This window comes from Azospirillum griseum (assembly GCF_003966125.1).
GTDB lineage: Bacteria > Pseudomonadota > Alphaproteobacteria > Azospirillales > Azospirillaceae > Azospirillum > Azospirillum griseum.
Genome location: NZ_RXMA01000006.1, coordinates 57,477 through 110,402, shown reverse-complemented (window position 1 = coordinate 110,402; position 52,926 = coordinate 57,477). Strand labels below are relative to the sequence as shown.

The window sequence follows — 52,926 nt, the reverse complement described above, 5'->3', positions numbered from 1 at the left end:
GGGTTTCCGCGTCCGTCTGCACCAGGATGGCGCGGTCCGCCCCCATCGCCAGCGCCGTCCGCAGCGTCTCCTGTGCGGCCGTCGGCCCAACCGACACGGCGATGATCTCCGTCGCCGTGCCCGCTTCCTTCAACCGAACGGCCTCTTCAACGGCGATCTCGTCGAAGGGGTTCATGCTCATCTTCACGTTCGCGGTCTCAACGCCGCTGCCATCCGCCTTCACGCGGATCTTCACGTTGTAATCGACGACCCGCTTCACGGGCACCAGCACTTTCATGGTGACGGCCTCCTCAGGCGTTGAGTGGTTGTGCGTGTTGGATTTGGGATGAGCGTCAGGTCACGGCGGCAACGGTCAGCGGCTGCCACGCCGCCACCGCATCGGGCATCGGCGGCGACGGGTCATCGACCCCCAGCGCCGCCAGGACCTGGGCGGGCGTGACCACTGATCCCCGGGCGACGAAGGCCCCCTGCATCACGGCGATGGCGGCCACCCCCTGGGCAGTCTCCAGCCGGTGTTCCATGAAGATGTATTTGTCGTCCCAGCACAGCACGCGGCTGACCAGGGTGAAGCGTTGGAAGGGCCGCAGGGATCGGCGGAAACGGACGTTGGCCGCGCCCAACACCGGCTGCCAGCGGTTCTTCAGGATCGCGTTGCCCAAGCCGACCCGGATCATCAGATCGGTGCGCCCCAGATCCATCACGCTGAAGTAACGCGCGTTGGTCATGTGCAGGTTGAGATCGAGGTCGGTCGGCCAGACGCGGAACCGCAAGGCCGATTCCCCCAGCAACGTCAACCGACGCCCGCGCCACTGATCATAGAGCGCAGCGATCATGACCCGGATCAGGCGGAAGATCAGGTTCATGACCGTCCCCCATCCGCCGAATGGCTCCGTTGCGCTGTCCGTCCTGTCGCCCGCTGTGTCGTCCGCTCCGTCATGGCCCGTTCCTCCCCGGTGTCGGCGGTGCCGGGGCGGCGTCGGGCCGTCCGGCTCAGGCGTCCTTGCCGGGGGAGCGATCCGCCAGGCTGGTGGACACCTGCACTTCGATTTCCTTCAACTCGCACACGGTCGCTTCCAGATCCTCGCGCTGCTGCGCCAAATCCTTCAGCCGCTTCTGCACGCGCTTCAACAGGTTGCGTTGTTGCTCCACCCCGCCATCGACGTTGTAGAGGTCCAGATACTCGCGGATTTCCGCCAGCGAGAAGCCCAGACGCTTGCCGCGCAGAATGAGCTTCAGCCGGGCACGGTCGCGCTTGGTGTAGACCCGGTTGTTGCCAACCCGGTTGGGCGCCAGCAGCCCCTTGACCTCGTAGAAACGCAGAGCGCGCGGCGTGATGCCCAGCTCTTCCGCAAGTTGATTGACCGTGTAGAGCTGTTCCATCCCTGGGATAACCTTTGTTCGCATACGCCATGTCCGACCGGCGGGACATAGCACAGCAATGACGACATGATAAGGCTTCCCTTTACGTCTTCGTCAACGGTCTGACTTCGGGTCATCCAGCCTTCGCCCGCATGGCTTCGGCAACCAGTTCTTTTTTCGACAATTTGCCGACGGCGGTCTTCGGCAGCTCATCGCGAAACTCGATGGCGGTGGGCATTTCGATGCGGGAAATCTTGTCACGCAGGAAGTCCTTCAGAGCCTCGGCGGTCAGGCTGGCTCCCGGAACCAACTGCACGAACGCCTTGGGCGTCTGCCCCCGGTATTCGTCGGGCAGGCCGATGACGCAGGCGGCGACCACGTCCGGGTGCTGATAGATCGCCTCCTCGATCACGCGCGGGTACACGTTGTAACCGCTGCAAATGATCAGGTCTTTCAGGCGGTCCAGCAGGAAGACATAACCATCCGCGTCCATCATGCCGACGTCGCCGGTCAGCAGATAGCCATCGACGATGGTCCGGGCGGTTTCCTCCTCCCGCCCCCAGTAACCGGCCATCACGTTGGGACCGGACACGGCGACCTGCCCTTTCTCCCCGACTCCGAGCACTTGGGAGGGATCCTCCAGGCCGCGAATCTGAACGGTGATGCCGGGCAGCGGCAGACCGATGGAGCCTTCCTTGTTCGTGCCGACCAGCGGGTTGGCGGCGCACACCGGCGAGGCTTCCGACAGGCCATAACCTTCGACCAGCACGCAGCCGGTCGCCTGCTCCCATTGGCGCTTCAACTCCATCGGCAGCGGCGCGCCGCCGGAGATGCAGTAGCGGATGGAGGTCAGCGCGTAGCGCCCGACCTGCGGGTGCGACAGCAACGCCTTGTACATGGTCGGCACGCCGGGGACGAGCGTCGGCTTGCGCTTGGCGATGGTCTTCAGCACCTGTTCGGCCTCGAACCGGGGCAGCATCACCAGTTCGGCCCCCGCCGCCAGCCCGAGATTCAGCACCACCGTCATGGCGAAGACGTGGAAGAAGGGCAGCACCGCCAGCATGCGTTCCTGCCCTAGCGCCACGCCGGGAAACCACGCCATCACCTGCTGCGCGTTGGCTTGCAGATTGTGGTGGGTCAGCATCGCGCCCTTGGGCACGCCGGTGGTCCCGCCGGTGTATTGCAGCACGGCGACGTCGCGCAGCGGATCGATCGCAACCGAACGCATCGCGCCGTCGTTGGCCAGCAGCCGGTCAGAATCGATGTGGCGGTCGTCCTGCGGCACGGCGGCCAGTTCGCTGCGCTTGAGCAGGCGGAACAGCGCGCCCTTGACCGTGGGCAGGATGGTCGACATCCGGCAGACGACGACCCGCTTCAACCGGGTACGCTCCAGCATCAGGCCGATGCGCGGGTAGATCTGCTTGAGATCCAGCGTCACCATGATGTCGGTCTGCGAGTCGGCGATCTGGTGCTCCAACTCCCGCTCCACATAGAGCGGGTTGTAGTTCACCACCGTCCCGCCCGCCTTCAGGATGCCGAAAAAGGCGATGACGTAGGTCGGGCAATTGGGCAGGCACAGGCCAACCCGCACCCCCGGCCCCACACCCATGTCCTGGAACCCACGCGCCGCCCGGTTCACCAGATCGGCCACCTCGGCGTAGCGGTAGCGTCGCCCCAGAAAATCCAGGCAGGGACGATCGGCGAATCGCCGGGCCGCATCCTCGAACAGCTGGTGCAGGGGGGCGGGCGCAAAGCGCTGATCCCACGCGATGTTGTCGGGATAATGCGCCAGCCAGGGCCGCTGTTCGGCGGAGGAGTCGACGCCGGTCAACCGGCCGGATTGCGCAAGCGTGTCGGACATTCGGTTTCGCTCCCCTTCGCGGTTGGCGCGCGTGTCGTTGGCTCCTGCTGTCGCCCGGAGGTCGTCGGTTGGGACGGTGCGGCGGGCCACATGGAACCTATTCGTTATTCCGTTGACGTAAACGTAACTCAGCCTTACTGTCAAGGGCCGTTGCACAAACAATCTTTGGAGACTGCAGTCATGGTCGAGGACATCCTGAGCGAGATGCGTTCCCGGTCCGCCGCGCTGCGCGGGCTGAACGCCTCGGTCCGCTTCGTTCTGGGCAAGGATGGGGAGATCATTCATCTCGACGCCCGCGCCAACCCGGTCGCCATCACCCAGGGCGATCAGGACGCCGATTGCACGATCCGCATCTCGCCGGACAATCTGGCCAAGCTCATCAACGGAAAGCTGAACCCGATGCTGGCCTTTACCATGGGCAAGCTGAAGGTCGAAGGCTCCATGGGCATCGCCATGAAGCTCGCCCAACTGCTGGACGAGTGACGCCCAGCACGCACACACAGGGCCATCCCGTAACCGACCGCAAGAGTCGCCCGGCCCGCTGCTCCACATGTGTCTTAAGGGAGGAAACGCCATGATGCACCCGCTGCGCGCCACGTTCGCCGCCACGCTTTTGCTGCTGCCGCTGACGGCTGTGGCATCGATCACCAGCGCCACCGCCGCGCCGGCCGCCGGGCCGCGCACCCTGACCTACACCATCCTGATGGGCGACGACCCCATCGGCAGCGAAGAGGTGCGGGTGGAGCCGCAGGGCGACCGCAGCAAGGTGACGATCACCGCCAGCACGCGGGTGAAGGTGCTGTTCATCAACTTCCGCTACGACCACAAGCGGGAGGAGCTGTGGAAGGGGAGCAGCCTGGAGTCGTTGAAGGCGACGACCGACGACGACGGCACGCCCCACACGCTGGAGCTGACGGCCAAGCCCGGCGGCTTCACGCTGGTCGCCGATGGCAAGCCGACCGACCTGCCCGCCACCGCCCTGCCGCTCTCCCTGTGGACGGCGGAGGTGCTGATGCGCAGCCCGCTGTTCTCGGTGATCGACGGCGCGCGCTACACCACCACCGTCAAGGCGCTGGGCAGCGAAACCATCGAGGCCGGGGGCCGCAAGGTCGAGGCGCAGCACCACCGCATCGACGGCGATGTCGAACGCGATCTGTGGTACGCCGCCGACGGCACCCTGCTGAAAACCCGTTTCAAGCGCAGCGGCTATGATATCACCTATGTCCTGAAGTGAGCCTTCACCCGAGGACAGCATGCCGATCTTTGTGTTCCCCGACGATCCGATCTGGAACGAGGAGGCCGACGCCGTCGAATTCGCGGTCGAGGTCGGGGAGTATCACGGTCGGGTGTTCGTCACCCGCCGGGTGTTGCAGAGCGTCGTGGGCCACCGCCCGCAGCCAGACGAGGCGGTTCAGCAGGTTTGCATGAACCGCCACGCCTTCGACCGCGCGGTCGAATTGCGCATTCTGGACCGCGCGCTGGATCCCGACGCCAACATTCACCTGACCGGCCGGGATCTGGCGCGGGTCACGCGCTGACGCCCGCGTTGCCTGCGACGCTGGTGGAGGCGTCGGGCGCGCCACGTTTGTAGGCGCTGGTCGCGTCCGACACCATCTGCGCGATGGATTGGTGCGCCGGACTGGTGGTCTCTTGCGGCAGCACCTTCATCTCAACCCCGTTCGGGCCGATGATCAGCACCGCGCAGGGGATGACGCCGCCCCCCCCACCACCGCCCAGCGATTCCCCCAACAGGCTGCCGCCGCCGGTGCCAATGCCAAAGCTGGTGATGAGCAGCGGCACAATGGTGTAATCGCCAACGGTCAGCGGCTGTCCCATCGCGCCCTTGGACAGAATCTTTTCAAACTCCGTCGAGGTCGCCCGCATCAGGTCAATCGCCGGGTCGCTTTTCAGCAAAAACGGATTCATCGCCCCCTCCACGCTGCACCGCAAAATTCAGCATGGAGCGCAGGCCACGCCGAATCAATCGTGAAGCGCTGTCGGGCGTTGGCCCATCACCCCAAACGCGCGTAACCGCCCCGGAAATACAGCAAAGGCGCGCCATCCTCGCGCGACGCCAGCGCGCGGACGCGGCCCAGAACGATGACGTGGTCGCCACCATCCAACAGATGCTCGCGGTCGCAGTCCAGCGTAGCGAGGCATCCGGCCAGCGCCGGGACCCCGCTGTCGGTCGGGACCTGCGCCACACCGGCCCAACGGTCGTCCACATCCCGGCGCGAGAAGCGGGCGGAGAGATCCTCCTGATCGGCGGACAGGACATTCACGACAAAGGATTTGGCCGTCGAAAACGCCGCCAGCGTCCCGGCGCTGCGGGCCAGACAGAATTGGACCAGCGGCGGATCCAGCGACACCGAGGAGAAGGAGTTGACCGTCACCCCAACCGGCGCGCCATCCGGGGCCACGGTCGTGACAACGGCGATTCCGGTGGCAAAGCAACCCAGCGCGCTGCGGAAGGCGCGGGCATCAAACGACGGGAAGGAGGTCATGGCGGCCTGTGCGTGACGGCGGAATGGTTGAACCCTGGCAATACCCTAGCCCCGCAGTGGGCGCAAGGGCCTCGCCCCTGGATCGGGTTGGCCGAGAACAACGTTAAAGGGATTTTAACGAAGCTGCGTCAGCCTCCCCACACGGCGCGGGGCAACGCGCTGACGCGGTGGCGGACCGTCCGCTTCGCGCCGTCTTGGCATGGGCAGCATGAGCGGAAACTCAGCCGAGGGCGAACGGCCAATCATCATCAAAAAGAAGAAGGGCGGGCACGGCGGCCATCACGGCGGCGCGTGGAAGGTGGCCTATGCCGACTTCGTGACCGCGATGATGGCCTTCTTCCTGCTGCTGTGGCTGTTGAACGTCACCACGTCGGACCAGCGCAAGGGCATCGCCGACTATTTTTCCCCCGCCTCGGTCAGCCGCGAGCAATCCGGGTCCGGCGGCATGCTGGGCGGCAAGACCATCACGGTGCCGGGCGCGCAGGTGTCCCCGTCGTCGCCGATGTCCGCCGATGTGCCGGTCTCCGGTCCGCCCGGCTACTCCTCTCAGGAAACCGAAGACGCCAGCGACCCGACGGAGGCCACCGCCGGACCCGGCACGGGCACCGGTCCCGGCCGTCCCAACGCGGACACCACCGGCAAGGAGAATGCGGGCAAGGACAGCGCCGGCGGTCCGACTGATCAGCGCAGCAACGAGTCGCGAGCGGACTATCAACGCCGGATGGAGGAGATGGCCAAGCAATTGGGCGTCCCCGGCCAGAAACCCGGCGAGCGCCTGTCCGACTTCGCCGAACGGGTGAAGGAGGCCGGGGAGAAACTGCAGGAGGCCCAGAAGGAGGCCCGCCAGTTCCAACAGGCCGCCACCGAAATCCGTCAGGCGATCCAATCGGTGCCCGAACTGGAGCCGTTGGCGCAAAATCTGATGATCGACCAGACCCCCGAGGGGCTGCGCATCCAAATCGTCGATCAGGACCGCGTGTCGATGTTCCCCGGTGGGTCGGGCCAGATGTACCCGCAGACCCGCCAGCTGGTGCAACAGGTGGCCAAGGCGCTGTCCAAGCTGCCCAACAAGCTGTCGATCAGCGGCCACACCGACGGAACGCCCTTCGCCGCCGGATCGGGGCGCGACAATTGGGATCTGTCGACCGAGCGGGCCAACGCCACCCGCCGCGCGTTGATCGCCGGTGGCATCGACGAAAAGCGCATCCAGGACGTGGTCGGTCGGGCCGACCGCGATCCGCTGGTTCCCGAACAGCCGGGCAGCCCGCGCAACCGCCGGGTCAGCATGGTTTTGCTGCGCGAGATTGCCCCCGCCGCGCCTCCCGGTGCACCGCCCGCCACCAAAGCCGCGCCCGCACCGGCACCAAAGGGCTGAATTCTTCCGATCGGCCAATCAAAAAACGCACATCTGCGCTGCGTTTGACCTCGAATCCGCGCGTTTGCCCCTGTTCAAAGCGCGCGGCGATGCGTCATACTTCTCAAACATCATGCAGCCGCCGGAACGATGCCGTCCGGTTGGCAGGGATTGGTTCGAGACAAGCGCGGGGGAGTCTGTGAGCGTACCCGAGGGCAAACCATCCGACCTTTTGTCATCCTATAATCCTGGCCTGTATTTCGACGAATTGTTCGGAAGCATGGACTTGCCAGCCGAACACACGGCGCTGATACGGCAGAGATTGTCGGGTCTTGATTTTGATGAACTGCGCCGCCGCGCGCAGGATGTGGAAAGGGAGCTTTACAACCTCGGCATCACTTTCATCGTTTATTCCGAAAAAGACGCGGTCGACCGGATTCTTCCGTTCGACATCATCCCACGGGTGATTTCCGCCAAGGAATGGACGCATCTGGAAGCGGGCGTGACCCAGCGTGTGGCCGCGCTCAACTTGTTTCTTCACGACATCTACCACGATCAGAAGATCCTGAAGGATGGCATCATTCCGCGCGAACTGGTGGAGGGAAACAGCAACTTCCGCCCCCAGATGATCGGGCTGGATGTTCCGTTCAACACCTACATTCACATCATGGGCACCGATCTGGTGCGCGACCGCCACGGCACCTTCCGCGTGCTGGAGGACAACGGCCGCGTTCCGTCCGGCGTGTCCTATGTGGTGGAAAACCGCCACATGATGCAGCGGGTGTTCCCCGATCTGGTGCAGGACATCGGCATCCGCCCGGTGGACAATTACGGCCACAAGCTGCTCGACGCGATGATGGAAATCGCGCCCGCCGGGGTCGATGACCCGCAGGTGGTGCTGCTGTCGCCCGGCACCTACAATTCGGCCTATTTCGAACACATCTTCCTCGCCCGCGAAATGGGTGTGCCGCTGGTCGAAGGCCGTGATCTGGTGGTGGAGAACGACCGCGTCTTCATGAAGACGACCAACGGTCTGGCCCCCGTCCATTCGATTTACCGCCGGTTGGACGACGCCTTCCTCGACCCGCGCGCCTTCAACCCGGACAGCCTGCTGGGCGTTCCCGGCATTCTCGACGCCTACCGCAAGGGCAACGTCGCGTTGGCCAACGCCATCGGCACCGGGGTGGCCGACGACAAGGCGGTCTATTGCTACGTTCCCCGGATGATCAAATATTACCTGGATCAGGACCCGATCATCCCGAACGTGGACACCCGCATCTGCCGCGAGGCCGACGCCCTGCAATACACGCTGGACCATCTGGCCGAGCTGGTGGTCAAGCCGGTGGGCGAAGCGGGCGGATACGGCATCACCATCGGCCCGCGCGCCAGCAAGGCCGAGTTGGAGGATTGCCGGGCCAAGCTGTTGGCCGACCCGTCCAACTACATCAGCCAGCCCGTCGTCGATCTGTCGGTGTGCCCGACGGTGACGCCCGACGGCATCGAACCGCGCCACGTCGATCTGCGGCCCTTCGCCATCACCGCCCGCAACACCTGGGTTCTGCCCGGTGGCCTGTCGCGCGTGGCGTTGAAGAAAGGCACGCTGATCGTCAATTCGTCCCAGGGCGGTGGCTCGAAGGACACGTGGGTTCTGGAAGGTGGTGCGTCATGAACCTGCTGGCCCGTTACGCCGAAAGCATATTCTGGATGGCCCGTTACATGGAGCGGGCGGAGAACCTCGCCCGCATCCTGGACGTGCACGAAACCTTTTCCCGTGACACGCGCGGCGTGACCAACTGGTTTTCCATTGTCCAGTTGAACGCCGACGAAAAGGACTTCTTCAGCCGCCACGACCGCCCAACGGCCGAAGCGGTCATCCACTACTACATGTTCGACACGCAGAATTCGAACTCGCTGCTGTCAATGCTGCACATGGCCCGGGAAAACGCCCGCGCCCTGCGGCCATGGATTTCGACGGAGATGTGGACGCAAATCAACGTGTTCCACAACAAGCTGCTGGAGATGTCGACCAGCGACGTCCCCATGCAGAATCTGTCGAAGGTCTGCACCTGGATCAAGGAGGAATGCCAGACCCACACCGGCATCACCGAGGGGACCTTCTACCGCGACCAGGGTTGGTATTTTTACCAGATGGGCAAATACATCGAGCGGGCGGACCAGACCACCCGCCTGCTCGACATCAAATATCACACCCTGTTGCCGTCCCCGGTGGAGGTCGGTTCGACGCTGGACGTCAGCCAATGGACGACGGTTCTGCGCTCGACCGCCGGGTATCACGCCTTCCGCCGGGTCTACCCGCGCGGCATGTCACCGACCACGGTGGCCGGCTTCATGCTGTTCAACGAAGGCTTCCCGCGTTCGGTGGTGATGTGCGTCCGTCAGATCGACGGCGTGCTGACACGGCTGCGTTCCCGCTACGAGCTGCGCGGCGGGGCGCAGGCGATGGAACGGGTGGACGAGTTGCTGTCCGCCCTGCTCTCCCGCCCGATCGAGGCGGTGTTGCGCCAGGGCCTGCATGAGTATCTGGACTGGATCCAGCTTCAGCTCATCACCCTGACCACCGAAATCGCGCAAGCCTATTTCGGGATGGACGCGCCTGTGGCTGTTCAGGCCCAGTCGCAGTAAGCTGGTGGGCGGGGGCTTGCGCCCCCGCCCCTGTCCCTGCCCGGATCAACGCCCCGCATGTCGGTCATCCTCGCGCCGCAACGGCCCTTGCAGCAATTTTTCCGGTCAGGGCCGATGCCCTGCCCGTACCTGCCGGGACGTGTGGAGCGCAAGCTGTTCACGCGGCTGGTCGGGGCCTACGCGACGGAGGTCAATTCCGACCTGTCGCGCGCCGGGTTCCGCCGCAGCCATGACATCGTCTACCGGCCGGTCTGCCCGAATTGCCAGGCCTGCACCCCGGTGCGCGTTCCGGTGGATCGGTTTCAGCCCAGCCGGTCGCAACGCCGTGTCACCGCGCTGAACCGCGATTTGCGGATGACCGAGCGTCCGGCCTACGCCACCACCGAACAATTCCGGCTGTTCAGCCAGTATCAGAACTCCCGCCACGGCGAATCCGACATGGCGCGCATGACCATGGGCGATTTCGTCGCCATGGTGGACGAGGGGCGGGCCGACACCGGCTTGCTGGAAGCGCGCGACGCCGACAAGCGGCTGGTCGGTTGCATGCTGGTGGACCGGCTGAACGACGGCTATTCGGCGGTGTACAGCTTTTACGACGCCACGCAGGACCGCCGCAGCCTGGGGACCCACATGATTCTCGGCCTGATCGAGCGGGCGCGGCAAACCGGCCTGCCCTATGTCTATCTCGGCTATTACATCGCCAACAGCCGGAAGATGGCCTACAAGGCCCGCTTTCACCCGTTGGAAGCGCTGGGGGCGACCGGCTGGTGCCCGCTGCCCGGCACCAGCCCGTAAACATCCCTTACAACGCTTCTTTTGCGCGCTCCCTCACGCTGTGCCCTTTACGCTGCCTTGATCCGCTCCAGGAAACGTTCCACGTCACCACGCAAGGTTTCGGCTTGACGCGACAGTTCCCCAGCGGCTCCCAACACCTGCGCGGCGGCGCTGCCCGCCTCGCTGGCGGCCTGCGTCACCTGCCCGACGCTGCCCGAGACCTCCTGCGCGCTTCCGGCGGCCTGCTGGACGTTGCGGGAAATCTCGCTGGTGGCGGCTCCCTGCTCTTCGATGGCGGCGGCGATGCCGGTGGTGATGTCGTTGATGGTTCCGATGGTCCCGCCGATGCCCGAAATCGCCTGAACCACCCCCTGCGTGGTCTGCTGGATGGCGCTGATCTGGGCGGCGATCTCCTCCGTCGCCTTGGCGGTCTGCCCGGCCAACCCCTTGACCTCGCTGGCCACCACGGCGAATCCCTTGCCCGCTTCGCCCGCACGCGCCGCCTCGATGGTGGCGTTCAGGGCCAACAGATTGGTTTGGCTGGCGATGTCGGTGATGAGGTTGACCACGTCGCCGATGCGCTGGGCGGCGTTGGCCAGGCTTTGCACCGCGTCGCTGGTGCGCGCTGCCTCGCCCACCGCCTGCCCGGCGATGTCGGCGGAGCGCGTCACCAGCCCGCCGATCTCGCGTATGGAGGCGGTCATCTCCTCCGCCGCGCTGGCCACCGTCTGCACGTTGGTGCTGGTCTGGTCGATGGCGCTGGCGACGACCACCGCCTGCGCGTTGGTCTGTTGCGCCATCGCCGACATGCTGTGCGCGGTGGTGTTCAATTCCGACGCGGCGGACGACACGGTGCGCAGGGCGGCCATGACCGACGCCTCGAACTCCGTCACCAGACGATCAATCGCCTCAACGCGACGTTGCCGGGCCGCTTGGTCGGCGGCCTGCAGCCCTGCCAGACGGTCGGCCTCGATCAGTCCATCGCGAAACACCTGGACCGCGCGCGCCATCGCGCCAATCTCATCACCGCGCTCGTCCCCGGTGATTGACACCGACAGATCGCGATTGGCCAAACGGCCCATCACTCCGGTCATGCTTTGCAGCGGACGCACGACGCTGGCGATGAGAACCCAGGCGGCGGCGGTTCCGATGACCACGGCGGAAACGATCATGGCAACGATCCACAGCGTGCTGGCCGTGTAAACCGCCTCACCATGGTTGGCCGCCGCAACGCCCTGACGGACATTGAACGCGATCAACTCCTCCAGAAGGCCACGCGCCTTGCGGATCTCCTCCCGCGATTCTCCCAGAAACAACTCGCTCGCCATCGCCTTGTCGCCGCGACGCGACATCGGCAGCAGCTTTTCCGTGCTGATCGCCATGTAGCGAGCCAGGGTTTCGGAAAACCGCTTGTAGGTGTCCGCTTCCCAACCCGGCGTGACCATCGACTCATAGATCTTGCGCCTGTCGGCCAGTCCGCGCGCGGTGTCGGCCAGCAGCTTTTCCTCATCGACAAGTCCGGCTGGGGTACGGACCATCAGGTGAGTGCCTTCAATGATCCGATAATATTCCAGCTTGTCCATCATGGCCCCGGCCGCCGCCGTCGAAGGCAACCAATTGTCGCGCACCTCGGCCGCCTCACCATTCACCACCGACAGTCTGCTGATCGAAAAGATCCCCAGCGAGACCGCACACGCCAACACAACCACAAACGCAAAAACCGTCTTAACCCGAATGGAAAAGCCTGACAGCCAAGACATCTTATCCCCCTGGTGAACCCAATCGCTTTTGTTGAACAACCGCTCAACCACCCGATAGCACGATTGAGACCACTGGGAACGCATTTTTCTCGCATAGGTGATATAAATGCTGAGTGAAACACCAAATCATGCGCATCATTTTGTCGATGCAGCATTTTTAAGCATCCATTTTGGCAAGAAACAGCGCCTGCGTTGTCCGCAGGCGCTGGACATTGAGGGTCAAGGACGTGGGGCGCTCAGGCGGCCTTGATGCTGGACAGGAACCGATCCACGTCGTGACGCAGGGTTTCAGCCTGTTTCGACAATTCGCCCGCTGCGCCCAAAACCTGACCTGCCGCCGCACCGGCTTCGCCCGCCGCCTGGGTGACTTGGCCGATGCTGCCCGAAACGTCCTGCGTGCCGCGCGCGGCCTCCTGGACGCTGCGGGAAATCTCGTTGGTCGCCGCCCCCTGCTCTTCGATGGCCGCCGCGATGGCGGTGGTGATGTCGTTGATTGAGGTGATGGTTCCGCCAATCCCGGCGATGGCCTGCACCACACCGTTCGTGGTCTGCTGGATCGCGCCGATCTGGGTGGCGATCTCGTCGGTGGCCTTGGCGGTCTGCCCGGCCAGGCTCTTCACCTCGCTGGCGACGACGGCGAAACCCTTGCCCGCCTCACCCGCACGCGCCGCCTCAATGGTGGCGTTGAGCGCCAGCAGGTTGGTTTGGCTGGCGATGCCGTTGATGAGGTTGACCACCTCGCCAATCTTCTGCGCGGCATCGGACAGGCTGCGCACCACATCGTTGGTGCGCGCGGCTTCGCCGACCGCCTTACCGGCGATGTCGGCGGAGCGTGCCACCTGGGCGCTGATCTCGCGGATGGAGCTGGACATCTCCTCCGTCGCCGTGGCCACCGTCTGGACGTTGGCGCTGGTCTGTTCAGCGGCCGACGCGACCACCGACGCCTGAACGCTGGTTTGCTGCGCCATCGACGACATGCTGTGCGCGGTGGCGTCCAACTCCGACGCCGAAGAAGCCACACTGCGCAAAGCTGCCGCCGCCGATGCTTCGAATCCTTGAATCAGACGTTCGATGGCTTCGGTCCGCTTCTGCTTGGCCGCCTGCTCTGTCGCCTGGGCGGCAGCCAGACGGTCGGCCTCAATCAAGCCATCTTTGAAAATTTGGACGGCACGGGCCATCGCCCCCACCTCGTCCTTGCGATCCGTCCCCTCGACCGTGACCGACAATTCGTGCTGCGACAGCCGCCCCATGATCACGGTCATCCTTTCAATTGGAACAATCAGAGTGAGAATCACCATAAACCCAGACATAATGCATATAATAACAGTCAAAAATATTGCGAAGAAAATTGAAATTTTTGCTGAATCATATGTTGATTTTATGTGATTTGTCGCAGATATTCCATTTTTGTTATTAAAATCAATGAGATCCATAAGAATTGATCTAGTGTAATTGAATTCTGATCCTTGCTTTCTGCGGTATATTTCAGAAACAATATCTGTATTTTCGCGATTTGAAAGTGGTATAATTGTATTTTTGCTGTCTTCAAGATAGTCATTGAGCGATTTTTGAAATTTTTTGTAGTTTTCAACCTCATATCCCGGTGTGAGAGTCGGTTCATATTTTTCCTGATGCCTCTTCATGGACGTCAAGGCTTCGTGCATCGTCCTTTCCTCTTTTGCTTTCTCCTCAGGTGTCGAAGCCAGAATGTGCGCCGCCTCAGCCGCCCGATAGACATTCAACTCATAGGACATGGCTGATATGGATACGATGGCGGGCATCCAATTGGTGCGAACCTCTTCGGCTTGATCATTGACTGCAGACAGTCTGTTGACCGAAAAAATTCCCAACGAGAGAGAAACCAGAAAGATTACAGAAAAAGCCATCACCGCGCGTTTCTTTGCCGAAACATCCGATATTCTGATCATAATCAAGGACCTATTGTTCTTGTTGCGGACACGCCTCGTCGAGAAAGGGATTTTCTCGAAAGTTTAGGCCTTCCTAATGAAGCAAATCGCATGCCTAAGGAGGTCGCTCGCCCCTTAGGGCAATCCCTTAGTATCAAAATCAGCACAAAAGTATGATTTCGCTTTGTCTTTTGATGAGACGGCTCATGCCACATCACCCACCCGCACAACCCTCTCTCAAATTGAGACCAACACATGCATTGCTATGCAAAATGCCACGCAACATGCGACTGGACTCGCACCCTCATCTGCGGATCTACGTGATTCTACGTAGCTCCTTCGTAGCCCTTGCGGTGGTTGGGTGCAAAAGCGAATAGTCCTGCGAAATCAAATGATTTTGTGTATTCTCACGTCGTGGTGGACCGGCGTTCGACGCGTCCCTATGGCATGAACAAAAGCAAAAGGGGTGCGGCCACGCCGCAACTCTGCAACAGGGGAGGTTACTCCGTTGAGAGCTTTGCTCAGACTGAGTGGGCTGATCGACGCCATGAACGATGGCATCGGCAAGCTTGTGTATTGGCTGGTGCTCGTCGCCGTCGTCGTCAGTTCCGGCAACGCGGTCGTGCGCTACACCTTCAACAGCAGCTCCAACGCGTGGTTGGAACTGCAATGGTACCTGTTCGCAGCAATCTTCCTGCTGTGCTCGGGCTACACGTTCCTGCGCAACGAACACATCCGCATCGACATCGTGCTGGGCCGCTTTTCCAAGCGGGTGCAGGCTGTCGTGGATATTTTCGGCATCGTCGCCTTCCTGTTCCCGATGGCGCTGCTGATCATGGTGCTGTCCTGGCCGATGGCGAAGGACAGCTTCGTGACGAACGAGATGTCGAGCGACGCCGGGGGGCTGATCCGTTGGCCCGCCAAATTCCTGATTCCGGTCGGCTTCTTTCTGCTGTCCGCGCAAGGGGTGTCCGAACTCATCAAGCGCATCGCTTTCCTGGCCGGTCTGATTGACGAGCCGGGCGAGAAGATGCACGGCCACTCGTAAGAATCGGGAGCAACCGACATGATCGAGTTTGTCACCGCCAACATGGCGCCGCTGATGTTCGGCGCCCTGGTGCTGTTCCTGCTGATGGGCTTCCCGGTCGCCTTCGCGCTGGCGGCCAACGGTCTGTTCTTCGGCTTCATCGGCATCGAGCTGGGGTTGCTGACCCCGGCGCTGGCCCAGGCGCTGCCGGAACGCGTGTTCGGCATCATGCGCAACGACACGCTGCTCGCCATTCCCTTCTTCACCTTCATGGGCCTGATTCTGGAGCGATCCGGCATGGCCGAGGATCTGCTCGACACCATCGGGCAGCTGTTCGGCCCGCTGCGCGGCGGTCTGGCCTACGCCGTGATCTTCGTCGGCGCGCTGCTGGCGGCGACCACCGGCGTGGTGGCCGCGTCGGTCATCTCCATGGGTCTGATCTCGCTGCCGATCATGCTGCGCTATGGCTATGACCGCCGCATCGCCAGCGGCGTCATTGCCGCGTCGGGCACGCTGGCGCAGATCATCCCGCCGTCGCTGGTGCTGATCATCCTGGCCGACCAGCTGGGCCGTTCGGTCGGCGACATGTACGCCGGTGCGATGATCCCCGGCCTGGTGCTCACCGCGCTGTACGCCGGTTACATCCTGCTCATCAGCATCATCCGCCCCGAAGCGGTTCCGGCCCTGCCGCCGGAGGCCCGCAGCCTGCGCGGTTTCAAGCTGGCCGTGCGCGTCGTCACCACCCTGGTTCCGCCGCTGTTCCTGATCTTCCTGGTGCTCGGAACCATCTTCCTGGGCATCGCCACCCCGACCGAGGGCGGCGCGATGGGGGCCGCCGGTGCGATCCTGCTGGCCCTGGCCAAGCGGCAATTGAGCTGGTCGCTGATGCGCCAGGCCATGGACACCACCGCCAAGCTGTCCACCTTCGTGGTGTTCATCCTGATCGGGTCGACCGTGTTCGGTCTGGTGTTCCGCGCGGTCAACGGCGATCTGTGGGTCGAGCATCTGTTGACGAGCCTGCCGGGCGGCCAGTTGGGCTTCCTGATCGTCGTCAACATCATGGTTTTCGTCCTGGCCTTCTTCCTTGATTTCTTCGAGTTGGCCTTCATCATCGTCCCGCTTTTGGGGCCGGTGGCGGACAAGCTGGGCATCGACCTGATTTGGTTCGGCGTGCTGCTGGGCGTGAACATGCAGACCAGCTTCATGCACCCGCCCTTTGGCTTCGCCCTGTTCTATCTGCGCAGCGTCGCCCCACGGTCGGATTACCTCGACAAGATCACCGGCAAGATGATCCCCAAGGTGACGACCGGCCAAATCTATTGGGGTGCCGTGCCGTTCGTCATCATCCAGATCATCATGGTGGCCATCGTCATCGCCTTCCCCAGCCTGATCGAAGCCGGCCTGGACCGTGGGACCAAGGTGGATTTGGACAAGGTGAAGATCGAAATCCCGGCCATGGACACCAACGACGTCGCCCCGCCCTTTGGCTCCACCGACGATTCGGCCAACGACATCATGAAGCAGTTGCAGCAGCAAAAGTAACCGCGACCTGCAAGTCTGATCGATCCTCCGATCGACCGGGGGCTGGCCTTGTCCAGCCCCCCTTTTTTTGCCCGGACAGTGGAGGATGCCCGCAACGCACCGCCATGCACCGGGCAACAAAAAAGGCCCCGCGACTGCGGAGCCTTCTTTGCAACGGTCAAACCGTTGACGGCTTACTTCTTCGACGCCAACGGCGGGGCGGCGTAGACAAAGCGGTCGAAGCTGTATTCCGCAACGCGGAACCACAGATATTCGTCCTCGCGGAACTTGCGCCACTGGTCGAAGACCTTCTTGAACTTCTCGTTCTTGGCGGCTTCGGCCTCGTAAGTCTCGATGGCGGCCTGGTAGCACGCCTGCAAGACCTCGTTCGGGTAGGGGCGCAACTGCGTGCCCGACGCGACCAGGCTCTTCAGCGCGTTCATGTTCTGAACGTCGTACTTGGCGATCATGTCGAGCGTGGCTTCGGCGCAGGCGGTTTCCAGCGCGACCTTGTACTGCTTGGGCAGCGCCTCATACTGCGCCTTGTTGGTCAGGAAGGAGACCTGCGGCCCGCCTTCCCACCAGCCCGGATAATAGTAGTACTTGGCGACCTTGTTGAAGCCCAGCTTCTCATCGTCGTACGGGCCAACCCACTCGGCCCCGTCGATCGTGCCCTTTTCCAGCGCCGGATAAATGTCGCCGCCGCCGATCTGCTGCGGCACGACGCCCAGCTTGGACATGATGGTCCCGGCGTAGCCGCCGATACGGAACTTCAGGCCCTTCAGATCCTCGACCGTCTTGATTTCCTTGCGGAACCAGCCGCCCATCTGGGTGCCGGTGTTGCCCGCCGAGAATTGGACGATGTTGTAACCGGCGAAGAATTCGCGCATCAGCTCCAGACCGCCGCCATGGCGCATCCAGGCGTTCTGCTGACGGGCGTTCAGGCCGAACGGCATCGCCGAGTCAAAGGCGAAGGTCGGATCCTTGCCGACGTAGTAATAGGAGACGGTGTGACCGCACTCGATGGTGTTGTCCTTCACCGCGTCCAGCACCTGGAGGGCCGGAACGATTTCGCCACCGGCGAACACGCGGATTTGGAACTTGCCGTCGGTCAGTTCCGCCACGCGGCGGGCGACGAACTCAGCACCGCCATAGATCGTGTCCAGGCTCTTGGGGAAGCTGGACGCGCAACGCCACTTGATTTCAGGGTTCGTTTGCGCGATGGCCGGGGCCGCCAACGTGCTGGCGGCGACGCCCACACCGGCGGAGGTCAAAAATGCGCGGCGTTTCATGAAGAGGCTCCCTTGTCCATTCTCGGTTTCGGGTTCGTGAAGCGTGTCTGAACCCCGTCGCGCCCGTCCGTCTTGCGGAAACGGTGCGTCAGGACGAGCAGGGAAAGCGGGAAATAGGGGGATGCACGCTCGGCAGTCACGGACAGCGCATGATCGACGGCCATGGTTGGCGCGCGCCCAGACACGGCGGCACACCATCCCATCGGACCATCGGCGGTCATGCGTTCCTCCCTCCGTCCGGGCCTGCCGCCGACCATAAGGCCGATCCGTCCCAGCTTTCTTTTGCTGAACGGATTATGCAGGAAGCCAACGGTCGCAATCAAGGCCGAAGCGCAATTGCGCGTATGGATTCAGAGGTTTATCGGCGCAGGCCCTCCCGCGCCGATAAACCGGACCGCTAATCAGGTGAAGCGGTTTGTTTTGGGGAAGCCGTTGGGCGGCAGCTTGCCGACTCCGGCGCGGTCACTCAACCAACCGATCAGGTCGGTGACGGTGAATTGCCGTTCCCCATGCTTCCAGGTCAAACCATCGGCCAACGCAAAGCTCTTCACATCGGACAGGCTGGCGTCCTTGTATTTCTGCAACTGAACGCCCTTGCCGCGCGTCATCACCGGAACCTGAATCAGCGGGATGACGACGAGCTTGCGGTTGTTGCCGATCACCGCCAGATGGTCGCCGGTCAGCGGATGGCAGAGCCGGGCGCTGCGCCCCTCCTCCAGATTCAGCACCTGCTTGCCGGTCCGGGTCTGGGCCAGCACCTCGACCTCCTCCACCTGGAAGCCGCGCCCGTCGTCGGAGGCGACCAGCAGCTTGCGGCCCGGCTGGTGGCGGAACAGGTCGATGATGTCGACGTCGTTGCCCAGGTCGATCATCAGCCGGATCGGTTCGCCAAAGCCGCGCCCGCGCGGCAGCTTGTCCACCCCCAGCGTGAAGAATTTCCCGTTGCTGGCGAAGACGAGCAGCTTGTCGGTGGTTTCGCACGGGATGATGAAGCCGCGCGAATCGCCGTCCTTGTACTTCACATCCTCCTGATCCGCGTCGGTCAGATGGCCGCGCACCGCGCGAATCCAGCCCATCTTGGAACAGATGACCGTCACCGGCTCGCGCTCCACCATCGCTTCCAGCGGAACGTCGATGATGGCGGGGGCGTCGGCGATGTCGGTGCGCCGCTTGCCCAGCACGCCGCCGCCGAATTTCTTCTTGATCTCCGCCACCCCGTCGGCGATACGCTTCCAACGCAGAACCTCGTCGCCCAACAGCTCGGTCAGCCCGTTCTTTTCGCTGGTCAGCGCGTCGTTTTCCCGGCGGATCTCCATCTCCTCCAGCTTGCGCAAATTGCGCAGGCGCATGTTGAGGATGGCGTCGGCCTGGACATCGGTCAGGGCGAAGGCCCGCATCAAATCCTGTTTCGGCTCATCCTCCTCACGGATGATGCGGATCACCTCGTCCAGATTGAGGTAGGCGACCAGATAGCCGCCGAGGATCTCCAGCCGGTGTTCGATCTGGGCCAGCCGGTGGCGCGACCGCCGGACCAACACCTCGTGCCGGTGGTCGAGGAAGGCTTGCAGCACCTCGCGCAGATTCATCACGCGCGGAACATGATCGGCGTCCAGCACGTTCATGTTCAGCGAGAAGCGGATCTCCAGGTCGGTGGCCTGGAACAGCGAGGCCATCAGCACTTCGGGATCCACGTTCCGGCTTTTCGGAACCAGGACCAGCCGCACGTCCTCCGCTGATTCATCACGGATGTCGTCCAGCAGAATCAGTTTTTTGGCGGTCAGCAGCTCGGCGATCTTCTCCACCAGCCGGGCCTTGGGCACCTGATAGGGCATTTCGGTGACGACGACCTGCCAGGTGCCTTGCGCCAGCTTCTCCACCTCCCAGCGCGCGCGCAGGCGGAAGGCCCCGCGCCCGGTGCGGTACGCCTCCACCACGCTCTCGCGCGGTTCGACCAGAACGCCGCCGGTGGGAAAATCCGGGCCGGGCATGAAGCCGACCAGCGTGTCGATGGACGCGTCGCGGTGCTTGATCAGATGCTTCAGCGCGTCGCAAATCTCGCCGACATTGTGCGGCGGGATGTTGGTGGCCATGCCAACGGCGATGCCGCTCGACCCGTTGGCCAGCAAATTCGGGAAATTGGCGGGCAGGACCGCCGGTTCGTCGCCGTCGCCGTCGTAGGTCGGGCGAAAATCGACGGCGTCCTCGTCGATGCCCTCCAGCAGGGCCTTGGCGACCTCGGTCAGGCGGGCTTCGGTGTACCGCATGGCGGCGGCGTTGTCGCCGTCGATGTTGCCGAAATTGCCCTGCCCGTCGATCAGCGGGTAGCGGACGGCGAAATCCTGGGCCAGACGCACCAGCGCGTCATAGACCGAGGTGTCGCCGTGCGGGTGGAATTTGCCGATCACGTCGCCGACGACGCGGGCGCATTTCTTGGGCGGCGTGGTCGGTTCCAGCCGAAGCTGGCTCATGGCGTACATCAGCCGACGGTGCACCGGCTTCAGCCCATCGCGCACGTCGGGCAGCGACCGGGACATGATGGTGGACAGCGCGTAGCTGAGGTAACGCTCGCCGAGCGCATCGGCCAGCGGCTTTTCGAGGATGTCGAGAGCGGGGTCTTGCGGCTTCATGCCGTCTGTCTAACCGATCTGATCGCCGCGCGCCACCGCGTTCGCGTAACGTTCCAGCAAGCGCGCCCGTGCGGGCGGCAGCGCGCCGTTCAGCAGGTGGCGTTCCAGAAAATGACCGGTCAACCGCAAGCCCGCCAGAACCTCCCCCGGCCCACCGCCACCGCGCCCGGCCAGGAAATCGGGCAACGGCAACAGGCGGTCGCGGTAGGGTTCACCGACCGAGGCGGTGACGGCGCGCCCGGTGCGCGGGCTGACATAGGCCAGATAGTCGTTCGCCCCCGACACCGCGCAACGGTCGAGATCCAGGCCGAATCCCAATTCGGCCAACACCCCCAGTTCCCACCGGACATAGGATTCGGCCCAGACCGGCCCGTCGAGCAGGTCGAACAGGGCCAGCAGCCCGTCGAACAACGCGGGGTGCGGTTCATGATCGGCCAGCGCGGCGTCCAACAAGACGCAGGCGCTCGACAGCGCCGCCAGTCGCGGGGCCGCGTCGAAAAAGCGCGCGGCGTAGGCGGCCTCCGGCTCCACCGTGAACTGCCCCAGATGCTCGGCCAACCGCCCGCGCCAGCGCACCGCCAGCAGAGTGCCCGGCTCCAACACGCCGCGCAGCCGGGCCGACCGCCCCCCGGCAACCAAGCCAGAGCACCGCCCATGGTTGCGGGCCAGCAGTGTTGCCACCACCGACCCCTCCCCTTGCGGGCGGGTCGCCAAAAGGATTCCCCGGTCGCTCCAGTCCATACGAAAAAGCTCTAACAGGAACAGATCAGCGTCACCAGACCAGCCTTCCAGATGATTGATAGAAATTTTTGATCAATTCGGAAAAAAATATACGATTGGACGGCTGGATTGCTGCTTCCGTAATCACTCTCTCACGATCTCAATCCAGTCACTTAACAGGTTTGAGCGTCGGTTCGAAACGGATCCAAGTCGCATTCAGGAGGGCCGTGAAGTGGCTTGAATACATTGATATACAATAGATTCTTTTATCCCACTCACGGTTTGAAGAGTCTCATGTGGACGCCGGACGTACCGTCCGCAGTTTCAAAACGGCTTGTTGTTCGCAGGAACTGCAGACCCAAACCGCCAAGCACTCCAACCCCATTAGAATATGAGCCGTGCTGCCAAAACGATTGAGTCGGCGTACACGCTTTCGCTTGGTCCATCAGATGCCACCCGATCGCTGCGGCTTGGGGGAACCTCAACGGACCGGGACTGCCCCCGCATCGATCCACATCCATTCGTGTCTGGATACAGCATTTGTGCAGGCCAATATGAATTGTGCGGGCAGACTCTGGTTAACGAAATGGTTGGCCAATATCGGCAAGGACTTGACATTGATCGCCTCCGGAGATACCCGAACCCTCTCTTGATTGCTCGTTAACGCCACAAACATTAGAAGAGCGAACTGAATCAAACATCACGTTGATCATGGGTGGGTGTTTTACCACCCGGGTCAACCGCAGGGAGGTCTGACAGGACGGTCTTGGGCAGCAACATCGACCGATATCTTCTGGCGGAAAAGGCCGGCTCCGAAGGGGTTTGGGATTGGGATCTGCGGACGGACACGCTGTATCTCTCCCCCCGCTTCAAGGGATTCCTCGGACTGCCCCCTGGTGAGGGCAACCGGCCCGGTGACTGGCTGTCCCTGGTGCATCCCGAAGACATCGAATGGTTGAACGCCTCGTTCGAGGCGCAGATGGTCGGGCTGGCCATTCCCTTCCAGATCGAACACCGCGTGCGCCGCGCGGACGATGGCACCGGCACGCCCGCCTGGAGGTGGCTGGTCTGCCGTGGCATGGCGGTGGGCGACGCCAACGGCGAACCGGTGCGGCTGGTCGGCTCCGTCGCCGACATCACTGACCGCAAGAGCGCCGAACAGGCACTGCGCAAGAGCGAGGAGCGCTACGCGCTCGCCGCCGCCGCCAGCAACGACGGCCTGTATGATTGGGATCTCCTGACCAACCGGGTCTATTACGCGCCGCGCTGGGCGTCCTTGCTGGGGATTCCCGACGACGGGCTGACCGACAGCCCCGACGAATGGCTGGGCCGTGTCCATCCCGCCGACCGCCCTGACCTGCTGCGCGCGCTCGACGCGCTGAAGGATGCGCCCGATGGCGCGTTCCAGGCCGAATACCGGATGCTGACCGCCAGCGGCGAAACCCGCTGGTTCGCCTGCCGGGGCATCGCCGCGCGGGATGCGGCGGGCACGCCGACCCGGCTGGTCGGCAGCCAATCCGACATCACCGACCGCAAGACCGCCGAGCAGCGCCTGCGCCAGAGCGAGGAGCGTTACGCGCTCGCCGCCGCCGGGGCCGCCGATGGGCTGTGGGACTGGAACATCCCCACCGGTGAGATCTATTACTCCCCGCGCTGGAAAGCCATGCTGGCCCTGGACGAGCCGGAAGTGTCCAGCACGATCACCGAATGGTTCAGCCGCGTGGTTCCTGGCGACCTGGAAGGCCTCCGCACCGCCATCGACCTGCATCTGTCGGGCGAACGCAAGCACCTCCAGCACGAATTCCGCATCCGCCGCGCCGACGGTGGCGAATCCTGGATGCTGGTGCGCGGTCTGGCGGTGCGCGATGAGAACGGACGCGCCATCCGCATGGCCGGGTCGATGACCGACATCACCGCCCGCAAGAAGGCCGAACAGCAGCTTTTGTTCGACGCCTTCCACGACAGCATGACCGGGCTGCCCAACCGCACCCTGCTGCTGGACCGCATCGGGCAGGCGTTGGACCGCAACCGGCGCGCCGGTGCCCGCCAATTCGCCGCCGTGCTGATCGACCTCGACCGCTTCAAGGCGATCAACGACGCGCTAGGCTCGGCCACCGGCGACCGGCTGCTGAAGATCATCGCCAAGCGCCTGGACAACAGCCGCCGGGTGGGCGACACGCTGGCCCGCCTGACCGCCGACGAGTTCGCCGTGCTGCTCGACGAGATCGACGACGTCGGCGACGCGCTGGGGGCCGCCGAACGGATGGCGCAGGCGATTTCCCGGCCGGTGACGCTGGAAGGCCACGACGTGGTGCTGACCGCCTCCATCGGCGTCGCCCTGAGCGCCACTGGTTACGAGCGCGCCGAGGACATGCTGCGCGACGCCAGCCTCGCCATGTACCGGGCCAAGACCGGTGGACGGGCGCGGATCGACGTGTTCGACAGCCATTTGCGCCGTCAGGCCATGATCCTGATGCGGACCGAGGCCGACTTGCGAACGGCGTTGGAACAGGACCAGCTCTGCCTCTATTATCAGCCCATCGTGTCGCTGCGCACCGGGCGGATCGCCGGGTTCGAGGCGCTGATGCGCTGGAACCATCCCGAACGCGGTCTGGTCCCGCCCAACGACTTCATTCCGCTGGCCGAGGAAACCGGGCTGATTGTGCCGATGGGCCGCTGGGCGCTGCGGGAAGCCACGCAGCAATTGCGCGTCTGGCAGGAGCGATTCCCCCACCCCACCCCCCTGTTCATGAGCGTCAACGTCTCCGGTCGCCAATTCCGGGACGATGATCTGGTCCAGGTGGTGGCCGACCTTCTCGCCTCCACCCCGATTCCACCGTCCAGCCTGAAGCTGGAATTGACGGAAAGCCTGCTGATGGCCGATCCGGAGCAGTGCCGCGCCCTGATGCAGCGCCTGCGCGACATGGACGTGCGGCTGTCCATCGACGATTTCGGCACCGGCTATTCCTCGCTGGCCTATCTGCACAGCTTCCCGGTGGACACGTTGAAGATCGACCGCAGCTTCGTTCAGGCCATTTCCTCGGGCCAGGGCAACGGGGCCATCGTCCAGGTGATCGCCACCCTGGCCACCATCCTGAACATGGACGCCATCGCCGAAGGGGTGGAAAACGCCGAGGAAGCGGGGTATCTGAGCGACATCATGTGCAAATACGCCCAAGGCTACCACTTCGCCCGACCGGCCCCGGCCACGATCGTCGAAGGGTTGCTGGCGGCGGACCTTGCCCCGGATGCCGTTTCCACCCCGTCCTGATTGATCCCCCCCACCGGAGCGCCCACCATGACCGACCGCAGTTGCGGCGAATGCACCCTGTGCTGCAAATTGATGGGGGTGCCGGAGCTGAAAAAGCCGTCGGCCAAATGGTGCGCATCCTGCGACCAGGGCAAGGGCTGCACCGTGTACGAGGAGCGTCCGCCCTCCTGCCGGAATTTTCAATGCTTCTGGCTGATGGACGAGAATTTCCCCGACGAATTCCGCCCCGACCGCATCCACGCGCTGGCCGCTTTCAACGACGTGAAGAACAGTTGCGTGCTGCATGTCGATCCGGCCAAGCCCCGCGCCATGTCCAGCCCGGAGGTGCAGGCACTGACCGACGCGCTGCTGAAGGTCTATGACAAGGTGTTTTTCCTCTGCGGGAAGGAAAGCGCGATGATGCAGCGGTGAGCGCTGCTCCGTTCAGACCCGTCGGCTGCTCCGCTCCCGGATGTGGGACAATGCGTGACTGGATTGTGTGGGGCTGTGTTGTCGCAGCTCCGCCACCGGACCGCCGCGACGCTGGACGCTGCCCGCACACTGCCTCTACTGTCGTTGCCTGCGTCCCACCCCAGCGTGACACCGTCGATGACCGAAACCCTTCTGGCGCTGTATTTTGCGGTTCTGGTCGGCGGGATCCTGTTCAAAAGCCGAATCGCCCGCAGCCAATGGCTGTTTCTGCTGCGCGCCTTTTTCCCAAACTGGAAATTCTTCGATCAGGTTGGCCATGTCCCGCATCTGTGGGCACGGTCCGCCCGTAAGGGCATGGATGACGGCCTGATCTGGTCGGACTGGCTGTTGATCTACCCGCGTCGCACCCGTCGATGGTGGCACCTGGTCCACAACCCCGACACCAACCTCGGCCTTGGTCAGCAGAACATGGTCGATCATTTCTGGAGCGCGTTGGACGATCTGCCGGACGGGGCCGACCCGCGCGGCCTTGTCACCTACGCGTTGATGGAACGCCTTGTGCAAAACCACTTGCGCGTCCAGCACGGGGGCTTCAGCCATTGGCAGTTTGAGTTGCGGATGGTGTTGGACGGGCCGGACGGCCTGAGCGACGCCTACACCATGATGCAATCCCCGGTGACGGCGTGTTGAGCAACCTGAGCCTGGACAGCGCGCTGCGCCTGACGGAGGCCCTGTTCGGCTGGAGTCTGGGCATCCAGACCCTGGAGTATCTTCGGATGCGCGCCGCCACCGGGCCGCAAGGTCTGTGGGACTGGTCGATCCTGCGGCACGACATCCCACAGCCCGGTCTGCGGCGGGTGCTGGATGCGCTATACACGCCGACGCTCCACCAATGCCATTTGCTGCTGCGCCTGGTGGCCGCGCTGTGGCTGATCGTGAACGGCGGCACGCCCGCCCTGATGCTGTTCCTGTTCCTTGGAAATCTGCTGATCCTGCTCCGCTGGCGCGGAGCCTTCAACGGCGGCAGCGATTTCATGACGCTGGTTGTGCTGACCGGCCTGCTCATCGCCCATCTCGGCAGCGTGGCCGAAAACGGCACAACCGGGACGGCGGTGCGCGCCGGTCTCTGGTACATCACGCTTCAGGCCGTGACCTCGTATTTCGTCTCCGGCTGGGTCAAGATTTTCCGCCCGGAATGGCGCAGCGGTCGCGCCATGACGATCTTCCTGAACGGCGCGATCTACGGCCCCCTGCCCGCCAACCACCCGCTGCGCCGCCCGTGGTTGGCCTGTCTGGGGTCATGGGCCTTCATCCTGTGGGAATGCGCCTTTCCCTTCGCCCTGGTCAACCCGGCCCACGCACTGGTCTTCTGCCTGATCGCCGCGTGCTTCCACGGCCTGGTGTTCGCCTTCTTCGGCCTGAACCGTTTTGTCTGGGCCTGGATGTGCAGCTTCCCCGCCATCGTCTGGGCCGCCGGTCAACCCTTCCACTGACCACCCAAACCGCGACACAAGGCACCGTTTGAGACAATCGCGTCACATCGATTCCGATGTGACGCGATTCGATCCAAAATGCGACATGCGGTTGCGGCACAACGGTGTGCCGCTGGACTTGAGGGAACGACGGACGGTTACTCGTCCGCGTAGGGGTTTTTCCCCTTGCGCAGCAGCAGGCGCAACGGCACGCCCGGCAGGTCGAACGTGTTGCGCATGTCGGCGATCAGGTAACGCTGATAGCTTTCCGGCAGGTCCAAGGGCTTGTTGACGAACAACGCGAAGGTCGGCGGACGCGTCTTCACCTGGGTGACGTACCGGATCTTCACCCGACGGCCTTCGATCAGGGGCGGCGGGTGGTGATCCAGCACCCCACCGATCCAACGGTTGAGCTGGGCGGTGGTGATGCGGCGATTCCACACGGCGTAGGTCGCCAGGATGCCGTCCAGCAGCGTGTCGAGCTTCTGCCCCTTCAGGGCGGAAATGGTGACGACCTTCACGCCCTTGATGTAGCCGAGACCCGCTTCCAGCTTGTCTTCGACCTGACGCAGCGCCATGGCGCGGTCATCGACGATGTCCCACTTGTTGATGGCGATGACGAGGGAGCGGCCCTCCTCGATCACCATGCGGGCGATGGTCAGATCCTGCTTGTCGAGGATCGCCTCGGCGTCCACCACCAGAACCACGACGTTGGCCATGCGGATGACGCGCAGCGTGTCGGCCACCGCCAGCTTTTCGACCTTTTCATCGACGCGGGCGCGGCGGCGCATCCCGGCGGTGTCCACCAGCTTGAACCGGCGGTCACGCCATTGCCAATCGACGCTGATGGCGTCGCGCGTCATCCCGGCTTCCGGGCCGGTCAACACGCGTTCCTCGCCCAACAGGCTGTTGAGCAAGGTGGATTTGCCGACGTTCGGACGGCCGACGATGGCGATCTGGATCGGCTTGCTCAGATCCTCGGCGGGTTCCGGTTGGTCGCCGATGGCGATGGGACGGTCGCCCGTCGCCTCCTCCACCGGTTCATCGGTCGGGGCGGCGGTGTCTTCCTTGGCGAACGGCATGAGGGCCTGGACCAGATCGGCCATGCCCTCGCCATGCTCGGCCGACAGCGGGATCGGCTCGCCCAGGCCAAGCTCGAACGACTCGTACAGGCCGGACTTGGACGCCTTGCCCTCGGTCTTGTTGGCGACCAGCAGGACCGGCGTCTTCATCTTGCGCAGGATGGCGGCGAAATGCCGGTCGAGCGGAGTCACCCCGGCGCGCGCGTCGATCAGGAACAGCGCGACGTCGGCGCGCTGCAGGGCCTGTTCGGTCTGGCGGCGCATCCGCGCCTCCAGGCTGTCGTCGGTCACGTCCTCCAACCCGGCGGTGTCCACCACGGTGAAGGACAGCCCGCCGACATGGCCGGGGGCGGACCGCCAATCGCGGGTCACGCCCGGCGTGTCGTCGACAAGGGCCAGCTTCTTGCCCGCGAGACGGTTGAACAGGGTCGATTTGCCCACATTGGGCCGACCGACAAGAACGACAGTGAACGACATGGGGCCAAAGGCCTCCTAAAACCGACAGGAACCAGAAAACGCGACGCCAAACAACCAAACGCCAGACAACGCGACGACCATCACCCGATCAACAGACCGCCAACCACCAAAGGGCCGATCACCGGCCCGATCACCGGAAGGCGACCAGCGTTCCGTTGTCGCACAGAACCATCAGGGTGCCGTTGGCAACCACCGGCGGCAGGAAGGCGGCGGCGGGCAACGACCGCGTCACCTCGACCTGACCGTTGGTGGTGGACAGCCCCAGCAGCACGCCGTTCGACCCGGCCACCCACAGACGGCCACCGGCCAGAACCGGACCCGCCCACACGATGGAGCCGGTCTTGGCCTTCGGATCGGTGTAACGCTCCAGCGGGGCCACCCAACGGACACGGCCAGCCTGACGGGTGACGGCCACCAGTTCGGAGTCATTGGTCACGACATAGAGGTAATCCCCGGCCAGCCAGGGCGTTTGCATGCCGCCGATCTCGGTTTCCCACACGCGGTTGCCGATGCGCTGATCGATGGCGACCATGCGTCCCGAATGGCCGATGGCATACACCGTGCCACGTTCGATCACCGGCAGGCCGCGAATGTCGGCCAGATTGCTCAGGGCACCGGTGCGGCGGATGGCGGCAAGGCTTTCCTGCCACATGACCCGACCATTCTCCGGACGCAGGCCGAACAGCTCTCCCGACGAATACGGGGCAACCACCAGCGTGCCGTCCGCCGCCGGACTGGCGGCCCCCAGCAGACCGGCGGTTTCCAGAATCCCCTGGTGCGACCATTGGATGGTCCCGTCGCTGGCCGACAGGGCGACCAACTGGTTGTCCAGCGTCAGCACCAGAACACGCCCGCCCTGGACGGTGGGCGCGCCGCGCACCGGACCGGCCACGCGCTTGCGCCACAGCACCGAGCCGTTGGCAGGATCAAGCGCCAGAACCTCCGCATAGCCCGTTGCGGCGAACAGACGGCCATCGGCGTAGGCCACGCCGCCGCCGGTCGCTCCGCCCCGCTCATTCTCCGGGCGGGTGTCAACGCGCCAGAGACCGCCGCCATTCAGCGCGTTCAACGCCGACACGCGGGCGTCTGCGTCCATGGCGAAGATTCGGCCATCGGCCACCACCGGCACGCCCAGCAAGGCGCGCGAGCTGCTGGAGCCGGCACCGACGTCGCCGCGCCACGCCTCGGCCGGGTTGGCGGACAGTGCAAGGTGGCCCATCGAATGCTCCGGCACGCCGCCGGGCTGCGCCCAGGCGGCGTTCGCCACCGGCGACGGAACCGTCACGGCGGTATCGGCCAGACGGGTGTCCGGCTCCACCTTGCGCTCGCGGGTCAGCACCGAGACGCGCTGTCCCGGCAGAGGCGGTTCCGACGCCTTGCCAAACCAATCGCTCACCGTGTCGCAGCCCGACAAAAGCACAGCAAGCAGCGAAACGGACAGAAGGGCCGAACGGCGCAGCGCGCGGGGCGTGTTCGTCGAAGCCGGAGTCATCGTTGCCGGGATCATCGGGGCCGGGGTCATCGTCAGCTCTTGCCGTAAAGGGAAGCGAGGTCGGCGGCGCGGGAGCGCACACCGGCGGGGGCCTGGGAATCGTCGGCCAGTTGCTGGAACAGGCCGCGCGCCTTGGCGGTGTCGCCGCCGCGCAGGGCCAGCACCGCCGTCAGTTCACGCGCCGTGAAGCGCCACGGGCTGGCTTCGGCGGTCAACGGGGCCAGCTTGGCGGTCAGTTGCACCGGGTCGCCGCTTTCGGCGCGCTGCATCACCCCCAACAGGGTGGCGAGATCGCGGTAGGCGGGATCGACCGAACCGTTCGCGGCGATGCCGTCGTAGATCGTCGCGGCGTCGGCGGTCTTGCCCTGACGGATCAGCAGGGCCGCCGCGTTGAACTGGGCGAGCGCGGCCATGCGCGCGTCGGCGGTCCCGGCGTAGGCGGCCAGCGCCTCCACACCCTTTTCCGGGCCTTGCTGGGTCTGCGAGATGGCGGCGACCAGCGCGGCGGTGTCCTGCTGCTGCTTGTTCTGCTGCCAGTTGCGCCACGCGGTGTACCCGCCGGTTCCAACCACCAGAGCCACAGCGGCGGCGATCATGTAGCCGCCATATTGTTTGAAGGCACGCTCCGCGCGGTCCCGGCGCAGATCCTCGTCAACTTCGCGGAAAATATCGCTCATGGCCCTGCGGTGCAGTCCTTGTTCGCGCGGCCGTTGACGGCACGGGCGCTGGGTCGGGTCACACCGAACCCACACCTCCGGCGTGACCGGAGAGGCGGTTCGGCATCATCACAGGGGCGGATAGCATTGGGTATCCCGCCCGTCAAGCCCAGTTGGACGGGCACGCACGCGGCGTCAGGTCGATTGTGTGGCCGCGATGACCGCCTGGGTGCGGTTTTTCACCCCAAGAGATTTGAAGATCGCGGTGACGTGGATCTTCACCGTTCCCTCGGACAGACCCAACTCGTAAGCGATCTGCTTGTTGGATTTGCCTTGGCGCATGCAGTCGAGGACCTGGCTCTGGCGATGAGTCAGCCCCTGCCCGACCATGCGATCCGCCGGGTCCGTCACCGAACGGCGCCCCAGGGGATCGGTCAGGCCGGTCAGTGCCCCCGGCGGCACATAGATGCCCCCGGACATGACAAGGTTCACCGCCCCCATCATCACCTTGACGCTGCTGGATTTGGGGATGAATCCACTGGCCCCGTGGTCAATCGCCCCACGCACGTCGCCGTGCGCTTCCGACGCCGACACGATGACCACGGGGACGCCGGGACGCCGCCCCACAATCGCGTCAATGCCGGAAAAGCCGGGCCATCCCGGCATGTCGAGGTCAAGCAGGATCAGGTCAAGGTCGGTCTGTTCGCCACACTGGCGCAGCACCTCGTCAAAGGTTCCGCACTCCTCGAACCGGGCGTCGGTCTGAATCTGTTCGATCACCCGGCGCAGCCCCTCGCGGAACAGGCGGTGATCGTCGCCGATCAGTATCTTCATGACGTCTCTGCTTTCGCTCGCCGAACCGCGCCGGGCGACGGTTCGCGTCGCGCGGATCGTTGGCGTTGCTCCCATGACGGGTATACGCGGCATCACCGGCAACCCTTGGGACAGAGTGGTATCACGTTCGGACAGGAGGTCGCACCCGGACAACAGCCATAGGCCCTTCGCCGGTCCAACAGGGATCACAACCAGATGCCCGGCAGGGTTGATTGGCATGCCTCTCCGCCTTAGGTCATACCGACCATGAGGCCGCTGACAAACGCAAGGGAGCGCAGCGCAATGGAACGACGGACCGTGGGGATGCGATGACGGGTTGGCAGATCATCAGCGCGGCCATGACCTGCTATCTGCTGTTGCTGGCCCGCAGCGCCTGGAAACAGGGCGAAATTCGCCAATTCCTGCGCAGTCTGCTCATAGTCATCCTGTTGATTGGCAGCATCGCCGGTGCGGTTGCGGTCGCTGTGGCGCTGGATGCGCCCTGATGCACTGGAGGCACATCTTGATGTCGGTGGCGCAGCGGACGGGCGCAGCGGCATGAGCGCCCGCCCTGGTGGCCGCCTGGATCGCAACAGGTGGCGTCACCACGCCAGGATCGGGCCAACCATCGACCAGCCGTAGAGCACGCCCAAGAACACCGCCAGCGTCACGCATTCACGCAAGAAAGCCAGAACCGACATGCCAACCCCCTATGTTCGCGTGGTGTTCTGACTTCATATCAGAACATATAACGAACATCAACTGGTATGTTCGTTATATGTTCTCACTAAAACCCACACTCGTTCTCATCCGCACACGGATCGGCATGGTGATGGAATGGTTTCGTTCGAGGCGCAGACCAAGCCCGAACAGCAAAACGGGCGCGGAGCCAGGGGTGGCCCGCGCGCCCGTGCGTTGATTCGCCGATGTTCCTTGCGGGATCAGAGCGTCCCGGCGTAGGCCCCGCCATCCATCAGCACATTCTGTCCGGTCATGTAGCCCGCGTACGCGGAACAGAGGAAGGCGCAGGCCGCGCCGAACTCCGCCGGGTCGCCGAAACGGCCGGACGGGTTGGTCTGCCGCCGGGCCGCCAGCTCCTCGTCGATGCTGCGGCCGGCGGCCTTGGCCCCGCCCTCCATCGTCTTGCGCAGGCGGTCGGTTTCGAAGGGGCCGGGCAGCAGGTTGTTGATGGTGACGTTGTGCCGCACCGTCTGCCGCGACAAACCGGCGACGAATCCGGTCAAACCGGCGCGCGCGCCGTTGGACAGGCCGAGAATCGGAATGGGGGCCTTGACCGCCGCCGAGGTGATGTTGACGATCCGGCCAAAGCGCCGCTCGATCATCCCATCCACCGTCGCCTTGATGAGCAGGATCGGGGCCAGCATGTTGGCGTCGAGCGCGCGGATCCAGTCCTCCCGCTCCCAATCGTGGAAATCACCGGGCGGCGGGCCACCGGCGTTGTTGATGAGGATGTCGGGCGCGGGGCAGACGGCCAGGGCGGCGGCCCGCCCCTCCTCCGTCGCGATGTCGCCGACGGCGGTGGACACCGTCACCCCGGCGGCGGCGCGAATCTCGGCGGCGGCGGCCTCCAGCGCGTCGGCGCTGCGGGCGGTCAGGGTGACGTCCACCCCCTCGCGCGCCAACGCCAGCGCGCAGGCCTTACCCAGCCCCTTGCTCGCCGCGCAGACGAGCGCGCGCCGACCGGCGATTCCCAGATCCATGACTCGTGTCTCCCGTGTGTTCGTCCAAGGCCGCCAGCACCTCGCGGGCCAGCGGGACCGTCACCCGCCGGTGGGCGGCGAGCGAGGCGTGGTCCAGCGCGGCCACCACCCGGCGGGCGGCGTCCAGCGACCGTTCCATCCGCGTCAGCAGATAGGTGATGACCTCCTGCCCCGGCCGCAACTGGCGGTCGGAAAACAGCTTCACCAGCACGGCGGCGAGCAGCGCGTCGTCGGGTGCCTCCACCTCCACCGCCGGAGCGCCCTTGATGCGGGAGCGCAGATCGGCCAGCCGCGCGCGCCAGCGCGACGGGGCCTTGCGCGACAGCAGCAGCAGATGGCCGCCCTGCTCCCGCGCCAGATTGTAGAGGTGGAACAGCGCCTCCTCCCGCGCGGGCTTGCCCGCCACCTTGTCGGCGTCCTCCACCACCACCGCGTTGGAGACGGCCAGCAGACCGGGCAGATCGGCGTGGTCGAGCGTCTCGCCGCTGGCGATCACCGCCCGGCTGCGCGCCCGCCAGACATGGCCCAGATGGGTCTTGCCGCAGCCGACCGGGCCGTACACGGTCAGCGCCGGGGCGGGCCAGGACGGCCAGCGGTCCAGCCACGCCACGGCGTCGGCGTTGCTGGAGGCGACGAGGAAATCCTCGCACCCCATCGCCGTGCGGTGGCCCAGGTCGAGCGGGATTTGCGCCGGGGCGTTCATCGGCCGCGCTCCATCAGCGCCCGCCCCCGACGCCGTGGTAATAGCTGCTGTTGAGATACTGCCCCAGGGCAAAGCGGGTCAGCACGCCGATGACCGCCGCCACCGGAACCGCCAGCAACACGCCGACGAAGCCGAACAGGCTGCCCCCCGCCAGCAGGGCGAACATCACCCACACCGCGTGCAGACCGATCCGGTCCCCGACCAGATTCGGGGTGAGGACGTTGCCCTCCATCGCCTGCCCGAACAGGAACACCCCGACGACGATGGCAACGCGCCACAGATCATCGAATTGCAGCAGGGCCAGCCCGGTGCTGGCGACAAAGCCGAACAGCGTCCCGACATAGGGCACAAAGGACAACACGCCCGACAGCAGCCCGATGACCAGCCCGAAATCCAACCCGGCGAGCGTCAGGCCAACCGCGTAGAACAGGCCCAGCGCCAAACAGACCATGCCCTGCCCGCGCAGGAAGCCGGACAAGGTCTGATTGACCGCGCGCACCTGCTCGCGCACGACCGCCGCGTGGTGGCGGGGAAGCCAGCCATCAACCTTGCGCACCATCACGTCCCAGTCGCGCAGCAGGTAGAAGGCGACCACCGGGGTGATGAACATCACCGACAGCACATCGAACAGCGCCAACCCGCGCGACAGGATGCCGGTGATGACCTTGGCGATCCACCCGGCCACATCCCCGGCGTAATTGCCCGCCGCCGCCCGCAGCCGCTCCACATCGTCGGGCGGCAGGCGGTGGACCAGCCGGTCCAGCGCGGGCAAGGCGCGCTCCTTCACCACGGCGACGTAGCTCGGCAGCACCTGCAACAGATGGGTGATCTGCCCCTGGATCAGCGGCACCAGCAGCAGAATCATCAGCGCCAGCACCAGGAGGAAGCCCAGCAGAACCGAACTGGTGGCCAGCCAGCGCGGCAGCCCCAGCCGTTCCAGCCGGTCCACCGTCGGGTCCAACAGATAGGCGATGGCCAGCCCGACGACGAAGGGCAGCAGCATGTCGGCCAACACCCACAGGGCCAGCACGAACAGCGCCAACCCGATCATCCAGAAACGGAGCTGCTTGGCGGGCGTCACGCGACCCCTCCATGGCGGTTGAACAGCACGGCGGCGCGCTGGGCATAGGCGATGCCCGACGCCACCGTGGTCGCCGTGCAGGCGTACACCAGGGCGTCCACCACCTCCAGCCCGAAGACATGGAACTCCGGCAGCCCCAGGGCCGGGGGGGCGAGAACGGCGGCGGCCAAGGCGATCTGCACCGCCGTGTTCAGCTTGCTGACCACCAGGGGCTGCATCGCCAACCGTTCCTTCAGCGTGAACAGCAGCAGGACCCCGCCGACGATCATGACATCGCGGAACACCACCATCATCACCAGCCACAACGGGATCTGCCCGACATAGGCCAGCGCGACATAGACGCCGATGATCAGCGTCTTGTCGGCGATGGGATCGAGATAGCCCCCCAACACGGTCTGCGCCCGGAACAGGCGGGCGATGGCCCCGTCCAGCGCGTCCGACACCCCCGCCGCGACGAACAGCCAAAAGGCCCATTCCATCCGCCCGGTCAGGATCATGTACATCGCCAGCGGAACCGCCAGCAGACGCAGGAAGGTGATGATGTTGGGGAGGCTCACGGGGTCTGACGCTCTCGCCTTGTTGGCCGGGGATCGCTCGCCAAGCGGTTACTGCACCGTTTTGACGGGCAAGGTGCCAAGATCGCGCGGCGGCGCGCCCAGACCGCTGGCCGCCGACCCGGCGGGAGCCACCGGGGTCGGAGCCAAAGCGGCCGGAGACGCCAGGGCCGCGCCATCGCCCGCGCCGCGCGGCAGAAGGGTCAATTGCCAATCGGTGGACACCGCACCCGGCACGGTCGGCGGGGCCGACGGCACGCGGGTGAGCGACAGGTCACGCTTGGTCAGGGCCTGGGCCAGCCGGTCGGCGTCGCCGCGATGGGTCAGCGTCACCAACGCCGCGCTGCGGGTCAGCGATTGCAGATCGGTCTTGGTCACGGCGGCGAAGCCGGTCAGCCGCTTGCGCACCTCCGCCCAATCGGCGGCGCTGGCCAGCGGCACACGCACCAGCGTCGATTGTTCCGGCCCCGAGGCCATCACGTTGTCGCGCCGCCACGCGTCATCCAACTGCGTGCCGACGCTGGCGACGGCGCGGGCCAGCGCGTCGGCCCCCGCCCCGTCGGGCCGGGCGGTGACGGTCAGGGTGTCGCGGGCACCGTCCAGCCCGTAGCGGGTCAGATCGACCGTCAGCGCGCGACCGGCCTCGACACCACCAGCGGGCAGATCGACCCGCGCCACGATGACGCCACCGGCGTTGTAGCGCTGGGCGATGCGGGCCAACGCCTCCGGCTTGCCCGCCACCGCCTCGTCCGTGCCAATGGCCTGGGCGTCGGCCAGTTCGCCATCGGGGACCACCAGCGGGACCAGCGAGGAGGTGGCCGGACGCTCCTCCCACGCCGCGCGCCAGGGGGTGCGGTCCTCCCACAGCACCGTGCGCCCGCCGGTCATCGTCACCGGCAGCACGACGAAGGGCTTGGCGGGCGGTTCCACATATTGGCTGTTGCCGGTGACGCTGCCGCCGATCAGATCGCGCACCGCGTTCGGGCGGAACCGGACGGTGATCGCCCCGACATATTGGGTGGCCGACACCCGTTCCTCGTCGATTTCGAAGCCCTGGATCAGCTTGCCCAGTTCGGCCTCCGGCAGCTTCGGCGCGGTCCCGCCGGGAACAAGGCGCTTGTAGAGTTCGACCCAGGCGCGGTTCTGCGCCTCGCGAATCGCCTGATCGCGCGCGGTGTTGGCGTTGGCGGCGTTGATGTCCACCTTGACACCCGCGACGGCGAAGGCGTCGGCGGCGGTGTTGGCGGTCGGCGCGGTGGCGGGCAGCGGCGAAGCGGACATCGGGGAAGCGGAAGGGGCGGCAAGCGGTTGCCCCTGCGACAACGGGACCGGGGTCGTCTGCGCGCCAACAGGGCCGCCCGGCAGGGCGCAAGCGACGGTCATCGCGGTGAGACCGGCAAACAGAGACGCACGGCGGCGGTGGAGCATTGCAATGCCTTCCGATTCGAGTATGTTCGGCCCGAGCCAACGGCCCGGTTTATAGCCCAGCCCAGACGAGGATACCATCAGCACCCAGTCCTATAACATGTCCGACGCCTACAAGCAGGCTGGTGTGGACATCGATGCGGGCAACGCGCTTGTCGAAGCGATCAAGCCTCTTGCCCGCTCCACCGCGCGTTCCGGCTCCGACGCGGGTCTGGGCGGCTTCGGCGCTCTGTTTGACCTGCGCGCCGCTGGCTACCAGGATCCGCTTCTCGTCGCCACCACCGATGGCGTCGGCACGAAGCTGAAGGTCGCGATTTTGGCCAACCGCCACGACACGGTCGGGATCGACCTCGTGGCCATGTGCGTGAACGATCTGGTCGTGCAGGGCGCGGAACCGCTCCTGTTCCTGGATTATTACGCCACCGGAAAGCTGGACGTGGCCGCTGGCCGCGCCATCGTGTCCGGCATCGCGGAAGGCTGCCGCCAGGCGGGCTGCGCGCTGGTCGGCGGTGAAACCGCCGAAATGCCGGGCATGTATTCCGAAGGCGATTACGATCTGGCGGGCTTCTCCGTCGGCGCGGTCGAACGGGAACAGGCGCTCACCGGCTCCACCGTGCAGGCGGGCGACGTCGTGCTTGGTCTGGCGTCGAGCGGCGTGCACTCCAACGGCTATTCGCTGGTGCGCAAGCTGGTGGACAAATCCGGCCTCGGCTACGACTCGGCCTGCCCGTGGGACGCGGGCAAGACGCTGGGCGAAGCCCTGCTGACCCCGACGCGCATCTATGTTAAGAGCACCTTGAAGGCGGTGCGCGCGGGCACGGTGCGGGCGATGGCCCACATCACCGGCGGCGGCCTGATCGAAAACATTCCGCGCGTGCTGCCCGACGGGCTGGGCGTGACGCTGGACGCCAGCGCCTGGACCCTGCCCCCGGTCTTCTCCTGGCTGATGAAGACGGGCGGCATCGCCCCGTTCGAAATGGCCCGCACCTTCAACGTCGGCCTCGGCATGGTCGTGGTCGTTCCGGCGGACAAGGCGCAACAGGCCATCGACATCCTGACCGAGGGCGGCGAGACGGTTTGCACCGTCGGCACCGTCACCGCGTTGCAGGAGGGTGAGGCCCGCGTCACCGTCACCGGCATGGACGCGGCCTGGGCATGACCGCCACCGCCAAGCTGAAGCTGGGCGTTCTCATTTCGGGCCGGGGCAGCAATTTGCAGGCGTTGATCGACGCCTGCGCCGCCCCGGATTTCCCGGCGGAGATCGCGCTGGTCCTGTCGAACAAGGCCGACGCCTTCGGGTTGGAACGCGCGGCCAAGGCGGGGATTCCAACCGCCGTGGTCAGCCACCGGGATTTCCCCGGCGACAAGGCGGCGTTCGAAACCGCGATGGACGCCCAACTGCGGCAGGCGGGCGTTCAGCTCGTCTGTCTGGCGGGCTTCATGCGGCTGCTGTCGCCGCTGTTCGTCTCGCTCTGGCACGACGCGCTCATCAACATCCACCCGTCGCTGCTGCCCTCCTTCAAGGGGTTGGACACGCACGAGCGGGCGTTGCAGGCCGGGGTTCGGTTCCACGGCTGCACCGTTCATTACGTGCGGGTGGAGATGGATGTCGGGCCGATCGTCGCCCAGGCGGCGGTTCCGGTCCTGCCCGACGACGATGCCCACAGCCTCGCCGACCGTGTTCTCGAATCGGAACACGCGCTCTACCCCCACGCCGTCCGCCTGATCGCCGAAGGACGCGCCCACGTCGATGGCGAGCGGGTGCGGATCGACGGCGCGGCGACGGTTCCGCCCTCCGTCCTCAACCCGCCCACGGCGTAAGCCGCAGCCTGTCAAGGCTGCGGACCGCAGAAAGATGAGCGGCCCGGTTGGTTTTTGTTGCGCTTCGTCCGTTCACTGGCAGAATTGTCGGCAGCATGAACCAATCAGGGGGTTTGAAGATGGCGGCGGCTGGTTCCTCTCATCCGGTCAGCGATGAGCTGGTGCGCGAACACATGCAGGATTGGCTTGCCTTCACGCAGTTCGTGAAGATCAGCACCGTTGGCGTGGTTGGCCTTCTGGTTCTGATGGCGATCTTCCTGCTGTAACCGCAGCGGGGCACAAACAAATAGGGCGCGGAGCGGGTTGTCCCCGCTCCGCGCCCTATTTGTTTGTGGGGCGGCTTACTTCGCCAAGCGCTTCAGCGAGTCTTCGACATACTGGTTGGTGTAGGTCTTCGACAGGTCGATGGCGGCGGCGGCCACCGCCGGGTCAAACGCCTTCAGCACCTTCAGCGCCGCCTCGGCCCCCTCCTTGGTGAAACGGCCATCGGGGGAGTAGGTCGGCTTGGAATGCTCGAACGCCTGGGCGTAGAGCGTCTTGTTGCCGAGGAAATACTCCTCCGGCAGCACCTTCAACACGTCCTCCGTGCTGGCCTTGTTCAGCCACAGCATGGTTTTCACGAAAATGTCGGACAGCGCCTGCGTGGTCTTCGGGTTGGCCTGGATGAAGGCCGCCGTCGTGTAGAGCACCGCCGCCGGGTACGGCCCGCCATAGACGTCGAGCGTGCCCTTTTCCGTGCGGGTGTCGGCTATCACGGCGATGTCGCCGTCGGCCTCGGCCTGGCTGATGACCGGATCGAGGTTGGAAATGGCGTCGATGTCGCCGCGCTTGATCGCCGCCACCGCGCTGGGTCCGCCGCCCACGCCGATGATCGACACGTCCTCCGGCTTCATCCCTTCCTTGGCCAACAGATAGTTGACCATGAAGTTGGTGGAGGAGCCGGGGGCGGTGACGCCGATCTTCTTGCCCTTCAGATCCTTGATCGAGGCGATGGTCCCGGCCTTCTTGACGGAGGCCAGCACGATGCCGGGGAAGCGGCCAAGCTGGGTGACGCCGACGATGCTCTGGCCCTTGGCCTGCATCTGGATGGTGTGGTCATAGGCCCCGGTGACGACGTCCGCCGAGCCGCCGACCAGCGCCTGCAGGCTCTTGGCCCCGCCGCCGAAATCGCTGATTTCGACGTTGAGGCCCGCCTCCTTGAAGTAACCCAGCCGTTCGGCCAGCGTCAGCGGCAGGTAATAGAGCAGCGGCTTGCCGCCAACGGCGATCTTCAGCTCTTTCTTTTCCAACGCCTGCGCGTTGGCCGTTGCGCCCGCCCCCAGGGTCAGCGCGACGGCGGCGGCGGCGATCAGTGCCTTGAGTCCCATAAGGCGATTCTCCCGACGAAATTGGATCGACAACAGCGAGTCAGTGGAGGGTGTCAGTGGGTGGTTTGCGCCTCTTGCGGACGCCAGTGCAGCAAACGCTTTTCGACCAGCGTCACCACCGTGTCGATGGCGACGACGAAGATGGTCAGGACCAGCATCCCGGAAAACACGCCGACCGTGTCGAACACGCCTTCGGCCTGATGGATGCGGTAGCCCAGCCCGGCGGACGATCCCAGATACTCCCCCACCACCGCGCCGACCATGGCGAAACCGACGGCGGTGTGCAGCGAGGAAAAGACCCAGGACAGGGCCGACGGCAGATAGACGTGGCGGAACAGGTCGCGGGAGTTGGCCCCCAGCATGCGGGCGTTGGCCAGCACCACCGGACTGACCTCCTTCACGCCCTGGTAGACGTTGAAGAAGACGATGAAGAACACCAACGTCACCCCCAACGCCACCTTGGACCAGATGCCCAGGCCCAGCCACAGGGCGAAGATCGGGGCGAGCACGACTCGGGGCAGCGCGTTGACCGCCTTGATGTAGGGGTCGAACACCACCGACACCAACGGCGCGCGGGCGAACCAGAAGCCGAAGGCGATGCCCGCCACCGTGCCGATGCCAAAGGCCAGCGCCGTTTCCAGCAGCGTGATGCCCAGATGGTACCAGATGGCCCCGGAGGCGAAATCCTTGAAGGTCCGCTCCAGCACCGCCAACGGCGTACCGAAAAAGAACGGGCTGAGAAGGTTGGTGGTCACGGTCAACACGTGCCACAGCAGGAAGAAGCCGACCAGAACCCCGACCTGCAACAGCAGGATGACAGGGCGACTCGGCAGGCGCTTGGCGTGGGATCTCATGATGTCGTCACCGCAGCTTGGTCTGGGCGTAGCCCTTCAGCACTTCGTCGCGCAGTTGGCCCCAAATTTCCTTGTGCAGGGCCAGGAACTGCGGGGTCATGCGGATTTCCGCCACGTCGCGCGGGCGGTCCAGCGTGATCCTGTACTCGCCGATCAGGCGGGATCCCGGCCCGGCGGACAGCACCAGCACCCGGTCGGACATGGCGATGGCCTCCTCCAGGTCGTGGGTGATGAAGACCACCGATTTGCGATCCGCCGCCCACAAATCGAGCAGCTCGTTTTCCATCATCTGGCGGGTCTGGATGTCGAGCGCGGAAAACGGTTCGTCCATCAGCACGATCTTGGGATCGACGATCAGGGTCTGAGCCAGCGCCACGCGCTTGCGCATTCCGCCCGACAATTGATGCGGAAAGCGGTCGCCAAACCCCTCCAGCCCGACGCGGGCCAGCCAGGGACCGGCGCGGTCCAGCGCCTCGCGCTTGGGCACGCCGCGAAACTCCAGACCGGCGGCGACGTTCTCCAGCGCCGATTTCCACGGCATCAACGCTTCGGCCTGGAACATGTAGCCCGCCTGCGGGTTGATCCCCGTCACCGGCTGGCCAAAGCTCAAGGCCCGCCCGGCGCTGGGCCGCAGCAGACCGGCGGCGACGTTCAGCAGAGTCGATTTGCCGCTGCCGGTCGGCCCGACGATGGACACGAACTCCCCCGCCGCCACGGTGAAGCTGGCGTTCTGCACGGCGGTGTAGGTGCGCCCCCGCCCGTCGGGGGATGGAAAGGTGCAGGTCACGCCCTCCAGACAGAGGGCGGGGGCCATCGCGGCGGCCTCGGCCATGGTGAAAAGATCCTTTTCCGTAAGGGGGGTTGCCCGTGGTCGGGCAGCCAGAAGGTCCGTCATCCGTTTGGGCTGCCATACTGGCCGATGCAACGGGTTCCGGCAACATGGTCCGCACAACCGACAATCCGAAGACAACCGCACTCTGGTCAAGGAAGGGACGGTGTAGGGGTGTTGCCACGTTGCAGCGCCTTGCCCCGCCGGTCTAGACTGGCGAACGATACGGAAATGATGACGTTGAGAGGGCAGAATGTCGGGCCGATCCACCCGCCGCGCAGCGCTTTCCGTCGCCGCGTCACTGATTTTTGGACTGGCGGGAGTCGGCGTCGTCGGCGTTGGTGCGGGAGCGGCCACGCTCGTCAAGGTCGGTGCCTATGAGTTTCCACCCTATGTTTCCGACACCGAGCCGGGCGTGACCCCGGCTTTTCTCGACTTGCTGAACACCTCGCAGAGCGAAGTTCGTTTCGAACTCGTTTCGACCTCGCCGCAACGGCGCTACGAGGATATGGACCAAGGACGCTTCGACATGATCGCGTTCGAAAGTCTGGCCTGGGGCTGGCAGGGACGCCCGGTGGAGGCGACGCAGGTGTTTCTGCGCGACGCTGAGGTGTTCGTCGCCAAGGCTGCCCCCGATCTCGACCAGTCCTTTTTCGCCCGACTGGACGGCAAGACGATTCTGGGCCGTCTCGGCTATCATTACGCCTTCGCCGGGTACAACGCCGATCCGGCGGAGTTGGAACGCCGCCACCGGATGCGGGTGACGATGACCCACGAGGGCAATGTCCGCAACGTGGTGGCCGGGCGCGCGTCGCTGGCCATCGTCACCCGGTCCTTTCTGAACCGGTTTTTGAAAGCCAACCCGGACCTTGCCCCCCGGATTCTGGTGTCGGAACGCACCGACCAGATTTACGAACACACCATCCTGATCCGTCGCGGCGCACCGATTTCGGTAGAGTGGATGAACGCCCTGCTGGATCGCCTCACCTCCACCGGCGCGCTCGATGCGTTGTGGCGCACCAGCGGCATCACGGACAACGGACCTCCCCGATGACCCGCCCCCTCCCCCAAGCGCCGTTCCGGTGGGGCCGTTCGCTGCTGGCGCGGACCAGCGCCACCATGCTCATTGCCACCGTGTCCATCGGCTTGCTCGCGGTTGCCGTGTCGGCTCACATCGTGCGCGATCAACGCCATGCCGACCTGTTGCGTCGCGCCGAACTGGTGGCGGCTACACAAGCCGACGCCCTGAGCGGCGCGGTGTGGGAGCTGGATTCCCGATCGGTCCAATCCACCATCGACGCGCTGCTGGCGCGTGACCCGGCGATTCGCGACATCGTGGTGTATGAAGCGACCCGGCCGCCGCCCCTTGCCCGCGCCACCGCCGCCATGTCGGCCACCGATTCCGCCGCAACGCTGCGCATCGACCGCCCCATCGTGATGCGTGATCGCGAAGGGCGGACGGAAACGGTCGGTCGTCTGGACATTGTGTATTCGACCGCCGAAGAGTGGCAGGCGACGTTGGACGCTCTGGTCCCGGTCGTCGGGCTGCTGCTGCTGTCCCTGCTTGCCGCCATCGGGTTGCTGGGCGTCACCCTCAACCGGATCATTTTGCGGCCGCTGCAGCGCTTGACCCAGTTGGCCCGGGCAATGGCACGCGGTGACTATGGCGCGCGAATCGATAGCGCCCGCAGCGACGAAATTGGCGTTCTGGCGCTCAGCTTCAACCGCATGGCCGAAACGGTCCAGGATCACACCCAAACCCTGGAAACCCGTGTGCAGGAACGGACGGAGGCGCTGGCCGCGACCAACCGCGCCATCATGGACAGCATCAACTACGCCCAACTGATTCAGTCCTCCATCCTCCCCAGCGCTGACAGCCTGTCCGATGGGTTGCGCGACCACATGGTGTTGTGGCGTCCGCGCGACGTGGTCAGTGGTGATTTCTACCTGTACCGACCGACCACCAGCGGCTTTGTCATCGCCGTGGTCGACTGCACCGGGCACGGCGTGCCGGGTGCCTTCATGACGATGACCGCCAGCGCCATGCTGAACAACGCGCTGGATCAGTTGGGAGCCGATGACCCAGCCGCCATTCTGACCGCCGTTGACGCGAAGGTCCGCACCACCTTGAACCAGGATGGAGAAGCCCGCACCCTGGCCCAGCGCTTTGACAACGGGCTTGATCTGGCGCTTTGCCATGTTGTGCCGACGCAAGGCCGCCTGACCTTCGCCAGCGCCCGCATACCGTTGCTGATCGTCAACGACGACGGCGTGACCGAGGTGCGTGGAGACCGGGACAGCTTGGGCTATCGCCGCTTGTCAGCCGAGGTCAACGGCCCGCGCTTCACCAACCACATCATCGGCTTGCAGCCGCACCAGAGCTTTTTCCTGTCAACCGATGGGCTGACCGACCAGAACGGGGGCGAGTTGGGGCGTCGATTCGGCAAACAGAGGCTGCGTGATGAATTGGCATACACGCAGAACATGCCATTGAGCGAGATCAAAGCGATTTTGGAACACCGCCTGGACCGTTTTCAAACAGGGCGAAGTCAGCGGGACGACATCACATTGATCGGATTTCGCGTTTGAGTGGTTCTTTGGGCCACAGCCGCTTTCAACCCCTGACCGACTGACGCGCCGCGTTGCATGGATCGGAACGATCTTTTCCATCAACCCGACGAAATCATTCACACCTTCGGGTATTTGCGCCAAAGCAGCGTGTTGATTTCATGCATTTTGCTGGACGCTCATTCTAGAGTATGGTCCACCCGATTGGGTGGCAGGAGGAAACTGAGAAGATGGCTACGCCAACGATCATCGTGGTCGAAGACGAAAATTCCCTGCGATCCGATATGGTCGAATATCTGGGGAAATGCGGCTTTGAAACCGTCGGTGCGCGCAGTGGTTCGGAGATGGACCAGCTTCTCAGCCAACGGTCAGTGTCCATCATCGTGCTGGACGTGAACTTGCCAAATGAAGACGGGTTCAAAATCGCATCCCGATTGCGTGACAGCCATGGTGTGGGAATCATCATGGTCACGGCCCGTGGAACCACGGTTGATCGTGTGGTCGGATTGGAAATTGGCGCGGACGCCTATCTTGTCAAACCGGTCGAACTGCGCGAGTTGGAGGCGCAGGTCAAATCCCTGCTGCGACGCCTGGGTGAGCGCGCCGGTGACAGCGTGACAAGCTCACTTTCGCCTTCTGATCCGACAGCGGAGGGCGACGAACCGCGTTGGCTTCTTGATCCGACCGAGTGGGCGTTGACCAGCCCGAGTGGCGTGCGCATCAGTCTGACCAGCATGGAAATGAAACTGACGTCCCTGTTGGCGGGGCAAGCCCGCAAACCGGCAACGCGGGACCAGATATCCCAAGCGCTCTACAATCGCCGCTGGAATCCAGAGGATCGATCCATTGATACGGTTGTTGGTCGATTGCGCCACAAGGTGGAAGCCGCCATCGGTGGGGCTGCCCCACTGAAATCCGTCCATGGGGTCGGCTATGTGTTCTCAGCCCCTGTCCGTGTTCTGGGCAACGGCTGATCGCGGACCATCGGCGCGCGCGATGGTCAATCACGCTCCGGTGTCTGGCGTGGAAACAGAAGCACGAAGCGTGTGCCCGTCCCTATGGCACTGTCCACGGTGATGCTGCCCTTCAACGCGCCGACCACCAGATTGTGGACGATGTGAAGCCCCAGACCGGTCCCGCCATGGCCGCGTCGCGTCGTGAAAAACGGCTCGAACACCCGCAACCGATTGTCTTCCGACATGCCCACACCGTCGTCGGCGAAGCTCAACCGCACCATGTTGACGTCGGACAACTCCACCGCCAGAGTCAAACGCCCAGCCCGCCCATCCGGAAAGGCGTGGGTCAGGGCGTTCATAACCAGATTGGCCAGAATCTGCGACAGAACACCGGGAAAACTGTCCAACTCGACGTCCGCCGGACACAGCACCGTGACCGTATGCCCGGAAGGCCGCAGCTTGGGTTGAAGGCTGGCCAAGGTCTCCTGAAGGGTTTTTGACAGGTTGAATCGCCGCCGCTCTGCGCTGGCGCGATCCACGGCCACTTGCTTGAAGCCGGTGATGAGTTGCGCAGCCCGTTGGCAATTGGTCAAAATCAAGGTTGCTGTGTCACCGGCGGTGGCGAGGTAGCGGGCGAAATCGCCCCGGCTGATGGTGCCGTCGTCCGACAAACGCCGCAGTTCCCGGGTGGCGTCGGCCAGATGGGATGCGCAGGACACAGCGATGCCAACCGGTGTGTTGATTTCATGGGCAACCCCAGCGACCAACGCGCCCAGAGACGCCAGTTTCTCGGCCTGAATGATGGCTTCCTGCGCCTCGCGCAGATGGGCGAGCGCGGTTTCAGCCTCTTGCCGCCGCCGCTCCAACTCCTGATTGGCCGCACCGAGTTGGGCTTGCAGCCGGTCGCTGACACGCACCAAGCGGCGCTGTTCGCGCGTGCTGCGTTGAAACGCCTCCACCAGCTCCTCAAAATCGGCGGCGCAATCCGGTGCCGCAACCGCCAAAGCCTCTCCCAGCTTGCGGGCCTTTTCAATAGCCTGTTCTTCGGCTGCGAAGAGGTTGAAATTCATCCGATGCTGCCGACGGGCACATTGCGCAGTGAAAAGGCAACATGGTGAAGGTCTTCTGAAAAATCCTCCCCCAACTCCCGCATCGACTCGTCGCTGTCTTCGTAACACCAGATCACCGAGACCGGACGCCCAACCCGAGCGACCGATTCCAGCATTTGAAAAATATTCATCAGGACCTTGGCGCTTGAGCTGTTGAAATACAGCAACTCCATATCGAACTGAATCGGTATCAGAACGGATTCGGCCAGATAAGCGCGCAACGCTGTGAAGACGGGACCGAAAAAGGTCGCCACATCGTCGGGATAGGATTCACCGCTCATCCGCAGATGACCGGTGGCGAAGTCAAAGGCCACGGTCGGCGTTCGACCGGTGCCGGGGATGTTGAGAGAGTCCATCGGTTTCGTTTGTGTCCCACGCCGGTCAGATGCGGACCTTCAGGCAGAAAAAACTGCGCTCGTCGTCCATCGTGTCAAAATCATAGTCGATTGGCTCGCTGGCGCGCCGGGCAATCTCGATCAATCCTATGGTGGCTCCCCGGCTGCCATCCTCCGGTTCCTCCCGCAACTGTTCGCGGTAATACGTCTTGATCCCCTCCCGGTCCAGGCTGCGCAGGTGATCGAGACGTTCGCGCAGGCGCGGCACATCATCGTTGCGCACGGTGTTGCCGCAGACGATGAACACGGTGTTGCGCTCCATCCCGATTGTCACCATGCCCGCGCTCAATTCCACCGCGCGTGTGGTTGCCCCTGTCACCTTTTCCGCCGAATACCGGATGATGTTCTGCATCTGCTCCACAAACACGGCGAAGACCCGGCGCACGGTTGGCGCGTCCGTATCCGCCAGAGTCATTTTCTCTCGCAGCGCTTCGCCCAAGGAATACAAAATTCCTTCGGACAGATAGCCGCAGAACGAAAAGACAATACCCTTGTCATCAAGATCGCGTTTGATTGCGGCGTATTGTTGAGCAAGCATGGACTGCGCTTTCCCAATTCGATCCGAGGACACGCAACGCCAGCATCTGACGTGATTGCGGCAAAAGGCATGAAAAATATGTCAGTTCCGGCGGTAAAGAGCCATAGATTTCCAAATCCCACACATTCATTCAGGCTTTTCACTCTTCCACCGGCATGGTCCTGATCTCAGACGGAGACCGGAAGAATGACTCGGAAGCGTGTCCCCTCCCCCACACGGCTGTCCACCGTCACCGCCCCGCCGTGAAGGTGAACGATCTGTTGAACGGTGTGCAGCCCTATGCCGGTCCCCGGAACACCAACGGCGCAGCTTCCTCGAAAGAAGCGGTCAAACAGCCTGGGTATCTCGACGTCCGGTATCCCGCGCCCTTGGTCCGCAACCTCAATCACCGCCATGCCGCCATCGGTGTGACCGCACAGTGTGATCGCCGTGCCGGCCCCGGAGTATTTGACCGCGTTTGTGATCAGGTTGGTGAGAACCACGCTGATGAGGTGACTGTCCACCTCCGCCTGACGGGGCAGACCGCCCAGATCCACCCGAAACATCCGATCCGGATACGCAACCTGAAAAGGGTTTGCGACGGTGAGAATCAGGATCGCCAAATCGGTCGGGCTGCGCTCCAAAATCATGGCGTTGCTTTGCAGCCGTTCATCGGTCAGATGGGCATCGATCAGACCCGTCAGACGCTGAACACTGCCCCGGATGACCGACAACCGTTCCAACATATCCGGCCCGCTTTGCTCAGCCCGAAGCGCCAGAAGCTGCGCGGCGCTGTCAATGATCGCCAGAGGGGTGCGGAATTCGTGGCTGACCATGCTCAGAAACTGGCTTTGGTTCTCCTTGGCGCTCAATTCGCGCTCCAGCGCGCGTTCGACCCGCTCCTTGGCTTGAATCAGGGCGCGCTGGTTGGCCGCCAGTTCCGCCGTCCGTGTCTCCACCCGCTGTTCCAGCGACCGGTTCAGCGCGATCAACTCCTCATACAGACAGACATTGTCGAAACCAATGGCGACACGGTTGCAGAACAGCTCCAACAGGCGATGCTCATCCGCCGTGTACGGTTCCTCGCGCTCCAGGACCAAAATGGTTTTTCCATGCTCGCGGGTGCGGAACACCAGCACGCAATGGCCACCGGAATACAGATTGTGATTGGTTTGCTGCGCCTCCTCCACCTCTGACGACAGGACGGAGGACAGCGCATCCGCAATCGGCAAGCCCACGATGCGGGAATGCCGACCGATCCCCGCCACCACCGCCATGTGCGGCACGCCATCGCCCCGTTCGACACGCCGACAGGCGAGAATGGCCGGATCACCGCCTGGATCGACCACGCGCGACAACTGATCCACCAGAGTTTCAACAAAGGCCCGCATGGAACGCAACTCGAACAGCGACGCCGAGGCGCTGAGGATTCGTTCCAGCCCAAGCCGGTTCCGCTCGATCGTCACGATGTCACGCCAGGCCCGCAAGGCGCTGACCAGCGTGGTGAACAGCCGTTGAGCGGTCAGTTCGCTCTTGGCCTTGTAATCGTTGATGTCGTAATCGACGATCACGTCACGCTCAGGGGCCTGCCCCGGTTGCCCGGTCCGCAGAATGATCCGCATCCGCCGGTTTCCCAGATCATCGCGGATGTGGCGGACCAGCCGCAAACCGGCGTCCTCCGTCTCCATGACGACGTCCAGCAACGCAACCGGCAGATCCGGGCGTTCGGCGAGAATGGTGCGCGCCTCCGCTGCCGACAACGCGCCGACCACTTCAAACGGGCGACCGTCATAGTCGAAATCACGCAACAGCACGGATGTCATCGCGTGCACCTGCGGATCGTCATCCACGACCAGGATTGGCCAGGGTTCCCCTCGGGAGCGCGGCAAGCGCGCGGCGGTGTCGTCCGCATCGCTCCCGAACAGAGGTTCGTCGTCCCACGCCTTCATCCGCTCTGCCTCAAATGCCCCAATGCCCCAATGTCCCCTGAGGTGCAGGACGCACCCGTCGTACCGCGCGCCCGTGACCCGGCCCCGAACAATCGTATCATGTCATTCATCGGCGGAATGTGTGTTGTTGTGATTGGTTCAATTTGTTACAAACTGGAGACTTTTGTCGCGGATTGCCGAGAATCCTCGCCAATCAGACATTTCCCAACACCGCTTTAGTTTGTATAATTTTTCATCTGCACTTTATTGTTGTCCTTCAAAGAGTTTTCGCAAACACGGTTGCGTACACCCTTGCCTCAACGGATGGTCGCCGGATGCCGCCGATTCACGATGTCTTTGGCATAGCGGTTTTGCTTCTTGGCCTCACCGCACTTGGTCTGTCGGTGATCTTTGAGGCATCCCGTTTGAGCGCAACGGCGGGCCGCTTGGCCATGGTCCGCCGCCGTCTGCAAACACGCCAGCGTGAAAAGCTGGACACAAAAGCCAATCTTGACAAGCACGAGGCTGACGTCACCGCCAAGCAAGCGAAGCTTGACGCGATGACCGCCGAACGCGCGCGCATCGTTGCCGCCACAACGGCGCTCAAGCTGTCGAAAATCGAAATGGTTCATGAAATCGGCGAGCCTGACAGCGGCGCGCTGCTGTTCCAAGGGGATCTGCGCACCAACCCGGAACAGGGGCGCCCCGATCAGCGACGCATTGTGTTCGCCAAGGAGATTTGGGAGCGCAACAACGTCGCCCATGTCTGGGCGGACAATCCTGAGGCGGCCATGGCGGCAATCCAGCGCGCCTTCACCGCCCGATCCGGCATCATCGCCACCCGTCTGCAACGGATCGGAACCGCGCGCGTCTCCGGAAGCAATGAAACACAGGCCGCGCCCCCCGCAACCGTGCCAGACGCCGCTGCCACCACGCCAACCCTGCGCCCGCCTGCCACCACCATCGCCCCCTCAACCGCAGCTCCCCCCGCTGGCGACGCTGCGTCCGTGGACAGCGGCGTTCACGCGCCCGCCTTGGCCTCTGCCGAGGCTGCATGACCGCACTGTTTCTGTACGCCGCGATGCTTTTCATGATCGGCAGCGTCCTGGTGAACCGGATTGGTCAACGCCGTCTCGCCGAAGCCCGCAAATCCTTGACCGAAGAAGAGAACGCGCTGCTGGCCCTTGAGCGGGACATCAACGACAGCGCGCGCCGACTGTCGGAAACCAAAATGCGGGAAGCCGGCCTGGATGACCAGCTTCACACCATGCGCCTGACCTTGGAGCATCTGACGGAAAAATTCGACGAGGCCCGCGCCGCGCCGGTGGAGCGCTATCACATCTTCGACCGACTGGACGCACGTCCCGGCAACATCTGGTCAGTGGAAATTCGTCGGTCGGACGATTCGGGCAGCAGCAACCGCATGGCCGCCGCATGGCCAACGCCGCGCACCTATCTGATCGTCGCCTCCACCCCGCGCGAGGCCGCCGACCGTGCCCTGCAACGCTTCCCGCGCAACCAAGGGTTTGAGATTGGCAACGCCGTCCCATGCGGTCTGTTCAAGACCAAACGATCAAGCAGCGGTGACGAGGGGATGACGTAACCAGCTGATTCCGAGACTCAGGACAACGGACTTTTCGGCAGCTTCTCGGCGATGCCGAACAGAGTGGCGCGCCGTTCAATTTCGGCCATCACCTCCTCCGGCGGAATTTCGAGATCGGCCAGCAGCACCATCAGATTGTAGAGCAAATCCGCCGATTCCAGAACCACGGCGGCACGGTCGTTGCGCATGGCGTCGATCGCCACCTCAATCGCCTCTTCCCCCAGCTTGCGCGCCATGCGGGCACGGCCTTGAGACAACAGCCGGGCGGTGCGCGAGCCATCAGGCGCTGACTGCGGATCGCGTCGCAAGGTCAGGATGGCGTCGTACAGGGTGCGTAAGGGATCATGAAGGGTGATTGTGGTCATGTCCTCAAGATCGGAAGGCACTCCATCCGCGTCAAGCCGCCGCACCCCTAAGAGCGTTGACCGTCGCCGCGCGCTGGGGTCACACGCTGGCGCGGACCGTTTCCACCATGGTCTCCAAACGCCCCAGATCACGGACCACAAGGGCGTCCACCCGGCGTTCCACCAGGCCGTCGCGCGCCAGATCACTCAGCACGCGGGCAACGGTTTCCCGCGTGGTGCTGACCCGCGCCGCGATGTCGGAATGCACGGGAATCGGGGCGATCACCGCCGTCTTGCCTTCAATCCTCCCGCGCTTGGCCAAGCGCAGCAACTCGGCGTGCACCCGGTTGTTGGCCCCCAGGGTGGAGAGTTCCATGATGCGGTCGGTGGCAACGCGGAGCTTGCCGCTCAACCGCAACATCATCGCCATGGCCAAGGCGGAATGTCCGGCCACCAACTCCTGAAACGGGCGCGGGCCGAGAAAGGCGATGAGTGTGCCTTCACGCAAGGCCACCACCGAAGCGGAACGGGGGCGTCCATCCAACGCGGACATCTCGCCGACAAACTCCCCGGCGTCGATGTCGTCAAAGCTGATTTCCTTGCCGCCAGCGGAGTGGCTGAGAACCCGGACCCTGCCTTCGACGATGAAGGCGACGTCGCTGGTTTCCGCCCAATGATCGATCAACTGCTCGTCCAAACCGAACCGCCGCCACCGGCATTGCCGCACCACCGCCGCCCGCTGTTCCGCCGATAGAGGGCGCAACAGCTGAATCCGGTCCAACGCATCCGGTGCGGTGAATTCGGGGTGGGTCGACACGGTCGCGACGGATCCTTCGACGGTGAAGCGATGCAGGACGATGAAGAATAACCCGCTCTCCAGCAAGGGGGAAACAGGAACTCATGCGCCTGCGCGCCGTTCCGTCCAAGGATCACGTTTTTTCGCAGCGCGATGGTTGAGCCGCAGCGCGCCATGCATCACTATGGCTCCAAAGGAGTTTTGATGGATGGCGCGCGTGGATCGGAAAGCCGGGGGCAAAGGCGCGGCGGCGCAACCGAACAAGGAAGCAACCAGCAAAGGCACCGACCGACCGCGCCGGGAACGGATCGGGCTGGTGGGCCGGTTGCGCGCCTACTTCCTCGCCGGCATTCTGGTGACGGCCCCCATCGCCATCACGATCTACATCGCCTGGTGGTTCGTGTCTTTCATCGACGGGCACATCCGCCCGCTGATCCCGTCGTCCTACAACCCGGAAAACTACCTGCCCTTCTCGATTCCGGGCATCGGGGTTCTGACGGTCATCATCGTGGTGACGCTGATCGGTGCCTTCACCGCCGGGTATGTCGGGCGTCTGTTCCTGGGCCTGAGCGAAGGGGTGGTCGAACGGATGCCGGTCGTCCGCTCGGTCTACAGCGCGGTGAAGCAGATCTTCGAAACCGTGCTGGCCAAGAAATCCAACGCCTTCCGTGAGGTGGTGGTGTTGCAATACCCGCGCGCCGGGGTTTGGTCGCTGGGCTTCATCACCGGGTCGGCCCACCCGGAGGTGCAGCAGGTCTGCGCCAGCGCCAACCATGGGGAGGAGATGGTCAACGTCTTCATCCCCTGCGCGCCCCCCACCACCGGCTTTCTCATCATGGCACCGCGCCACGAGGTGAAGGTGCTGAACATCACGGTCGAGGATGGGCTGAAAATGGTGATGTCGGGCGGCATCGTCGTGCCGCCGGACCGCCGCCCCACCGCCGGGACGGCCACAAGCAGCCCGTCAGGCGGGACCCCAGCCCCCGCCCTCAGCCCGACCGAAGCGTCTTAGCCGCCGCGTCGCGTTCGAACAGATAGAGCAAGGTCCGCAGGGCCTGCCCGCGCGGCGTCGCCAGTTCGGGATCGCGCTCCACAATCAGCTTGGCGTCGTCGCGCGCCACCGCCAGCAACTCCCCATGCACCGCCAGATCGGCCAGCCGGAAGCCCGGCAAACCAGATTGCCGGGTGCCGAGCAGTTCACCCGCCCCGCGCAGGCGCAAATCCTCCTCGGCGATGATGAATCCGTCCTCGGTGTCGCGCAGGGTTTTCAATCGGGAGCGGGCGGTTTCGGTCAGATGCGGATCGAACAGCAGCAGGCAGGTGGATGGCTTC

At 64.3% G+C, this 52,926-nt stretch carries 54 protein-coding genes (1 of these 54 cut by a window edge); 23 read left to right on the top strand and 31 right to left on the bottom strand.

The annotated features are described in order from the left end of the window. The 4 genes from EJ903_RS08740 to EJ903_RS08725 form a co-directional block, all read right to left on the bottom strand. The coding region (locus EJ903_RS08740; RefSeq protein ID WP_425455496.1) for an electron transfer flavoprotein subunit beta/FixA family protein at positions 1 to 277 on the bottom strand (277 nt) is incomplete at its 3' end. Between the two features lie 55 nt (positions 278 to 332). Then, the gene (locus tag EJ903_RS08735; RefSeq protein ID WP_126614196.1) at positions 333 to 863 is read right to left on the bottom strand and encodes a thioesterase family protein; all 531 of its coding nucleotides are present in this window, start codon (positions 861 to 863) and stop codon (positions 333 to 335) included. A gap of 127 nt (positions 864 to 990) precedes the next feature. Continuing rightward, positions 991 to 1,380 (bottom strand): MerR family transcriptional regulator, encoded by a 390-nt coding sequence (locus EJ903_RS08730; RefSeq protein ID WP_126614194.1) that lies wholly within the window; start codon positions 1,378 to 1,380, stop codon positions 991 to 993. A gap of 112 nt (positions 1,381 to 1,492) precedes the next feature. Continuing rightward, on the bottom strand, positions 1,493 to 3,220 hold the full coding sequence (locus EJ903_RS08725) for a long-chain-fatty-acid--CoA ligase (RefSeq protein ID WP_126614192.1): 1,728 nt from the start codon (positions 3,218 to 3,220) through the stop codon (positions 1,493 to 1,495). 180 nt (positions 3,221 to 3,400) lie between these two features. On the opposite strand from EJ903_RS08725, the gene EJ903_RS08720 reads away from it, so the two are divergent. From EJ903_RS08720 to EJ903_RS08710, 3 genes are all read left to right on the top strand, one after another. After that, positions 3,401 to 3,703 carry an SCP2 sterol-binding domain-containing protein gene (locus tag EJ903_RS08720; RefSeq protein WP_126614190.1) on the top strand — a complete coding sequence of 101 codons (303 nt, stop codon included), beginning with the start codon at positions 3,401 to 3,403 and terminating at the stop codon, positions 3,701 to 3,703. Between the two features lie 91 nt (positions 3,704 to 3,794). Beyond that, complete coding sequence (locus EJ903_RS08715; protein WP_126614187.1) at positions 3,795 to 4,454, top strand: DUF6134 family protein; 660 nt, start codon at positions 3,795 to 3,797, stop codon at positions 4,452 to 4,454. Between the two features lie 19 nt (positions 4,455 to 4,473). Next, positions 4,474 to 4,758 (top strand): DUF1488 family protein, encoded by a 285-nt coding sequence (locus EJ903_RS08710; RefSeq protein WP_126614185.1) that lies wholly within the window; start codon positions 4,474 to 4,476, stop codon positions 4,756 to 4,758. Here the strand turns inward: EJ903_RS08710 and EJ903_RS08705 are convergent. Then, a complete protein-coding gene (locus EJ903_RS08705; RefSeq protein WP_126614183.1) occupies positions 4,748 to 5,146 on the bottom strand; it encodes a spore germination protein GerW family protein in 399 nt (132 codons plus the stop codon). The two genes, EJ903_RS08710 and EJ903_RS08705, sit on opposite strands and share 11 nt — an antisense overlap. A gap of 86 nt (positions 5,147 to 5,232) precedes the next feature. Continuing rightward, the gene (locus tag EJ903_RS08700; RefSeq protein ID WP_126614181.1) at positions 5,233 to 5,724 is read right to left on the bottom strand and encodes a flavin reductase family protein; all 492 of its coding nucleotides are present in this window, start codon (positions 5,722 to 5,724) and stop codon (positions 5,233 to 5,235) included. A 208-nt stretch (positions 5,725 to 5,932) separates the two neighbouring features. Here EJ903_RS08700 and EJ903_RS08695 point away from each other — a divergent pair, with 208 nt between their 5' ends. The 4 genes from EJ903_RS08695 to EJ903_RS08680 all read left to right on the top strand — a co-directional run bounded on the left by EJ903_RS08695 (position 5,933) and on the right by EJ903_RS08680 (position 10,516). Then, positions 5,933 to 7,099 carry a flagellar motor protein MotB gene (locus tag EJ903_RS08695; protein ID WP_126614179.1) on the top strand — a complete coding sequence of 389 codons (1,167 nt, stop codon included), beginning with the start codon at positions 5,933 to 5,935 and terminating at the stop codon, positions 7,097 to 7,099. Between the two features lie 259 nt (positions 7,100 to 7,358). After that, the gene (locus tag EJ903_RS08690; RefSeq protein WP_246015356.1) at positions 7,359 to 8,747 is read left to right on the top strand and encodes a circularly permuted type 2 ATP-grasp protein; all 1,389 of its coding nucleotides are present in this window, start codon (positions 7,359 to 7,361) and stop codon (positions 8,745 to 8,747) included. Continuing rightward, complete coding sequence (locus tag EJ903_RS08685) at positions 8,744 to 9,721, top strand: alpha-E domain-containing protein (protein ID WP_126614177.1); 978 nt, start codon at positions 8,744 to 8,746, stop codon at positions 9,719 to 9,721. Before EJ903_RS08690 ends, EJ903_RS08685 begins: the two co-directional genes overlap by 4 nt. Before the next feature lie 57 nt (positions 9,722 to 9,778). Continuing rightward, the gene (locus tag EJ903_RS08680) at positions 9,779 to 10,516 is read left to right on the top strand and encodes an arginyltransferase (RefSeq protein WP_126614175.1); all 738 of its coding nucleotides are present in this window, start codon (positions 9,779 to 9,781) and stop codon (positions 10,514 to 10,516) included. A 47-nt stretch (positions 10,517 to 10,563) separates the two neighbouring features. Here EJ903_RS08680 and EJ903_RS08675 read toward each other — a convergent pair whose 3' ends face one another. Both EJ903_RS08675 and EJ903_RS08670 read right to left on the bottom strand, forming a co-directional pair. Beyond that, positions 10,564 to 12,255, bottom strand: coding sequence for a methyl-accepting chemotaxis protein (locus EJ903_RS08675; RefSeq protein ID WP_126614173.1), 1,692 nt, complete (start codon positions 12,253 to 12,255; stop codon positions 10,564 to 10,566). A gap of 236 nt (positions 12,256 to 12,491) precedes the next feature. Beyond that, a complete protein-coding gene (locus EJ903_RS08670; protein ID WP_126614416.1) occupies positions 12,492 to 14,183 on the bottom strand; it encodes a HAMP domain-containing methyl-accepting chemotaxis protein in 1,692 nt (563 codons plus the stop codon). Between the two features lie 526 nt (positions 14,184 to 14,709). Between EJ903_RS08670 and EJ903_RS08665 the strand changes: the two genes are divergently transcribed. Together EJ903_RS08665 and EJ903_RS08660 are read left to right on the top strand one after the other, a co-directional pair. After that, complete coding sequence (locus tag EJ903_RS08665) at positions 14,710 to 15,210, top strand: TRAP transporter small permease subunit (protein ID WP_246015355.1); 501 nt, start codon at positions 14,710 to 14,712, stop codon at positions 15,208 to 15,210. An 18-nt stretch (positions 15,211 to 15,228) separates the two neighbouring features. Beyond that, on the top strand, positions 15,229 to 16,731 hold the full coding sequence (locus tag EJ903_RS08660; RefSeq protein ID WP_126614169.1) for a TRAP transporter large permease: 1,503 nt from the start codon (positions 15,229 to 15,231) through the stop codon (positions 16,729 to 16,731). Between the two features lie 173 nt (positions 16,732 to 16,904). On the opposite strand, the gene EJ903_RS08655 is transcribed toward EJ903_RS08660, so the two are convergent. From EJ903_RS08655 to recO, 4 genes are all read right to left on the bottom strand, one after another. Further along, positions 16,905 to 18,002 (bottom strand): TRAP transporter substrate-binding protein, encoded by a 1,098-nt coding sequence (locus EJ903_RS08655; protein WP_126614167.1) that lies wholly within the window; start codon positions 18,000 to 18,002, stop codon positions 16,905 to 16,907. Beyond that, the gene (locus tag EJ903_RS08650; protein WP_126614165.1) at positions 17,999 to 18,223 is read right to left on the bottom strand and encodes a hypothetical protein; all 225 of its coding nucleotides are present in this window, start codon (positions 18,221 to 18,223) and stop codon (positions 17,999 to 18,001) included. Before EJ903_RS08650 ends, EJ903_RS08655 begins: the two co-directional genes overlap by 4 nt. A 180-nt stretch (positions 18,224 to 18,403) precedes the next feature. Beyond that, positions 18,404 to 20,629, bottom strand: coding sequence for a DNA topoisomerase IV subunit A (parC, locus tag EJ903_RS08645; RefSeq protein WP_126614163.1), 2,226 nt, complete (start codon positions 20,627 to 20,629; stop codon positions 18,404 to 18,406). Between the two features lie 9 nt (positions 20,630 to 20,638). Beyond that, positions 20,639 to 21,370, bottom strand: coding sequence for a DNA repair protein RecO (recO, locus tag EJ903_RS08640; protein ID WP_126614161.1), 732 nt, complete (start codon positions 21,368 to 21,370; stop codon positions 20,639 to 20,641). Between the two features lie 745 nt (positions 21,371 to 22,115). Here recO and EJ903_RS08635 point away from each other — a divergent pair. From EJ903_RS08635 to EJ903_RS08620, 4 genes are all read left to right on the top strand, one after another. Next, a complete protein-coding gene (locus tag EJ903_RS08635) occupies positions 22,116 to 24,620 on the top strand; it encodes a sensor domain-containing protein (protein ID WP_126614159.1) in 2,505 nt (834 codons plus the stop codon). A 27-nt stretch (positions 24,621 to 24,647) separates the two neighbouring features. Continuing rightward, entirely contained in the window at positions 24,648 to 25,031 is a 384-nt protein-coding gene (locus tag EJ903_RS08630) for a hypothetical protein (RefSeq protein ID WP_126614157.1), read from the top strand. Between the two features lie 177 nt (positions 25,032 to 25,208). Then, positions 25,209 to 25,721: a hypothetical protein gene (locus tag EJ903_RS08625; RefSeq protein WP_126614155.1), complete on the top strand. Its 513-nt coding sequence runs from the start codon at positions 25,209 to 25,211 to the stop codon at positions 25,719 to 25,721. Next, positions 25,718 to 26,524: a hypothetical protein gene (locus tag EJ903_RS08620; RefSeq protein ID WP_126614153.1), complete on the top strand. Its 807-nt coding sequence runs from the start codon at positions 25,718 to 25,720 to the stop codon at positions 26,522 to 26,524. The genes EJ903_RS08625 and EJ903_RS08620 overlap by 4 nt, the downstream gene beginning before the upstream one ends. A 137-nt stretch (positions 26,525 to 26,661) precedes the next feature. Here the strand turns inward: EJ903_RS08620 and der are convergent, their stop codons facing one another. The 4 genes from der to EJ903_RS08600 form a co-directional block, all read right to left on the bottom strand. Further along, positions 26,662 to 28,062 (bottom strand): ribosome biogenesis GTPase Der, encoded by a 1,401-nt coding sequence (der, locus tag EJ903_RS08615; protein ID WP_126614151.1) that lies wholly within the window; start codon positions 28,060 to 28,062, stop codon positions 26,662 to 26,664. Between the two features lie 130 nt (positions 28,063 to 28,192). Then, positions 28,193 to 29,584: a PQQ-like beta-propeller repeat protein gene (locus EJ903_RS08610; protein WP_246015353.1), complete on the bottom strand. Its 1,392-nt coding sequence runs from the start codon at positions 29,582 to 29,584 to the stop codon at positions 28,193 to 28,195. Between the two features lie 2 nt (positions 29,585 to 29,586). Beyond that, complete coding sequence (locus EJ903_RS08605) at positions 29,587 to 30,231, bottom strand: tetratricopeptide repeat protein (protein WP_126614150.1); 645 nt, start codon at positions 30,229 to 30,231, stop codon at positions 29,587 to 29,589. 174 nt (positions 30,232 to 30,405) lie between these two features. After that, a complete protein-coding gene (locus tag EJ903_RS08600) occupies positions 30,406 to 31,044 on the bottom strand; it encodes a response regulator transcription factor (RefSeq protein ID WP_126614148.1) in 639 nt (212 codons plus the stop codon). 308 nt (positions 31,045 to 31,352) lie between these two features. On the opposite strand from EJ903_RS08600, the gene EJ903_RS27250 reads away from it, so the two are divergent. Next, complete coding sequence (locus EJ903_RS27250) at positions 31,353 to 31,529, top strand: hypothetical protein (RefSeq protein WP_174237269.1); 177 nt, start codon at positions 31,353 to 31,355, stop codon at positions 31,527 to 31,529. A gap of 435 nt (positions 31,530 to 31,964) precedes the next feature. Here EJ903_RS27250 and EJ903_RS08595 read toward each other — a convergent pair whose 3' ends face one another. Genes EJ903_RS08595 through EJ903_RS08575 form a run of 5 tightly spaced genes read right to left on the bottom strand, consistent with a single transcriptional unit; the run spans position 31,965 to position 36,465 of the window. Then, positions 31,965 to 32,744, bottom strand: a complete 780-nt coding sequence (locus EJ903_RS08595) for an SDR family oxidoreductase (protein WP_126614146.1) — start codon at positions 32,742 to 32,744, stop codon at positions 31,965 to 31,967. Further along, entirely contained in the window at positions 32,683 to 33,447 is a 765-nt protein-coding gene (locus tag EJ903_RS08590; protein WP_126614144.1) for an HdaA/DnaA family protein, read from the bottom strand. Before EJ903_RS08590 ends, EJ903_RS08595 begins: the two co-directional genes overlap by 62 nt. A gap of 13 nt (positions 33,448 to 33,460) precedes the next feature. After that, on the bottom strand, positions 33,461 to 34,528 hold the full coding sequence (locus EJ903_RS08585) for an AI-2E family transporter (RefSeq protein ID WP_126614142.1): 1,068 nt from the start codon (positions 34,526 to 34,528) through the stop codon (positions 33,461 to 33,463). Then, positions 34,525 to 35,085 carry a CDP-alcohol phosphatidyltransferase family protein gene (locus EJ903_RS08580; protein ID WP_126614140.1) on the bottom strand — a complete coding sequence of 187 codons (561 nt, stop codon included), beginning with the start codon at positions 35,083 to 35,085 and terminating at the stop codon, positions 34,525 to 34,527. The genes EJ903_RS08585 and EJ903_RS08580 overlap by 4 nt, the downstream gene beginning before the upstream one ends. Before the next feature lie 48 nt (positions 35,086 to 35,133). Beyond that, positions 35,134 to 36,465, bottom strand: coding sequence for a DUF2066 domain-containing protein (locus tag EJ903_RS08575; protein WP_246015352.1), 1,332 nt, complete (start codon positions 36,463 to 36,465; stop codon positions 35,134 to 35,136). Positions 36,466 to 36,607: 142 nt separating this feature from the next. On the opposite strand from EJ903_RS08575, the gene purM reads away from it, so the two are divergent. The 3 genes from purM to EJ903_RS27325 all read left to right on the top strand — a co-directional run bounded on the left by purM (position 36,608) and on the right by EJ903_RS27325 (position 38,594). Then, positions 36,608 to 37,666 (top strand): phosphoribosylformylglycinamidine cyclo-ligase, encoded by a 1,059-nt coding sequence (gene purM, locus EJ903_RS08570; RefSeq protein WP_126614136.1) that lies wholly within the window; start codon positions 36,608 to 36,610, stop codon positions 37,664 to 37,666. Further along, a complete protein-coding gene (gene purN, locus EJ903_RS08565; RefSeq protein ID WP_126614134.1) occupies positions 37,663 to 38,328 on the top strand; it encodes a phosphoribosylglycinamide formyltransferase in 666 nt (221 codons plus the stop codon). Before purM ends, purN begins: the two co-directional genes overlap by 4 nt. 95 nt (positions 38,329 to 38,423) lie before the next feature. Then, positions 38,424 to 38,594, top strand: coding sequence for an aa3-type cytochrome c oxidase subunit IV (locus tag EJ903_RS27325; RefSeq protein ID WP_210211406.1), 171 nt, complete (start codon positions 38,424 to 38,426; stop codon positions 38,592 to 38,594). Positions 38,595 to 38,669: 75 nt separating this feature from the next. Here EJ903_RS27325 and EJ903_RS08555 read toward each other — a convergent pair whose 3' ends face one another. From EJ903_RS08555 to EJ903_RS08545, 3 genes are read right to left on the bottom strand one after another with little or no spacing between them, the layout of a single operon-like run. Continuing rightward, the gene (locus tag EJ903_RS08555) at positions 38,670 to 39,695 is read right to left on the bottom strand and encodes an ABC transporter substrate-binding protein (protein ID WP_126614132.1); all 1,026 of its coding nucleotides are present in this window, start codon (positions 39,693 to 39,695) and stop codon (positions 38,670 to 38,672) included. A gap of 53 nt (positions 39,696 to 39,748) precedes the next feature. After that, entirely contained in the window at positions 39,749 to 40,549 is an 801-nt protein-coding gene (locus EJ903_RS08550) for an ABC transporter permease (RefSeq protein ID WP_126614130.1), read from the bottom strand. A gap of 7 nt (positions 40,550 to 40,556) precedes the next feature. Then, positions 40,557 to 41,381, bottom strand: a complete 825-nt coding sequence (locus EJ903_RS08545) for an ABC transporter ATP-binding protein (protein WP_174237268.1) — start codon at positions 41,379 to 41,381, stop codon at positions 40,557 to 40,559. 250 nt (positions 41,382 to 41,631) lie between these two features. Here EJ903_RS08545 and EJ903_RS08540 point away from each other — a divergent pair, with 250 nt between their 5' ends. From EJ903_RS08540 to EJ903_RS08530, 3 genes are all read left to right on the top strand, one after another. Beyond that, entirely contained in the window at positions 41,632 to 42,432 is an 801-nt protein-coding gene (locus tag EJ903_RS08540) for a substrate-binding periplasmic protein (protein ID WP_126614128.1), read from the top strand. Beyond that, complete coding sequence (locus EJ903_RS08535) at positions 42,429 to 43,967, top strand: SpoIIE family protein phosphatase (RefSeq protein WP_126614126.1); 1,539 nt, start codon at positions 42,429 to 42,431, stop codon at positions 43,965 to 43,967. The genes EJ903_RS08540 and EJ903_RS08535 overlap by 4 nt, the downstream gene beginning before the upstream one ends. 209 nt (positions 43,968 to 44,176) lie before the next feature. Further along, the gene (locus tag EJ903_RS08530) at positions 44,177 to 44,920 is read left to right on the top strand and encodes a response regulator transcription factor (protein ID WP_126614124.1); all 744 of its coding nucleotides are present in this window, start codon (positions 44,177 to 44,179) and stop codon (positions 44,918 to 44,920) included. A gap of 26 nt (positions 44,921 to 44,946) precedes the next feature. Here the strand turns inward: EJ903_RS08530 and EJ903_RS08525 are convergent, their stop codons facing one another. From EJ903_RS08525 to EJ903_RS08510, 4 genes are all read right to left on the bottom strand, one after another. Then, the gene (locus EJ903_RS08525) at positions 44,947 to 45,972 is read right to left on the bottom strand and encodes a sensor histidine kinase (protein WP_126614122.1); all 1,026 of its coding nucleotides are present in this window, start codon (positions 45,970 to 45,972) and stop codon (positions 44,947 to 44,949) included. Further along, positions 45,969 to 46,367, bottom strand: a complete 399-nt coding sequence (locus tag EJ903_RS08520) for a DUF1987 domain-containing protein (RefSeq protein ID WP_126614120.1) — start codon at positions 46,365 to 46,367, stop codon at positions 45,969 to 45,971. Before EJ903_RS08520 ends, EJ903_RS08525 begins: the two co-directional genes overlap by 4 nt. Before the next feature lie 25 nt (positions 46,368 to 46,392). After that, entirely contained in the window at positions 46,393 to 46,944 is a 552-nt protein-coding gene (locus EJ903_RS08515) for a SiaB family protein kinase (protein ID WP_126614118.1), read from the bottom strand. Between the two features lie 167 nt (positions 46,945 to 47,111). Beyond that, positions 47,112 to 48,746, bottom strand: coding sequence for a DUF3369 domain-containing protein (locus tag EJ903_RS08510; protein ID WP_246015351.1), 1,635 nt, complete (start codon positions 48,744 to 48,746; stop codon positions 47,112 to 47,114). 299 nt (positions 48,747 to 49,045) lie between these two features. Between EJ903_RS08510 and EJ903_RS08505 the strand changes: the two genes are divergently transcribed. Then, positions 49,046 to 49,909, top strand: a complete 864-nt coding sequence (locus tag EJ903_RS08505; RefSeq protein WP_126614114.1) for a hypothetical protein — start codon at positions 49,046 to 49,048, stop codon at positions 49,907 to 49,909. After that, positions 49,906 to 50,454: a hypothetical protein gene (locus EJ903_RS08500; RefSeq protein WP_126614112.1), complete on the top strand. Its 549-nt coding sequence runs from the start codon at positions 49,906 to 49,908 to the stop codon at positions 50,452 to 50,454. Before EJ903_RS08505 ends, EJ903_RS08500 begins: the two co-directional genes overlap by 4 nt. A gap of 17 nt (positions 50,455 to 50,471) precedes the next feature. Here EJ903_RS08500 and hisE read toward each other — a convergent pair whose 3' ends face one another. Both hisE and EJ903_RS08490 read right to left on the bottom strand, forming a co-directional pair. Beyond that, on the bottom strand, positions 50,472 to 50,819 hold the full coding sequence (gene hisE / locus EJ903_RS08495) for a phosphoribosyl-ATP diphosphatase (RefSeq protein ID WP_126614110.1): 348 nt from the start codon (positions 50,817 to 50,819) through the stop codon (positions 50,472 to 50,474). A gap of 79 nt (positions 50,820 to 50,898) precedes the next feature. Beyond that, positions 50,899 to 51,615, bottom strand: coding sequence for a Crp/Fnr family transcriptional regulator (locus EJ903_RS08490; RefSeq protein WP_126614108.1), 717 nt, complete (start codon positions 51,613 to 51,615; stop codon positions 50,899 to 50,901). A gap of 187 nt (positions 51,616 to 51,802) precedes the next feature. Between EJ903_RS08490 and EJ903_RS08485 the strand changes: the two genes are divergently transcribed. Then, the gene (locus EJ903_RS08485; protein ID WP_126614106.1) at positions 51,803 to 52,606 is read left to right on the top strand and encodes a DUF502 domain-containing protein; all 804 of its coding nucleotides are present in this window, start codon (positions 51,803 to 51,805) and stop codon (positions 52,604 to 52,606) included. On the opposite strand, the gene recG is transcribed toward EJ903_RS08485, so the two are convergent. Beyond that, on the bottom strand, positions 52,584 to 52,926 hold the final stretch of the coding sequence (gene recG, locus EJ903_RS08480) for an ATP-dependent DNA helicase RecG (protein ID WP_126614104.1). 1,739 nt of this gene lie beyond the right edge of the window; 343 of the gene's 2,082 nt are visible here — the last part of the coding sequence; its start codon lies beyond the right edge, outside the window — the gene reads right to left on this strand; the stop codon is at positions 52,584 to 52,586. The two genes, EJ903_RS08485 and recG, sit on opposite strands and share 23 nt — an antisense overlap.

What these genes read in the sequence shown, in the direction of transcription:
- EJ903_RS08685 (WP_126614177.1), top strand. Translation starts at nt 8,744, where the DNA reads ATGAACCTGCTGGCCCGTTACGCCGAAAGCATATTCTGGATGGCCCGT.
- EJ903_RS08725 (WP_126614192.1), bottom strand. Translation starts at nt 3,220, where the DNA reads ATGTCCGACACGCTTGCGCAATCCGGCCGGTTGACCGGCGTCGACTCC.
- EJ903_RS08680 (WP_126614175.1), top strand. Translation starts at nt 9,779, where the DNA reads ATGTCGGTCATCCTCGCGCCGCAACGGCCCTTGCAGCAATTTTTCCGG.
- EJ903_RS08705 (WP_126614183.1), bottom strand. Translation starts at nt 5,146, where the DNA reads ATGAATCCGTTTTTGCTGAAAAGCGACCCGGCGATTGACCTGATGCGG.
- EJ903_RS08730 (WP_126614194.1), bottom strand. Translation starts at nt 1,380, where the DNA reads ATGGAACAGCTCTACACGGTCAATCAACTTGCGGAAGAGCTGGGCATC.
- EJ903_RS08660 (WP_126614169.1), top strand. Translation starts at nt 15,229, where the DNA reads ATGATCGAGTTTGTCACCGCCAACATGGCGCCGCTGATGTTCGGCGCC.
- EJ903_RS08675 (WP_126614173.1), bottom strand. Translation starts at nt 12,255, where the DNA reads ATGTCTTGGCTGTCAGGCTTTTCCATTCGGGTTAAGACGGTTTTTGCG.
- EJ903_RS08555 (WP_126614132.1), bottom strand. Translation starts at nt 39,695, where the DNA reads ATGGGACTCAAGGCACTGATCGCCGCCGCCGCCGTCGCGCTGACCCTG.
- hisE (WP_126614110.1), bottom strand. Translation starts at nt 50,819, where the DNA reads ATGACCACAATCACCCTTCATGATCCCTTACGCACCCTGTACGACGCC.
- EJ903_RS08535 (WP_126614126.1), top strand. Translation starts at nt 42,429, where the DNA reads ATGACCCGCCCCCTCCCCCAAGCGCCGTTCCGGTGGGGCCGTTCGCTG.
- EJ903_RS08720 (WP_126614190.1), top strand. Translation starts at nt 3,401, where the DNA reads ATGGTCGAGGACATCCTGAGCGAGATGCGTTCCCGGTCCGCCGCGCTG.
- EJ903_RS08715 (WP_126614187.1), top strand. Translation starts at nt 3,795, where the DNA reads ATGATGCACCCGCTGCGCGCCACGTTCGCCGCCACGCTTTTGCTGCTG.
- EJ903_RS08650 (WP_126614165.1), bottom strand. Translation starts at nt 18,223, where the DNA reads ATGACCGCCGATGGTCCGATGGGATGGTGTGCCGCCGTGTCTGGGCGC.
- recO (WP_126614161.1), bottom strand. Translation starts at nt 21,370, where the DNA reads ATGGACTGGAGCGACCGGGGAATCCTTTTGGCGACCCGCCCGCAAGGG.
- EJ903_RS08665 (WP_246015355.1), top strand. Translation starts at nt 14,710, where the DNA reads ATGAACGATGGCATCGGCAAGCTTGTGTATTGGCTGGTGCTCGTCGCC.
- EJ903_RS08695 (WP_126614179.1), top strand. Translation starts at nt 5,933, where the DNA reads ATGAGCGGAAACTCAGCCGAGGGCGAACGGCCAATCATCATCAAAAAG.
- EJ903_RS08515 (WP_126614118.1), bottom strand. Translation starts at nt 46,944, where the DNA reads ATGCTTGCTCAACAATACGCCGCAATCAAACGCGATCTTGATGACAAG.
- EJ903_RS08510 (WP_246015351.1), bottom strand. Translation starts at nt 48,746, where the DNA reads ATGACATCCGTGCTGTTGCGTGATTTCGACTATGACGGTCGCCCGTTT.
- parC (WP_126614163.1), bottom strand. Translation starts at nt 20,629, where the DNA reads ATGAAGCCGCAAGACCCCGCTCTCGACATCCTCGAAAAGCCGCTGGCC.
- der (WP_126614151.1), bottom strand. Translation starts at nt 28,062, where the DNA reads ATGTCGTTCACTGTCGTTCTTGTCGGTCGGCCCAATGTGGGCAAATCG.
- EJ903_RS27325 (WP_210211406.1), top strand. Translation starts at nt 38,424, where the DNA reads ATGAACCAATCAGGGGGTTTGAAGATGGCGGCGGCTGGTTCCTCTCAT.
- EJ903_RS08530 (WP_126614124.1), top strand. Translation starts at nt 44,177, where the DNA reads ATGGCTACGCCAACGATCATCGTGGTCGAAGACGAAAATTCCCTGCGA.
- EJ903_RS08520 (WP_126614120.1), bottom strand. Translation starts at nt 46,367, where the DNA reads ATGGACTCTCTCAACATCCCCGGCACCGGTCGAACGCCGACCGTGGCC.
- purM (WP_126614136.1), top strand. Translation starts at nt 36,608, where the DNA reads ATGTCCGACGCCTACAAGCAGGCTGGTGTGGACATCGATGCGGGCAAC.
- EJ903_RS08595 (WP_126614146.1), bottom strand. Translation starts at nt 32,744, where the DNA reads ATGGATCTGGGAATCGCCGGTCGGCGCGCGCTCGTCTGCGCGGCGAGC.
- EJ903_RS08610 (WP_246015353.1), bottom strand. Translation starts at nt 29,584, where the DNA reads ATGACCCCGGCCCCGATGATCCCGGCAACGATGACTCCGGCTTCGACG.
- EJ903_RS08600 (WP_126614148.1), bottom strand. Translation starts at nt 31,044, where the DNA reads ATGAAGATACTGATCGGCGACGATCACCGCCTGTTCCGCGAGGGGCTG.
- EJ903_RS08550 (WP_126614130.1), bottom strand. Translation starts at nt 40,549, where the DNA reads ATGAGATCCCACGCCAAGCGCCTGCCGAGTCGCCCTGTCATCCTGCTG.
- EJ903_RS08670 (WP_126614416.1), bottom strand. Translation starts at nt 14,183, where the DNA reads ATGATCAGAATATCGGATGTTTCGGCAAAGAAACGCGCGGTGATGGCT.
- EJ903_RS08540 (WP_126614128.1), top strand. Translation starts at nt 41,632, where the DNA reads ATGTCGGGCCGATCCACCCGCCGCGCAGCGCTTTCCGTCGCCGCGTCA.
- EJ903_RS08700 (WP_126614181.1), bottom strand. Translation starts at nt 5,724, where the DNA reads ATGACCTCCTTCCCGTCGTTTGATGCCCGCGCCTTCCGCAGCGCGCTG.
- EJ903_RS27250 (WP_174237269.1), top strand. Translation starts at nt 31,353, where the DNA reads ATGACGGGTTGGCAGATCATCAGCGCGGCCATGACCTGCTATCTGCTG.
- EJ903_RS08630 (WP_126614157.1), top strand. Translation starts at nt 24,648, where the DNA reads ATGACCGACCGCAGTTGCGGCGAATGCACCCTGTGCTGCAAATTGATG.
- EJ903_RS08500 (WP_126614112.1), top strand. Translation starts at nt 49,906, where the DNA reads ATGACCGCACTGTTTCTGTACGCCGCGATGCTTTTCATGATCGGCAGC.
- EJ903_RS08710 (WP_126614185.1), top strand. Translation starts at nt 4,474, where the DNA reads ATGCCGATCTTTGTGTTCCCCGACGATCCGATCTGGAACGAGGAGGCC.
- EJ903_RS08485 (WP_126614106.1), top strand. Translation starts at nt 51,803, where the DNA reads ATGGCGCGCGTGGATCGGAAAGCCGGGGGCAAAGGCGCGGCGGCGCAA.
- EJ903_RS08735 (WP_126614196.1), bottom strand. Translation starts at nt 863, where the DNA reads ATGAACCTGATCTTCCGCCTGATCCGGGTCATGATCGCTGCGCTCTAT.
- EJ903_RS08625 (WP_126614155.1), top strand. Translation starts at nt 25,209, where the DNA reads ATGACCGAAACCCTTCTGGCGCTGTATTTTGCGGTTCTGGTCGGCGGG.
- EJ903_RS08605 (WP_126614150.1), bottom strand. Translation starts at nt 30,231, where the DNA reads ATGAGCGATATTTTCCGCGAAGTTGACGAGGATCTGCGCCGGGACCGC.
- purN (WP_126614134.1), top strand. Translation starts at nt 37,663, where the DNA reads ATGACCGCCACCGCCAAGCTGAAGCTGGGCGTTCTCATTTCGGGCCGG.
- EJ903_RS08690 (WP_246015356.1), top strand. Translation starts at nt 7,359, where the DNA reads ATGGACTTGCCAGCCGAACACACGGCGCTGATACGGCAGAGATTGTCG.
- EJ903_RS08525 (WP_126614122.1), bottom strand. Translation starts at nt 45,972, where the DNA reads ATGAATTTCAACCTCTTCGCAGCCGAAGAACAGGCTATTGAAAAGGCC.
- EJ903_RS08545 (WP_174237268.1), bottom strand. Translation starts at nt 41,381, where the DNA reads ATGGCCGAGGCCGCCGCGATGGCCCCCGCCCTCTGTCTGGAGGGCGTG.
- EJ903_RS08590 (WP_126614144.1), bottom strand. Translation starts at nt 33,447, where the DNA reads ATGAACGCCCCGGCGCAAATCCCGCTCGACCTGGGCCACCGCACGGCG.
- EJ903_RS08575 (WP_246015352.1), bottom strand. Translation starts at nt 36,465, where the DNA reads ATGACCGTCGCTTGCGCCCTGCCGGGCGGCCCTGTTGGCGCGCAGACG.
- EJ903_RS08655 (WP_126614167.1), bottom strand. Translation starts at nt 18,002, where the DNA reads ATGAAACGCCGCGCATTTTTGACCTCCGCCGGTGTGGGCGTCGCCGCC.